A 43,511-nucleotide genomic window follows, 5' to 3' on the forward strand; every position below is an offset into this window, starting at 1 on the left:
ACAACGTCAGGCTCCACAGCTACAACGGCTACCGGTCGCCGGTAGCTATGGAGAAACTGGCGGCGTGAAACCTTAACTGGTGTCCAAAATTAGTTGACCAGTTCAAGCCCCCTCCCACACTCTTGACCGCGTTCGGCTTCCAGGATCAGGTCGGCTATAAGGCCGTGCCCAAGAGCAAGAGCAGACTGAGCGCTATCTGATCCACGGAGATCCAAATGTGGGAGGGGGCTTGCCCCCGATAGCAATCTTTCAGCTACAAATTAGTTGACTGATACACCGCAATCGGGGGCAAGCCCCCTCCCACATTTGATCTTCGGTGTTTGTTAGGAGGAGGCGGTCAGGCCAGTTCGGTGGCGGTGTTTTTGACTACCGCGAGCTCGGGGTGGGCCACCAATTTGTCGATGTGCAACTCGTCGTTGTTCAACCAGGTTTCCGTCAGCACCCGGTAATGCTCCATGTCCCGGCAACGCATGCGCAGGCTGTAGTCGAACGGCCCGCTGATCAACTGGCATTCGAACACTTGCGGGCAGGCTTTGACGCAGGCTTCGAAAGCCTTTTGCGCCGAGCGCCCGCTCTGGTTGGACAAGGCCACCAGCACCAGAAGCGACAGCCCCGGTGAGACCATCTGCACGTCGATGATCGCCCCGTATCCACGGATCACCCCGCGTCGTTCGAGCTTGCGCACCCGCTCCAGGCAGGGCCTGGGGGTCAGATGCACCAGCGACGAGAGCTTTTCGTAGGTGATACGCCCCTGATGCCGCAGCACGTCGATGATCGCCTCATCGATGCGATCCAGCGCAGTAGAGGAATGGGGTCCGTTGGCCTTGGTATCCATGGGTTTCACTTCAAGCGGTTGGAAAGAAATTGCTGCAAGCGTTCGCTGTTGGGATGGTCGAGGATCTCGGCGCCGCCTTGTTCTTCGACCCGGCCCTGATGCAGGAACAGCACTTGGCTGGACACCTGGCGGGCAAAGCCCATTTCGTGGGTGACCATCAACATGGTACGACCTTCCTCAGCCAACGTCTGTATGACTTTGAGGACTTCTCCTACAAGCTCAGGGTCCAAGGCGGAGGTCGGTTCGTCGAACAGAATGATTTCCGGTTCCATCGCCAGGGCTCGGGCGATGGCAACGCGCTGCTGTTGGCCGCCGGACAGAAACGCCGGGTATTGATCCGCCACCCGGCCCGGCAAGCCCACCTTGTCCAGGTACATTCGCGCGCGCTTTTCCGCTTCGGCCGCGCTCACGCCCAACACCCGGCGCGGGGCCATGGTGATGTTTTCCAGCACGGTCATGTGGCTCCACAGGTTGAAATGCTGGAACACCATCGCCAGGCGCGTGCGCAGGTTTTGCAGTTGCGCCTGGTGCGGCGCGCGGGTGCCGGCACGGCCCTGGCGCATTTCGATGCTGATGCCGTCCAGGGTGATGACGCCGGCGTCCGGCTGTTCGAGAAAGTTGATGCAGCGCAGCATCGTGCTTTTGCCCGAGCCGCTGGCGCCGATCAGGCTGATCACGTCGCCATTGCGTGCGTTGAGGGACACGCCTTTGAGCACTTCGTGTTCGCCGTAGCGTTTGTGGATGCCTTCGACCTGGAGTTTGATCGCGGCGGTGTCGGTAGCGGTCTTGGCAGCGAGTGGTGCATCAACCGGATAAGTGGCCAGGGCCTGCGCGGACTGATTCATGGGTTAGCCTCGGGTAGGAACAAGAAAACGCATCCAGCGACGTTCGGCCAGTCGAAACAGGCCCACCAGTGCAAAGGACAGCAGCATGTAGAGCAGCGCGGCGATACCGAAGGCCTGGAACGTCAGGAACGTCTCGGCATTCGCATCGCGGGCCACTTTGAGGATGTCGGCGACGGTGGCGGTAAACGCCAGCGACGTGGCGTGCAGCATCAGGATCATTTCATTGCTGTAGGCCGGCAGCGCACGGCGCAGCGCGGCGGGCACCAGCACAAACAGGTTCAGCCGCCAGCCATGCAGGCCATAGGCGCGGGCCGCTTCGATTTCGCCATGGGGAATGTTGCGGATCGCCCCGGCGAAGATTTCCACGGTGTAGGCGCAGGTGTTGAGCACGAACGCCAGCAGCGTGCAGTTCAGCGCGTTGCGAAAGAACTGGTTGAGCAGGGCGTTGTCCTGCACCACCTCCAGGCTGTACAGCCCGGTGTAGCAAACCAACAGTTGGATATACAGCGGCGTGCCGCGAAACAGGTAGGTGTACACCTCCACCGGCCAGCGCAGCCAAAAGTGCTGCGAGACGCGCGCAAGCGCCAAGGGGATCGACAAGAAAAACCCGAACAGTACCGAGATGATGAACAACCACAGGGTCATCGCCACCCCGGACAAGCCCGCGCCATCGCTGAACAGGTAGGCCAGGCCGTATTGCTGGAACAGTTCGATCATCGCGCCATCCCCTTGATGCCCAGGTTGTAGCGCCGTTCGAGGCGCTTGAAGATGCGGTTGGAGAGGGTGGTGATCACCAGGTACACCAGGCCCGCGAGGATCAGGAAGTACAAGGGTTCGTTGGTGGTCTTGCCGGCGTTTTGCGCGGCTTTGACCAGGTCCGACAGGCCGATGATCGACACCAGCGCCGTGGACTTGAGCAACACCAGCCAGTTATTGCCCAGCCCCGGCAGGGCGAAGCGCATCAACTGCGGGAACAGCACCAGGCGAAAACGCTGCCAGCGGCTCAGGCCATAGGCGGTCGCGGCTTCCAGTTGGCCGACCGGCACGCTGAGGATCGCGCCACGAAAGTTTTCGGTGAAATAGGCGCCGTAGATAAACCCCAGGGTGATCACCCCGGCGGTAAACGGGTCGATTTCAACGTAGTTCCAGCCGAAGGTTTCGGTCAGGTCGTTCAGCCACAGTTGCAGGCTGTAGAAAATCAGCAGGATCAGCACCAGGTCCGGCACGCTGCGAATCAGCGTGGTGTAGAGCGTGGCCGGCAGCCGCAGCCATTTGGCGCTGGAGAGCTTGGCGCCGGCGGCGATCAGGCCCAGGCCAAGGCTCAGGCCCAGCGCCAGGAACGCCAGCTTGACGGTCATCCAGGCGCCCTGGGCGAGCATCGGGCCGTAGCCCTGCAGGTTGAGGAATTCGTTCATGGGGGAGATCTCTAAAGGGCGCAGACATACCCCTGGGGGAGCGGGCTTTGGTGGGAGGGGGCTTGCCCCCGATGAGGGTGTTCCAGTCGACACATGTACTGACTGAGCCGCCGCTATCGGGGGCAAGCCCCCTCCCACACAAGCCTTTTCACAAAAGGGGCGGTGTTGGCTTACTCGTTGTAGATGTCTTGATCGCCGAAGTATTTCTTCTGGATCTGGGCGTAGGTGCCATCGGCCTGTACGGCAGCGATGCCCTTGTTGATCAGCGCGCGCAGTTCCTGGTCGTTCTTGCGCAGGCCCATGGCGATGTCCAGGGGCAGCGTCGGGTCCTTGAAGGCCGGGCCGGTTTTGAAGTCGGCGCCTTCAGGCTTGGACAGGAAGTTGAGCTGGGCTTCGAGTTTGTCGGTCAGGGTGGCGTCGAGGCGGCCGTTTTGCAGGTCGGCGTAGTTCTGCTCCTGGGACTGGTAGGCCTTGATCTGGGCGCCCAGCTTGGCCAGGTGCGCACGCGCATAGGCTTCCTGCAACGAGCCTTGCAGCACGCCGACTTGCTTGCCTTTCAGGGAGTCCGGGGTTTCGCCGAAGTCGGCGCTTTTACGGGTGATGACCGAGGTGGGGCTGAGGAACAATCGGTCGCTGAAGTCGATGACTTTCTCGCGAGCCGGGGTGATGGCCATGGACGACATGATCGCGTCGAACTTGCGCGCACGCAGGGCGGGGATCATGCCGTCGAATTCGTTATGCACCCAGGTGCATTTGACTTCGAGTTTGGCGCAGATCGCGTTGCCCAACTCGATATCGAAGCCTTGCAGGCTGCCATCGGCGGCCACGGATTCGAAGGGTGGGTACTCGGGGAATACGCCGAAGCGGATTTCTTTCCAGTCTTGGGCGTGTGCAGCGGTGGCGCACAGCGGCAACAGCAACGCAGCGAATAGTGAGCGGAGTGGCGTCATGTTGAGTCCCTATATTTTGTAATTGATGTCAGGGCAGTCAAAGGGGTGCAGCGTGCATTCATTTACTGACTCTTCGGTCGCGCTCAGAATGCTTCAAGATGGTGCGTTTTTTGTGTCGTTTACCCCGTGCTCAAAGCGCGAATTGCGCTGTTAAAACAAGCAATGCAGCGGAATCGGCTGTCGCACCCGCTGAATCGGCTTTTCACCCTCGAAATCCTGGCCTGCCCTTGGCGCAAAGCGGCAGGCCAGAGCGGTTTCAGGCGCGCTTTTTGTGCTGTGCGCGTGGCGCTTGGGCCAGGCGCGCGAACAGGTCTTTCGGGTTGGCCAGGTCGGGTACCAGTTCCAGTTCGCTGCCGATGTCCAGCGCCTTGGCCACGTCCAGCACGTAGCGCAGGGCCGAGTAGTCTTCGATGGCAAAACCCACGGAGTCGAACAGGGTGACCTGGCGCGCATTCTCGCGGCCGGGTGCCTGGCCGTTGATCACTTGCCACAGTTCGGTGACCGGCGAATCGGCCGGCATGTGCTGGATTTCGCCTTCGATGCGGCTTTGCGGTTCGTATTCGACGATCACCCGGGCGCGCTCGACGATGCGTCGGTCCAGTTCGGTCTTGCCCGGGCAATCGCCGCCGACAGCGTTGAGGTGCATGCCGGGTTCGATCATCTCGTCAGTGAGGATGGTCGCGTAGGCCTTGTCGGCGGTGACGGTGGTGACAATGTCCGCGCCTTTCACCGCGTCGGCCACGCTGGCGGCCAGGATGACTTTGATTGCCGGGAACGCCTTGAGGTTGGCCGCCAGCTTGGCGGTGGCCTTGGCGTCGATGTCGAACAGGCGGATTTCATTGATGCCCAGCAAGGTGTGGAAGGCCAGCGCCTGGAATTCGCTTTGCGAGCCGTTGCCGATCAGCGCCATGCTGCGGCTGTTGTCCCGGGCCAGGTAGCGTGCGACCAGGGCCGAGGTGGCGGCGGTGCGAATCGCGGTGGTCAGGGTCATTTCCGCCAGCAGCACCGGTTTACCGGTATCCACATCGCCCAAGGCACCGAAGGCCATCACGGTGAGCATGCCGGCCTGGGTGTTTTTCGGGTGGCCGTTGACGTATTTGAACGCGTACAGCGACGCGTCGGACACCGGCATCAGTTCGATCACGCCCTCCGGCGAGTGGTTGGCCAGGCGTGCGCATTTCTCGAAATCCTGCCAGCGCAGGTAGTCGGCGCGGATGTAGTCGGCCATCTCGGTGATGCAGGTTTGCAGGCCTTTTTGCGAGACCAGGTAGCTGAGGTCGTTGACGTCGATATAGCGGGTCATGGAGTGGCTCCTGTATTTATTGGAAGGTGGCGCGGGCGGGCAGATGCACTTCCGCGAGCATGCAGCGGGCACTGCCGCCGCCGATGCGTTCGATGTGGTCGATGTTCACCACCACCGGCCGCGTGTGGCGTTCCACATGCTGGCGCTGGGCAGGTTGCAGTGCGTTCCAGGCGCTGGCGGACATCACCAGCAGCGGTTGGCCATCGCCGTCGTGGACTTCGAGCATGTTGCCGGCGAAGGCTTCCAACTGGTCGAAGTCGAGGGCGAGGATGTCCTTGCCAGTGTCGCGCAGGGAGCGTTCCAGGGCCTGGCGCTCGTTGGCGTCCGGCAAGGCTTGCAGGCATACCACCGAGAGGTTGCGGCCGACGCTCATCATCACGTTGCTGTGGTAGATCGGCGCGTGGTGGCGGTCGACGGCGTGGAACACGCAGAGTTGGTAGTCGAGGCGTTCGGCGAACTGGCGCAGGGCGTCGTGGTGCGTGCGCCCGGAGTGGCAGGCGTAGCTGATGCGGTGTTGGCGGTCGAGCACCATGCTGCCGGTGCCTTCGAGGAAGATGTTCTGGTGTTCGAGATGGCTGAGGTCAATGGTGTCTTTGATCGCAAAGCGTTGTTCGAGAACTTGCAGCACGCCCTTGTTGCGCTCCAGCCGGCGGTTCTGGCCTTCCATCGGGTACAGCACCAGGCTGCCGTCTGCATGGCTGCTCCACCAGTTGTTGGGGAAAATCGAGTCGGGGGTATGCGGCGCCGGGGTGTCCTGCACGACCAGGACGTCGACGCCATGCCGGCGCAGGGTGTCGACATAGCCGTCGAACTCTTCCAGCGCTTTTTGCTGTGCGCTGAGCGGATCGAGGGGCTGGCGTTGGAAACGGTTGTTGATCGCGGTGTCCGGGTTGAAAGCAAAGCGCGCCGGGCGAATCATCAAGACGGTGTTGGTGGTTTGCATGGGGGCACGAATCCATGGGTTGAGCAGTGGGGCTATTTTGTGCGTTGTGGCGGCGGAATCTCGGCTGAAACCCAGGGGGTGCTCAGCCGGGAAAGCTGAAAAGTTGGGTGGGGCAGCCGAATCGGCTGTGCTGACTGACGGACCGCTATCGCAGGCAAGCCAGCTCCCACATTAGTATGGGGATGGTTGTGGTATCCGAGTCAGGAAGGAGAGTGCATGTCTATCGCCGTTCGTATTGCCCAGGCCGCCGATGCAGACGGGATCAGCCAGGTCATCCTCGCCGCCTTGCACAGCAGCAATGCGCGGGACTACCCGGCCGATGTGATCGTCCGGGTTGCGGGCAACTTTTCGCCCGCTGCGGTGCTGGAACTGCTTAGGCGCCGGGTGGTGCTGGTGGCGGTTCAGGATCAGGTGATCGTTGCCACCGCGGCCCTTGACGGCAATGCAGTGCGCTCGGTGTTCGTCAACCCGGCGCTGCAAGGGCAGGGCATTGGTCGGCTGCTGATGATTGAAATCGAATTGCGCGCCCGCGAGGCCGGGGTGACGGTGTTGAGTGTGCCGTCCTCGCTGACGGCCGAGCCGTTCTACACCAAGCTGGGTTTTCACACCGTGCGTGATATTTACCATGGCAACGAACGCACGTTGGTGATGGAGAAGGCGCTGTCGTCGCGCCACCCCATCGGCGCCTATCGCGACCGTCTGCACCGGGCGCAGGTGGTTGCGTTGTGGCAGGAGGCTTTTGGTTACGACACCGCCCATAACCTGCCGACCCTGGCGATTGATAAGAAGCTGGCGGTCAATGACGGGCTGTTCTTCGTGGCGACGGATAAGAACGTTGTGATCGGCACGATTCTGGCGGGGTACGACGGGCATCGTGGTTGGTTGTATTCGGTGGCGGTGCGCGCTGACTATCGTCGGCAAGGGCTGGGTGCGTCGCTGGTGCGGCACGCGGAGCAGGCCTTGAGTGTCTTGGGGTGTATGAAGATCAACCTGCAGATCACCGGCGGTAATGACACGGTGGTGGGGTTCTACGAGGCGTTGGGGTATGGGGTGGAGCCGAGGATCAGTATGGGGAAGAAGATGGTGGAAAATATCCCGACTCAATCCTGAGAATGATCGCAGATCAAATGTGGGAGGGGGCTTGCCCCCGATGACGGTGGGTCAGTCGATACCGCCAGTGACTGACACTCCGCTATCGGGGGCAAGCCCCCTCCTACAGGGTTTTGCAGTGTGTTTGGGTTAGACCTTGACGATCCAGCCTTCTGGCGCTTCGACGTCGCCGGATTGCACGCCGGTCAGCTCTTTGTAGAGCTTCTGGGTGATCGGGCCGACGTCGGTCTCGCTGTAGAACACGTGCAGTTTGCCGTTGTACTCGATGCCGCCGATCGGCGAGATCACGGCGGCAGTCCCGCAGGCGCCGGCTTCCTGGAAGATATCCAGTTGGTCGATGAACACTTCGCCCTCGACCACTTCCAGGCCCAGGCGGGTCTTGGCCAGTTCGATCAGCGACAGGCGGGTGATGCCTGGCAGCACCGAAGGCGACTTCGGTGTGATGAACTTGTTGTCACGGGTGATCCCGAAGAAGTTGGCCGAACCGACTTCCTCGATCTTCGAGTGCGTGGCCGGGTCCAGGTAGATGCTGTCGGCGAAGCCGGCTTTTTTCGCTTCCGAACCTGGCAGCAGGCTGGCGGCATAGTTGCCACCAACCTTGGCGGCGCCGGTGCCGTGTGGTGCGGCGCGGTCGTAGCCGGAGATCTGGAAGTTGTGCGGCACCAGGCCGCCCTTGAAATAGGCGCCGACTGGGATCGCGAACACCGAGAAGATGAACTCCGGCGCGGTGCGCACGCCGATGTTGTCACCGGTGCCGATCACGAACGGGCGCAGGTACAGCGCGCCGCCGCTGCCATACGGCGGGATGAACCGCTCGTTGGCGCGAACCACTTGCTTGCAGGCGTCGATGAAGGCTTCGGTCGGCACTTGCGGCATCAGCAGGCGGCCACAGCTGCGCTGCATGCGTGCGGCGTTCTGGTCCGGGCGGAACAGGTTGATCGAGCCGTCCTTGCAGCGGTAGGCCTTGAGGCCTTCAAAGCATTGCTGACCGTAGTGCAGGGCGGTGGAGCCCTCGCTGATGTGCAGCACGTTGTCTTCGGTCAGGGTGCCCGCTTGCCACTCGCCGTTTTTCCAGGTCTGGATAAACCGCTTGTCGGTCTTGATGTAGTCAAAACCCAGCTTGTCCCAATTGATGCTTTCGTTACCCATGACACCCTCTATCTCTGGTCAAGTCGGTTTTTTTCTGAATGGGCGCAACAATACTGCATTCTTGCTTCATGTGGGAGCGGGCTTTTGTGGGAGGGGGCTTGCTCCCGATGACGGTGGGTCAGTCGATACCTCCAGTGACTGACACTCCGCTATCGGGAGCAAGCCCCCTCCCACAAATGCCCGCTCCCACGGGGTGGGGGGCGTTTTTACAGGTGGAGGGGATGGCCCAGGGCTCGTAGGGCGGCTTCCTGGACGGCTTCGCCGAGTGTCGGGTGGGCGTGGATGGTGCCCGCCACGTCTTCGAGGCGCGCGCCCATTTCCAGGCTCAGCCCAAAGGCGGTGGACAGCTCGGACACGCCGACGCCCACCGCCTGCCAGCCGACAATCAGATGATTGTCACGCCGCGCCACCACCCGCACGAAGCCGGTTTTCGACTCCAGGGTCATGGCCCGGCCATTGGCCGCGAACGGGAAGCTCGACACGATGCAGTCCAGGCCCGCCGCCTTGGCCTCGTCGGGCGTCTTGCCGACCACCACCAACTCCGGGTCGGTAAAGCACACGGCCGGGATCGCCGCCGGGTTGAATTCGCGGTGTTGACCGCTGATCAGTTCGGCGACCATTTCGCCCTGGGCCATGGCCCGGTGGGCGAGCATCGGCTCGCCGCTCAGGTCGCCGATGGCCCACACATTGCGCATGCTGGTCTGGCAGCGGTGGTCGATCTTGACCGCCGCGCCGTGCATGTCCAGGTTCAGCGCTTCGAGGTTCCAGCCCTGGGTGTTGGGGGTGCGACCCACGGCGACCAGCACCTGATCGGTGTCCAGCGACACGGTGTCGCCCTTCGGGTCGCGCACTTGCAGGCGGTTGTGCTCAAAGCCGGTGACGCTGTGCTTGAGGTACAGCTTCACGCCCAATTGCTTGAGGGAATCAGCCACCGGCTGGGTCAGTTCGGCGTCATAGGCGGGCAGGATGCGTTCCTGCGCCTCGACCACGCTGACCTCGGCGCCGAGCTTGCGGTAGGCAATCCCCAGTTCCAGGCCGATATAACCGCCACCCACCACAATCAGGTGCTTGGGCACGCGGGTTGGCGCCAGGGCTTCGGTGGACGAAATGATCGGCCCGCCAATCGGCAGCATCGGCAGGTTGACGCTTTTCGAACCGGTGGCCAGCAGCAGGTGTTCGCACTGGATGCGCTGGTCGCCGACGTCGACGGTCTTGCCGTCCACCACCTTGGCCCACCCGTGGATGACCTGCACCTTGTGTTTCTTCAGCAGCGCGGCAACCCCGGTAGTCAGGCGATCGACGATGCCGTCTTTCCATTCCACGCTTTTGCGGATGTCCAGGGTCGGTACATCGACTTCGATCCCCAGGGGCGAACCCTGGCTGTGGTGGACGCTTTGCTGGAACTGTTCGGCCACATGGATCAAGGCCTTGGACGGGATGCAGCCGATATTCAGGCAGGTGCCGCCCAGTGCCTGGCCTTCCACCAGAACGGTCGGAATACCCAGTTGACCGGCGCGGATCGCGGCCACATAACCGCCAGGGCCGCCGCCGATAATCAGCAGGGTGGTGTGCAATGTCTGAGTCATGCCCTTACTCCAGGAACAGGCTGGCGGGTTGTTCGAGCAGGCCGCGAATGGCCTGGATGAATTGCGCCGCGTCCATGCCGTCGACCACGCGGTGATCGAACGAGCTGGAGAGGTTCATCATCTTGCGGATCACGATCTGGCCCTTGATCACCATCGGCCGCTCGACGATGCGGTTGACGCCGACGATGGCCACTTCCGGCAGGTTCAGCACCGGCGTGCTGACGATGCCGCCCAAGGCGCCAAGGCTGGTCAGGGTAATGGTCGACCCCGACAGCTCGTCGCGGCTGGCCTTGCCGTTGCGCGCGGCGGTGGCCAGGCGGGCGATTTCCTCGGCATTGCCCCACAGGCTGCGGGCTTCGGCGTGACGTACCACCGGCACCATCAGGCCCACATCGCTCTGGGTGGCGACGCCCACATGCACCGCACCGAGGCGGGCGATGACCTGGGCTTCGTCGTCGTAACGCGCGTTGATCTGCGGGAAGTCGCGCAACGCCACGACCATGGCGCGCACGATGAACGGCAGCAGCGTCAGCTTGCCGCGTGTCGCACCGTGTTTTTCATTGAGGTGGACACGCAGCTCGTCGAGGGCGGTGACGTCGATCTCTTCCACATAGCTGAAATGCGCGGCGCGCCGGGTGGCGTCCTGCATGCGCTGGGCGATCTTGCGGCGCATGCCGATCACCGGGATCTGTTCTTCGTCGTTGCGTTCGGCGTAGGGGTTGGCTGCCTTAGTATTTTGCGCCGGACGCTGGAGCAAGTAAGCGTCCAAATCTTCGTGCAGAATCCGGCCCGCCGGACCGGAGCCCTGCACCAGGCGCAGTTGTATGCCCGCATCCAGCGCATGCTGGCGCACGGCGGGCGAGGCTAGCGGGCGTTCGTTGGCATCGCGGGCCACGGGAGCCTGGGGCGCGACGGACGGTTTGCGCGCCGGCTGGCTTTCCGGCACCGGAGCCGGCTGGCTGGCAGGCATCGGCGCAGGCGCCGCCTTGGCCGGTTCAGCCGCCACCGGCACGTCCCTGGTATTGCCCGCGCCTTCGACTTCGATGCTGATCAGCACACTGCCGACGGCCATGACTTCACCTGGCTCGCCGCCGAGGGCAATCACCTTGCCGTGGACTGGCGAGGGAATATCCACCATCGCCTTGTCGGTCATCACATCCGCCAGCACCTGGTCTTCGACGACCATGTCGCCAACCTTCACATGCCAGACCGACAGTTCAACTTCTGCGATGCCTTCGCCAATGTCCGGCATCTTGATAACGTGCGTGCCCATTCAGACCTCCATGACCCGTTTCAACGCCGCGCCCACTCGGGACGGCCCTGGGAAATACGCCCACTCTTGCGCGTGCGGGTAGGGGGTGTCCCAACCGGTGACGCGTTCGATCGGCGCTTCCAGGTGGTGGAAGCAATGTTCCTGCACCAGCGCCACCAGTTCGGCGCCAAAGCCGCAGGTGCGGGTGGCTTCATGCACCACCACGCAACGGCCGGTCTTTTTCACCGACTTGACGATGGTTTCCAGGTCCAGCGGCCACAGGCTGCGCAGGTCGATGACCTCGGCGTCGATGCCGGTTTCTTCGGCGGCGACTTGCGACACGTACACGGTGGTGCCGTAGGTCAGTACGGTGACGGCCGAACCCGGACGCACGATCGCGGCCACATCCAGCGGCACGGTGTAGTAACCGTCCGGCACTTGGGCCTGCGGGTGTTTCGACCATGGCGTTACGGGGCGGTCGTGGTGACCGTCGAACGGACCGTTGTACAGGCGCTTGGGCTCAAGGAAGATCACCGGGTCATCGTTTTCGATGGAGGCGATCAACAGGCCCTTGGCGTCATAGGGGTTGGACGGCATCACCGTGCGCAGGCCGCAGACCTGGGTGAACACCGCTTCGATACTCTGGCTGTGGGTCTGGCCGCCGTAGATGCCGCCGCCGCAGGGCATGCGCAGGGTCAACGGCGCGGTGAACTGGCCGGCCGAGCGATACCGCAGGCGGGCCGCTTCGGAGATGATCTGGTCGCTGGCCGGGTAGACGTAGTCGGCGAACTGGATTTCCGCCACCGGGCGCAGGCCGTAGGCGCCCATGCCCACCGCCACGCCGACGATGCCGCTTTCGGAGATCGGCGCATCAAACACCCGCGAGCTGCCGTACTTGTTCTGCAAGCCTTCGGTGCAACGGAATACGCCGCCGAAATAGCCGACGTCCTGGCCGAACACCACCACGTTGTCGTCACGCTCAAGCATCACGTCCATGGCCGAGCGCAGGGCCTGGATCATGGTCATGGTGGTGGTGGTCATGGCGGTTTCCAATTCGATGCTGTTGTTGTGATCGTTCATGTCAGACCCCCGACTCTTGACGCTGGCGCTTCAAGTGCTCCGGCATCTCTTTGTAAACGTCTTCGAACATGGTCGCGGCGCTTGGAATCTGGCCGCCGGCGAGGGTGCCGTACTGTTCGGCTTCTTTCTGCGCCTTGACCACTTCAGCTTCCAGTTCGGCACTGACCGCCGCGTGTTCCTCTTCGGACCACTGGCCAGTCTTGATCAGGTGCTGCTTGAGGCGCGCAATCGGGTCGCCCAACGGGAAGTGGCTCCAGTCATCGGCGGGACGGTATTTGGAGGGATCATCCGAAGTGGAGTGCGGCCCGGCGCGGTAGGTGACCCATTCGATCAGGGTCGGGCCGAGGTTGCGCCGCGCGCGTTCGGCGGCCCAGGCGGAAGCGGCGTACACCGCGATGAAGTCGTTGCCGTCCACGCGCAGCGAGGCGATGCCGCAACCGACGCCGCGTCCGGCGAAGGTGGTGGCTTCACCGCCGGCGATGGCCTGGAAGGTCGAGATTGCCCACTGGTTGTTGACCACGTTGAGAATCACCGGCGCGCGATAAACGTGGGCGAAGGTGAGGGCGGTGTGGAAGTCCGATTCGGCAGTGGCGCCGTCGCCGATCCAGGCCGAGGCGATCTTGGTATCGCCCTTGATTGCCGAGGCCATGCCCCAGCCCACACCTTGTACGAATTGGGTAGCAAGGTTGCCGGAAATGGTGAAGAAACCGGCGTCTTTCACCGAGTACATGATCGGTAACTGCCGGCCCTTGAGCGGATCGCGTTCGTTGGACAGCAGTTGGCAGATCAGGTCCACCAGCGGCACGTCGCGTGCCATCAGGATGCTTTGCTGGCGGTAGGTGGGGAAGCACATGTCGTCGATGTTCAAGGCCAGGGCCTGGGCGCAGCCGATGGCTTCTTCGCCGAGGCTCTGCATATAGAACGACATTTTTTTCTGACGTTGGGCGACCACCATGCGGTTATCGAAGATCCGTGTCTTGAGCATGGCACGCATGCCGCGACGCAGGATCTCGACAGGCACGCCTTCAGCCCAGGGACCGAGGGCTTGGCCCTGGTCGTCGAGCACGCGAATCAGGCCCTTGGCCAGGTCGGCGGTGTCGGCGGGTTCTACGTTGATAGGGGGTTTGCGCACCAGGCCCGCGTCCGTCAGACGCAGGTAGGTAAAGTCGGTCTTGCAGCCTGGGCGGCCCGAGGGTTCGGGAACATGCAGGCAAAGGGGGGCATACGGCTGGTTCATGGCTTTCTACGCTCGATCTTGTGAATTTCTTGTAGTGGGCGCGCTAGCTGACGGTCTTCCTCCGGGTAGGAGAAATCTTGTCCTACAACAATCATAGGCGGGGCGTAGAAGAATATTTATCTGTGTTTCATTGCGCTTGGGCTCATTTGCGGATAAAAAAACTGCATAAACACAATAAACAGGTGATTTTGTCTCATGCGCAAACTGGACCGTACCGATATCGGCATTCTCAATGCCCTGCAGGAGAATGCGCGCATCACCAACGCCGACCTCGCCCGTTCGGTCAACCTGTCGCCCACACCGTGCTTCAACCGGGTCAAGGCGATGGAGGAACTGGGCCTGATTCGTGACCAGGTGACCCTGCTGGATGCCGACCTGCTGGGGCTGCACGTCAACGTGTTTATCCACGTCAGCCTGGAAAAGCAGAACGAACTGGCCTTGCAGCAATTCGAAGGGGCGATTTCCGACCGGCCCGAGGTGATGGAGTGCTACTTGATGGCCGGCGACCCGGACTACCTGATCCGCGTGCTGGTGCCGACGATCCAGTCGCTGGAACGTTTCATGATGGACTTTCTAACCAAAGTGCCAGGCGTTGCCAATATCCGCTCCAGCTTCGCTCTTAAACAAGTGCGCTATAAGACCGCGTTGCCGCTGCCGCCGGATGGATTGATGGTTTGATCTCGGCTTGGGATAACCCAAGTTATTTTGATAGTTAGCTAGATAACTACCGGCGCTGTTTTTATTTCTTTCTCTAAATAAAAATTTACTTAATCAGTCACGTATTTTTCACATCTAACTCAACACATTAGCACCCAGCAGGCCGTGAAATTCGCGGCCCAGAATAAGGGTGAGCCGCGATGTCCATGAGAGCCTTGAAGTTGAACGTTCGTACCACTCTGTGTTTTGGTGTGGTGTGTCTTCTGCTGTTAGTACAAGGAGCAATGACGCTTATAAAAGTCGATAAGGTTTATTCTTCGACCGTTGAAATCGAAAACAACTGGCTCCCCAGTATTCGCCTGGGCGGTGAGATAGATGTGGCTTTTTACAAACTGCGTCTTGATCTACGTCGTTTTGCCATGGAAGCCACGCGTCAAGACCCCGCTTCGCTTGAGAAGCTCAAAAGTGTTCGCGCGCAAGCGCTCGAAGTTGCCGAGCGCTATGCGCCGTTAGTGTCGAGCCCCGAGGAACAAGCCAAGTACAACGAGGCATTGAGCGGGATAAAGAACTACATCCAGAAAACGGATGAGTTCCTCGCACAAGCCTCCAGCCTTTCCGCCGAGCAGGCGGCCACCTATTTGCGTGAGGTTAACGGACCGATTGCACTTGATGTGCAGCGTGCCATCGGCGAACTGATCGCGTTGAACGCGCGTGGCTCCGCCGAGGCGGTACAGGTCGCGTCCAGCGAGTATCAAGGAGCGCGTTTGTTTACCTGGATCTTGATGGTCGGCTCGTTACTGGTCGCCGTCGTGGTCGCTCGTCTGTTTGCCCGCAGCATCATTAAACCGGTGCACGAATTGTTGGTGTCGACCGGCAAAATTGCCGATGGGGATTTGCGTGTGGCCATTGCCATCAATGGCAATGATGAGCTGACCGAATTGCAACGGTCTACCGCGTCCATGCAGATGAACCTGAAAAGCACCCTGCAGAATATTTCGGAGGCGTCTGGACAACTGGCTTCGGCGGCGGAGGAGATGAGTTCGATCACCCGCGAGTCCAGTGCAGGTATTGAACGCCAAAGCATGGAGACGGATCAGGCGGCCACGGCGGTTAACGAGATGACGGCGGCGGTGGAAGAGGTGGCCAGGAATGCGATCTCGGCTTCCCAATCGACGCAGGATTCCCAGCGTTCGGCCAAAATCGGCCAGGAGCGCGTGACGCAAACCATCGCGTCCATCGAGAAGCTCAGCGCCACGGTGCAGCAGACTGGCGTGGAAGTCGAAGGGTTGGCCAAGCAGGCTCAGGATATTGCGCGGGTGGTTGAGGTGATTCGCTCCATTGCCGAGCAAACCAACCTGCTGGCCTTGAACGCCGCTATTGAAGCCGCCAGGGCCGGGGAACAGGGGCGAGGCTTTGCGGTGGTGGCCGACGAAGTTCGGGCGCTGGCCCACAGGACGCAAACCTCGACCCAGGAAATCGAGCACATGATTGCGAAAATCCAGACCTGCTCCAGCGACGCGGTGTCCTCTATGGCGCTGAACCGCAACGACGCAGTGGACTCGCTGAAAATCGCCCATGAAGCCGGTGTGGCCTTGACGCAAATCACTGAGGCCATTGCAGATATCAATGACCGCAACCTGTTGATCGCCACGGCATCCGAGGAGCAGGCCCACGTTGCCCGCTCGGTGGACCAGAACCTGATCAGCATTCGGGATCTGTCCATCCAGAGTTCTTCCGCCGCTGGGCAAACCTCCATCGCCAGTCATGAGCTTTCCAAGCTGGCGGTCGACCTCAAGCAAATCGTTGCCAAGTTCTCCGTCAGTTGAGTAACGGCATGCGTCCTCAACGTGCGCTCCGCCTGGAGCGCGCTCAGAGCTGATTGAGCGGAATCTTGCGGTACATCACCCCATGCTCTTCGGGCGGCGGCATATGCCCCGCCCGCACATTCACCTGGATCGCCGGCAGCAACAGCGTCGGCATCCCCAGCCCGGCATCGCGCTGGGTGCGTTCAAACTGCCGATAGGGAAGACTTCATCCGGGGCGAACAAGTGGTCGAACTGCGAACCCTCGACGCGATCTTTCGGCATGTTGTTCAGGGCCGGTCGTACACCCTAAGTGCCGGGCCTGTAACCGGGCCCGTCTTACACCGAACTTGCCGGGCACCCGTGGCCCACCCAAAGCACCCGCAAACCAGGGCCAAGGCAGCGTAGGCCGTGGCCTGGCAGCTTCCGATAATCGCCTCCGACATCACGTCAACGTTGCGGAGCGCACCATGCATAACAATAAGAATCTCCCCTTGCGTCTGTTACCTGTGTTTCTCGTTGGCCTGGGCCTGAGCCCACTCGCCAACGCCGAAATCATGTTGTACGACAAAGACGAAACCACCTTCTCCACCGATGGCTACATCAACGCCTTCTACGTCAACAGCAAAGTTGACCGCGCCGGTGACCAATACGACCGCCGCCAGGCCCGGGTGAAGATGGGCTTTTTGCCCAACTACCTGGGCTTCAACATGACCAAGCAGGCCGACGACCTCAAACTCGGCGCCCGTGCCTCGTTCTGGGTGACCATCAACGACAGCCAGACCAACGGCACCGACACCGCGATCGATGTGCGCCAGTTCTACGGCACCGTGGCCAACCCGGAGTGGGGCGAAGTGCTGATCGGCAAGGACTTCGGCCTCTTCGCCCGTTCCAATATCCTGCTCGATGAATTGCTGGCGGGCTACGGCCAGGTCAGCGACAGCCTCGGCCTGGTCGATGGCGGCGGGGTTTCGTTCGGCAATATCGGCAGCGGCTATCCGTACCCGTTCCCGACCTCGCAGATCACCTACCGCACCCCGGTGATGGACGGCTTGCGTGTTGCCGTCGGCATCCTCGACCCGGTCGACACCAACGACAGCAGCGCCCAAGGCAAGGCCTACCAGAAGAACCCGCGCACCGAGAGCGAGATCACCTACCAGTTCGACGTGGGTGGGGCGAAGATCTACAGCTGGCTCAACGGCAGCTACCAGACCTCGGACAACACCGACGCCAATGTCGACAGCGTCACCTCCAAGGGCCTGGGCTACGGCGTGCAGGCGAAAATGGGCGGCCTGTCCCTGACCGGCTCGGGCTTCCAGGCCAAGGGCATCAACCCGTTTTTCACCAACAATGCCGGCAAAGCGACCCTGCGCAATGTCGACAGCAACGGCTACCTGCTGCAAGGCTCCTACAAGTTGGGCAAGAACCGCCTGGCGCTGTCGTATGGCAAGACCAAGGACGACGGCAACGGCGTGGTGGGCAGCGGCGCGGATTATGACACCCGCGGCATTGCGCTGTTTCACGACGTGAACGACAACCTCAAGCTGGTCGCCGAATACAACCAGTTCCAGATCAAGGGGCATGAGACCAGCGCCCAAAATGAAGACACCGACACCTTCGCCGTCGGTGCCGTACTCACCTGGTAAGACCTGAAACGCAATCCAAGTGTGGGAGGGTGCTTGGGTGTTGTTTACACCCTGTACCTTCCTCTGCTGAGTGGCCAATGCATTGAAGACGTGGCCTGGTCTTCAAGTGGTACGCGGTCAAAATGTGGGAAGGTGCTTGGGTGTTGTTTACACCCTGTACCTTCCTCTGCTGAGTGGCCAATGCATTGAAGACCTGGCCTGGTCTTTAAGTGGTACGCGGTCAAAATGTGGGAGGGGGCTTGGGTGTTGTTTACACCCTGTACCTTCCTCTGCTGAGTGGCCAATGCATTGAAGACCTGGCCTGGTCTTCAAGTGGTACGCGGTCAAAATGTGGGAGGGGGCTTGCTCCCGATGGCGGTGTTGAAGCCACATCATCAGTGACTGATCCACCGCCATCGGGAGCAAGCCCCCTCCCACATTGGATTACCTGCACCCTGAGCGTCTAATCCCATCGCATCCCCCCACCCAGTACCCAAGTAGCATAGGTTCCGCCCCCCCAGCCTTCGTACACTCATGCATCAGAGCGGAGAGTCGACGATGCACAACCATGAAGGCGTAGTCAGTGCCATGTCCCTGGCCACCGATGCCGAGCAGGCCGCCGAAGAATTGGCCGAGCAACTGCTGCATCCGTACCTGGGCTTCGTGCTGTTTTTCTGCTCGGCCACCTACGACCTGCAGGCGCTCGGCCAAGCCCTGCAACGTTGTTTCGGCAATGTGCGCCTCGTCGGTTGCACCAGCGCCGGCGAGATCACGCCCCAAGGCTACGGCCGCAATTGCGTGACGGCCATGGGCTTCAACCACGCGCATTTTTCGATTGCCACCGAACTGATCGACCAGGTGGAGCACTTCAGCCTGATCGACGCCCAGCACATGGTCGAACGCCTGGTGGGCGGCTGTCGCAGCAACACCCTGGCGCCGATCAAGGGCAACACCTTTGCCCTGACCTTGCTCGACGGCCTGTCCAGCCGTGAAGAAATGGTGCTCGCGGCCCTCAGCGCGGCGCTCGGCGATATCCCGCATTTCGGCGGCTCGGCCGGCGACGACAATTACCTCACGCACACCCACGTGTATTTCAACGGCGTGTTCCACAGCGGCGCGGCCGTGGTGGTGCTGGTCAATACCTGGCTGGACTTCGAAGTGTTCACCACCCACCACATTCTGCCGCGTGCGGAAAAACTCGTGGTGACCGGCGCCGACAGCCCGTCACGGCGGGTATTCGAGCTCAACGCCGAGCCCGCCGCCGAGGAGTATGCGCGGCATATCGGCGTGGCCGTAGCCGACCTTGACCACCGCGTCTTCGCCGCGCACCCACTGGCGGTGCGCATCCACGACCAGTACTACGTCAGGGCGATCCAGCAGGTGCATGACGACCTGAGCCTGAGTTTCTACTGCGCCGTGGAAAACGGCATCGTCCTCACGGTGATGAAACCCGGCCCGATCCTGCCGAACCTGCAAACCCTGTTCGACGGCCTGCAATCGCGCCTCGGCGAGTTGCTGTTGACCATTGGCTGCGACTGCTTCCTGCGCCGCCTGGAGCTGGAAGACAGCGGCACCCTCGAGCAGATCGGGAGCTACTTGCGCGACCAGCGGGTGATGGGGTTCAACACCTACGGAGAACAGTTCAATGGCATGCACATCAACCAGACCTTCACCGGCGTCGCCATTGCCCGAGGACGCGCCCCTGGATCGCAATGAGCTGTTGGCCGAACTGGCGCGGCTGCGCCTGGATAATCACAAACTGACACGGATCAACGCGGCGCTGATCGAGCGCATCGAGTCCGGGGTGACCCAGGGCAACGACCCCTACACCACGTTCCAGCACTCGGTGGTGCTGGCCGAACAAGTGCGCGAGCGCACCGACGCGCTGAACCAGGCAATGGCCGAACTGCGCGCCAGCAACCACTTGCTGATCAACGCCCGGCTGCGCGCCGAAACCCTGCGCCGTGAACAGGCTGCGGCGCAAAAAGCCCAGGAGAGCGAGCGCTGGATTCGCCTGATCACCGACCATGTGCCGGCCCTGATCGGCTACCTCAATGCCGACTTGGTGTATGAATTCACCAACAAGGTCTATGAGGAATGGTACTGCTGGCCGCGGGGCATGATGCTCGGCCAGAGCCTGCGCGAAGTCCACAGCGAAGAGCACTGTCAGCGCCTGGATGCCTACGTCGCGCAGGCGCTGGCGGGGGAGAGCGTGACCTTCGAATTCGCCGAAACCAACATCAACAACCAGGAGCGCTACATGCTGCGCTCCTACGTGCCCAACCGCCTGGCCAGTGGCGAAGTGGTGGGGATCTTTGTGCTGATCCGCGACATCACCGAGCGCCGGCGCACCGCCGAGGCCTTGCACCAGGCTTATCAAAACCTGGAACTGCGCGTCGCCCAGCGCACCTCGGAACTGACCGCGCTGAACGACCAGTTGCTGCGCGAAATCGACGAACGCCGCCGCGTGGAATCGCGCCTGCGCGAAGCCAAACTCGAAGCCGAGCAGGCCAACCTGTCGAAAACCAAATTCCTTGCTGCCGTCAGCCATGACCTGTTGCAACCGTTGAACGCCGCGCGGCTGTTTACCGGCGCCTTGCTCGAACGCCGCGAACCCCAGGCCAATGAGGCCCTGGTACGCAACGTGAGCAACTCGCTGGAAGACGTGGAAAACCTGTTGGGCACGCTGGTCGATATTTCCAAGCTGGATGCCGGGGTGATCAAAGCCGATATCGCCCCGTTCGCCCTCAGCGAACTGCTCGACAACCTGGCCGTCGAGTTCACCCAACTGGCGCGCAGCGAAGGCCTGGAGTTGCACTTCATCGGCTGTTCGGCGTTGGTGCGCAGCGATATCCAGCTGCTGGCGCGGATTCTGCGCAACCTGCTGAGCAATGCCATTCGCTACACCTATTCGGGGCGCGTGGTGCTGGGCTGTCGACGCCAGCACCAGCGCTTGTCGATCCAGGTCTGGGACAGCGGCATGGGCATCGCCGAGGATCGCCTGGAGGAGATTTTCCAGGAGTTCAAGCGCGGCGATGTGCAGCGGCGCGACCAGGATCGCGGGCTGGGCCTGGGCCTGGCCATCGTGGAAAAAATCGCCGGTATTCTCGGCCACCGCATCACCGTCAAGTCGTGGCCGGGCAAGGGCTCGATGTTCGCGGTGGACGTGCCCTTGAGCGCCACCGCGCCCAAATCGCTGCCCCAGCCGTGCATGAGCGAACCGATGCTGGAACGCCTGCAAGGCGCCCGGGTGTGGGTGCTGGATAACGACGCAGCGATCTGCGCGGGAATGCGCACCTTGCTGGAAGGGTGGGGCTGCCGGGTGGTCACCGCCTTGTCGGAACAAGACCTGGCGCGGCAGGTGGACAACTACCACGCCGAGGCTGATCTGCTCATCGCCGATTACCACCTGGACGATGAGCAGAACGGCGTCGACGCCGTGGCGCGCATCAACGCCCGGCGCGCCAGCCCGATCCCGGCGATGATGATCACCGCCAACTACAGCAACGAGCTGAAACTGCAGATCCGCGAGCTGGGGCACACCTTGATGCACAAGCCGGTGCGGCCGATGAAACTCAAGACCGCGATGAGCCACCTCTTAGGCAAGTGACCACCGAACGCTCCTCAAACAGCGATCAAACAGAGATCCAGAGAACCAGAGATCCAGAGATCAAATGGAGATCCAATGTGGGAGGGGGCTTGCCCCCGATAGCTGACTACCAGTCACTGCACCTATAACTGATCCACCGCTATCGGGAGCAAGCCCCCTCCCACACAAGCCCCATCCACGCCCCCTCCCACAAGGGTTCTATGTCGTTTCTGGACGATCAGCGGCGCAAGTAAGAACCAAAATCAATATCCCCGGCACTGAGAATCGCCTGCACCCGATTATGCACATTCAACTTACGCAAAATCGCCGACACATGCGCCTTCACCGTGGTTTCAGCGATCTCCAGAGTGTAGGCAATCTGCTTGTTCGACTCGCCCTTGGTCATCCGCTCCAGCACCAGCAACTGCTTGCGGGTCAATGCCTGCAGCAATTCGGGGGCGAAACCGGGGTTTTCGTTCAGGCGCCGATGGGTGCCGGGTTTCTGGGTGCGGATGATGTCCGGTGGCAGGTACACATTGCCGTTGAGAATCTGCTGGATCGCCTCGGTCATTTGCAGGCGCGGCGACGACTTGGTGATAAAACCGACGGCGCCATAAGTGATGGCCTGCAGCACGATCTGTTTATCTTGCTCGGCGGACACGATCACCACCGGGATGGTCGGCGATTCGTTGCGCAGGTTGATCAGGCCATTGAGGCCGTGCATGCCGGGCATGTTCAGGTCGAGCAGGATCAGGTCGAGGTCGTCGTGTTCCTGGGTCAGCGCCAGGGCGCTCTCCAGGTCGGCGGTCTCCATCACTTCGCTGCCGGGGAAACCGTCGCTGATGACGTTATGCATCGCTTCGCGAAACAGTGGGTGATCATCGGCAATCAGGATTTTGTACATGGCCGTTCACCTTTCTTATTGTGGTTATTCAAATGGCTCGGGTTGGGCGACCGACACCGGCAGCTTCGCCGCTTCCCAGGCATCCAGACCATCGCGATACCAATACACAGAGGTATAGCCCAGGTTGGCGGCACGTTTTACCGCGTTCCAACTCAGCCAGCAATCGGCGCGGCAATAGAACACCAATGGTCGCGCAAGGTTGCCGCCGCTGTAGGCGTACACATGGCGCACGAAATAACTTTGCCACTCCGGTGTGAGGTCGCCGTCGCCGGTGTTCGCTAGCCAACGGCTGCCGGGCAGGTTGGCGTGGGGCTGGTCTTCGATGAAGCGGCCTTGCAGCCATTGGCGGCGGTACACATCGATCAGTACCGGGGCTGGGGTCTGGGTCAGCAGGGCTTGCAGGGCAGGGGTGTCGATGATCGTCGCGCCCTGCACGTGATCGGGTGTGGGGCTGCGGTACAGGCTGATGCGATAGCCATCGGCGGAAAATAAGGCGGTATCGGCCTGTACGTTGGCGGCAAACAGGCACAGCAGCGCCAACAAGGGCAGTCGGGCAGGCAGCATGGCAGGGCGATCCTTATCGTTATGCGCCCATTACACGTGAGTCCCGAGCCCTTGGGAATGCGACGATAGACATGAAAACCAGTACTAAAGTAGTAGTTTTTGCCGCCTTCAGCCTTTTTTGCGCAACGCCGCATGCTGTGGGTTGAAGGTGAGCACCGCCAACAGTGCGAACAGCACGGTCAAACCCAGGCAAACCGCGAGGGCCAGGCCGGCGAAGCGTTCATACAGGGCAAAGCGCACCAACTCCACGGCGTGGGTGAGGGGGTTGATTGCGCACAGCCAATACAGCCACTCGCTGGAGTCGCGCATCTTCCACAACGGGTACAGCGCCGACGACATGAAAAACAGCGGGAAGATCACGAAATTCATCACCCCGGCAAAGTTCTCCAGTTGGCGAATCGCGTTCGACAGCAGCAGGCCCAAGGCGCTCAACATCAAGGCCACCAGCAGCAACGCCGGCAGGGCGATCAACAGCCCCATCGCCGGTGGTTGCACGCCGTAGACCCAGGCAATCGCCAGGAACCCGTACACCTGCAACAGCGAAATCAACGCGGTGGCGAGCAACTTGCTGCACAGCAAAAACGTGCGCGGCAGCGGGCTGGTCAGCAACACGCGCATGCTGCCCATCTCGCGGTCGTAGACCATCGACAGCGAACCCTGCATGCCGTTGAACAGCAGGATCATGCAGGCCAGCCCCGGGATGATGTAGACCTCGTAGGGGATGTAGGTGTCGTAGGGTTCGATCACCGAGATACCCAGCGCGGCGCGGAACCCAGCGGCGAACACCAGCAGCCACAACAGCGGGCGCACCAGGGCGCTGAGAAACCGCGTGCGCTGCAACACAAAGCGCAGCCACTCGCGCAGGACGATGCCGCGCAAACATTGCCAGTAAGCATTCATGCCGGGGCTCCCGTCGAAGTGGCGCGGGTCAGGCGCGCGAACACGCTGCCGAGGTCGCCGCCCTGTTCCAGGATCAGCGCATCGACTTGCCCGCTGGCCACCAAGCGGCCCTGGTGCAGGATCATCAACGCATCGTCGGGTTGCACTTCATCGAGCAGATGGGTGGTCCACAGCACGCTGATGCCTTGCTCAAGGCACAGGTTGCGCACGTGCTGGTTCAGCGCCAGGCGGCTGGCGGGGTCGAGGCCGACGCTGGCTTCATCCAACAACAGCAAGCGCGGTTCATGCAGCAATGCCCGGGCGATTTCCACGCGGCGCCGGTGCCCGCCGTTGAGCTCGCGGACTTTTTCGCGGCGCCGCTCGGTGAGGGCCTGGCGCGCCAGCTCGGCGGCGACGCGCACGTCGGTCTGGCGCCGCGACAAACCGTGTAGCGCGGCGTGATAGCGCAGGTTCTGTTCGACGCTCAAATCCAGGTCCAGGGTGCTTTGCTGGAACACCACCCCCAATTGCGTGAGGGCCGCGCGCGGTGCGTCGCGCAGGGAATGGCCGCCCACGCGGATGTCGCCGCTTTGCAGGTCGTACAAGCGCGTGAGCAGGGCGATCAAGGTCGACTTGCCGGCACCGTTGGGCCCCAGCAACGCGGCAAAGCGCCCCGGTGCCAGGCTGAAACTCACCTCGTGCAAGGCCTGGCGCGCGCCATAGGCGAAGCTCAGGTCGCGCACCTCCAGGGCATTCATGGCGTGACCACCACGCCCCACGGATAACGCCCGACCTTCACCGACTTGATCACCTTGAGGCTGTCCACATCGATCACTGACACATCGCCGCTGACGCCATTGGTGGCCAGCAACTGTTTTTCGTCCGGGGTAAATGCCATCTGCCACACGCGGCGGCCCACCAACAGGTAGTCGAGGATCTCGAAGGTCTTGGCGTCGATCACTGCCACATGGTTGGCCGGGCCCAGGGCGACAAAGCCGTACTTGCCGTCGGCGCTGAGCTTGATCCCCACCGGCTGTACCTTGTCTGGGTGGACGCCCTTGATCTTGAAGGTCAGGGTCTTGAGGACCGCGCGGCTGGCCACATCGAGAATGGTCACGGTGCCGCCGATCTCCGCCGAGGCCCACAGTTGCGAACCATCGTGGTTGAACTCGACGAAGCGCGGGCGCTGGTCCACCAGGGTGCTGTCGACCAGGGTCTGGGTGCTGGTGTCGATCCAGTGCAGCATGTTCGTGGTTTCGCTGGTGTTCACTGCCCACTTGCCGTCCGGGCTTACGGCCATGCCTTCGGGCTCGACGCCGACGTTGATCTGGCCGAGTACCTTGGAGGTCTCGGTGTCGATCACCGTGACCAGTGCATCGTCTTCGTTAGACACATACAGCCAGCGGTCGTTGGGGTGCAGGGCGAACTGCTCGGGGTCTTTGCCGGAGGGCAGTTCCTTGATGATCTTGCGCGTGGCCACGTCCATCACCTGCACGCGGTCCGAGTCGCTGGCGCAGATGTACAGCAGCTTTTTGTCATGGGACAGCAGCAGGCCCCGTGGGCGCTGGCCGACCTTGAGCGTGTCGGTGACTTGCAGGGTCTGCATGTCGATCAGGCTCAGGCTGTTGTCTTTCTCGTTGGAGACCCAGGCGGTGCTGGCCACGGCGTGCCCGGCGGCAAGCAGCAGGGCGCATGAGAGCAGGGTGCGGCGCATGGCAGATTCCTTATTATTGTGTGAGCGATCAGGGGAAGCGGCAGGTCACCTCGGGCTTGTCATAGCCCAGGCTGTCCATTTCATTGAAAGGGTGCAGGAAACCGTCCTGGGGCGAGGTGCTGACCAGGGCGCGCGGTTGCACGATGGGGATCGGTTGGCGCAGTTCGCCGTTCCAGGGGCGGTAGCTGAGCTTGCGGCCCTTGAAACCGTCCAGCGGCAGTTGCTCGCTGATTTCCAGTTGGCGGATGGTCATGGGATCGACCTGGCGCAGCTTGCTCACCGCACTGGCGACGCTGCGCACGGCCATCCAGGCGGCGAAGTCGCGGTCGTTCATCCAGCGCCCGGCCAGGGCCTCGAAGCGTTTTTGCAATTGCGCGGCGCCGTAGGTCTCGACGGTTTTGTGCCAGCCGGTGGGCGTCAGGCCTTGCGTGCCGGCGACGGGGCGCGGGTACCAGGTCTGGTAGGGCACGTACTCGCCGAAGTCACCGCGCTCGTCCGCCACCAGCACCACGTCGTATTCGGCGGTCTGGGTGAACAGCGGCATGTCCGCCTGGGCGCTGCGGCGTTGGTCGTTATCGAAGCGCCAGGCTTTCTCCGCCACCAGTTTCACCCCGAAGCGCTTGGCGGCGCGGCGCAGGGCGGCGGCGTAGGCCTGGTCATCCTCGGTGGGGCCGACGATCAGCAACGCCTTCTGCCATTTGCGCACCACCAGAAATTGCGCCAGGGCATCGGCGAGCATGGCCCGGCTCGGCAGTGTATGCAGCACGTTGCCCAGGCAATCGGTGCTGCGCAGGCTGTCATCGGGGCTGCCGGCGTTGAACAGCAGGCTGTCGGGCAAGGCCGCGCTGAGCTGGCGCAGGCTGGCGGCGGGGGCGTTGACCACGAACAGGCGCAGGCCTTGGGCGTGCTGGGCCTGGGCGGCGGCGAGCAGGGCGTCGGGGCTGTCCGCCGTGGCGACGGTCAGGCTGTAGCGCTGGTTGAGAAAGGCGCCGGTGCTATTGCTGTCGATGATCGCCAGCTCCGCGCCACGCTGCCCGGCATCCGCGGGCTCGGGAATCACATTCGACAGTAGCGGCCCCGGATCAGGTCGATAGCCCAGGTAGCCGATCTGCACCGCCAGCGGTGCCTCGGCGGCCTGGCTGGCGGTGGCCACCCCGGCGGCGCAGGCAATCGCCAGCAGGTAGAGCACGGCGTAGGGGGCGAGCTGGCGCATAAGGCACTCCATGTCAGGTTGCGCCAGCATAGGAACCCTTGAGGCCGCTGCAAATATGCAGAAAGTACCGCTGAGGCAGTACCAAGGTAGTAGCCCCGCGCACGGGGTGCGGTCTTAGCATGGGGCACAACCCTCGCGCAGACTCGGGAGATGACTGCTCATGCAAATCCTCAAAGCCTTGCTGTTACCGTTCCTGCTGATCGTCAGCCTGATCGGCGTCGACAAGCTGCACGCGCCACTGCAAGCGTTGAGCGTGCCCGCCCGCGTGGCGCACTAGGCATGTCGGCACTGTGGCGCATCAACCTGTGGGTGTGCGGTTTCTTCGCCCTCGTCACCTGCGCCTGCACCGCGCTGTTGTTGCACCAGGCCTTGACGGATGTGGAGCGTGAGCTGCAATCGGCCGAAGCGGTGGTGCATTACTTGAGCGAAACCGCCGAGCGCGACCCGGCCAGCCTGCAACCGCGCCTCACGGCCAGCCTGCGGCATGTGCGCGTGCATTGGCTGGCCCCCGACGAGACCTTGCCAGCGCCGCTGCCGGACGGCCTGGACGCCTGGCTCGGGCGCCTGTTGTTCGCCGAGGCACGGCGCAGCGCCCAGGTGCTGGACTTGCCGGATGGGCGGCGCGTGTCGATTGTGGTCGACCCGCGTGATGAGATCGACGAAGTCTGGGACTCCCTGCAACAACTGTTGAGCCTGTGCGCCCTGGCGCTGGCACTGAGCCTGTTGACCATCCGCTGGGCGGTGCGCCGTGGCATGGGCGTACTTGACGAACTGCTGCGCGCGCTGCAACAGGTCTGCGCCGGCCAGCTCAATGTGCGCCTGCGCAGCGCCGGCTCGCCGGAAGCGCGGCAACTGGCGCTGCATTTCAATCGCATGACCGATGCTTTGGAGCAGGCGCACACCGACAACACCCAACTGACCCAAACCCTGATGGCGGTGCAAGAGCAGGAGCGCAACCACCTGGCCCAGACCCTGCACGATGACCTCGGCCAATACCTGGCCGGTATTCGCGCCCAGGCCTGCCTGTTACGCCTGGTCACCGACCAACCGCAGTTGCTGGCGCGCACGGTGGGGCAACTGGAAGATCACTGCGACCACCTGCAGCAAGGCTTTCGTGCGCTGGTCCACGACCTGTACCCGGTGGCCCTGCAACACCTGCCGCTGGCCGAGGCGTTCTCGATGCTGGTGACGCAGTGGCAGGCCAGCCATGGCATCGATTGCCGGCTGCGGGTCAGTGCGGACCTGCCGGCGTTGTCCGGGGCCAGCAAGACCCATCTCTATCGCCTGCTGCAGGAAGCCCTGACCAACATCGTGCGGCATGCCGACGCCAGCCAAGTGCGTATACGTCTGCAACATCGCGGTTCGCGTCTGCGCCTGTGGGTGCGCGATAACGGGCGTGGTGCGCAAACGCCGCAGCGCCCCGGCGTCGGTCTGTATTCGATGTACGAGCGCGCACGCTGCCTGGGCGGCGACCTGAAAATCCTCAGCCACCCCGGCGCCGGTTGGGCGCTGGCGTTGAACATGCCATTGGAGGCCTGATGAATATTCTGTTGGTGGATGACCATGCGGTGGTGCGCCAGGGCTATGCCAGCCTGTTGCGTGCGCTATTGCCGGCGATTGAAGTGCGCGAGGCGGCCAGCGGCGAAGAGGCGCTGAGCCGGGTCCAGGAAGCGGTGCCACACCTGGTGATCATGGACTTCGGCCTGCCCGGTATCAGCGGCCTGGAAACCACGCGCCGCCTGCGCCAGCGCCTGCCGCACCTGCGTGTGCTGTTCTTCAGCATGCACGACGAACTGCCGCTGGTGCGCCAAGCCCTGGAGGCCGGCGCGGCGGGCTACCTGACCAAAAGCTCGGCGCCCGAGGTGTTGATCGAAGCGGTGCGGCGCATCCTCGACGGCCACGCCTATATCGAGCAGGCCCTGGCCACCGAGCTGGCCTACACGCCAAGCGATCAACGCTTGCAGGGCATGACGCCGCGTGAGCTGGAAATTTTCCTGATGCTGGCCAGGGGCACGCCCACACGGACCATTGCCGAACAACTGAATATCAGCAGCAAGACCGTGTCCAACCACCTGACCTTGCTCAAGAGCAAGCTGCAGGTGAGTTCCCATGCCGAACTGGTCCACTTGGGCATCGACATGGGCGTGGTGAGAGTAGCGGGCTGACAATTTTCTCTCTGTTTCACACCATTCAAATGTGGGAGGGGGCTTGCCCCCGATAGCGGTGGATCAGTCATGCATGTATTGGCTGACACACTGCTATCGGGGGCAAGTCGAATCGTCGCACCGCCCCTCCCACATTTTGAATCGCGGTGCTCTAACGGTCCCAGGTGGTAGGGCAGTCCTTGCAGCCTTCCATATTGGCATCCTGAAAGTTCGCATAGTGCTGGCGGCTGCCCGTGAGAGTGGCCTGTTCCAGGTTGCTCTCACCGAACTTGGCCTCTTGCAAATTAGCATCGCTCAGATCCGCCCCTCGCAGGTCGGCCTTGCTCAGCCAGGTCATTTCCAGATCCGCCGCACGCAGGTTGGCCTTGCGCATTTTTGCCCCGGACAGTCGGGCGAATTGCAGGTAGGCCGCGCTCAGGTTGGCGTTTTCAAACTGCGCGCCCTGGGCGAACAGGCCCCAACCTTGGATCGCCATCAGCGTGGCGCCGGTGAAGTCGGCCAGGCGCAGGTTGCTTTGTTGCAGGCTGGCGCGGGTCAGGTTGGCGCCCTGTAGCTGGGCTTTTTCCAGGTTGGCCAGGTCGAGGTTGGCGTGGCGCAAGTCCGCATCACGCAGGTCGGCGCCGGCCAGGTTCATTTTGGCGAGGTTCTGGTTGCTCAGGTTGGCGCCCTTGAGGTTGGCGCCGGGGCATTGGCTGTGTTCGGCGATGGTGCAACCGTTGATGACCAGCGGGGCGTCGTCGCCGTCGTCGGCGTGGGCCATGGGCAGGGAGAGCAGGAGCAAGAGGGGCAGGTATTTCATGGCTAGGCCTCTAAGGAAGGAAAGCGGGGGCGCGTGGCTTGACGCTCCCCGCAAAGGGTTACTTCTGCGCGGTCTTGTTATCCCAACTCGGGATCTTGAACACCCAGAACGACCCACCCTGTGCCACCGGCTTGGTCAGCTCGGCCATGTCGCCGCCCCACAACGGCACCGCGCCGCCATAGCCGACGGTGACGCCGATGTACTGTTCGCCATCCTGTTCCCAGGTGATCGGCGGCGAGACGATGCCGCTGCCGGTCTGGAACTTCCACAGCTCCTTGCCGGTTTTCGCGTCGAAGGCCTTGAAGAAACCGTCGCCGGTGCCGGTGAACACCAGGTTGCTCTTGGTCGCCAGCACGCCGGCCCACAGTGGCAGGGATTCCTTGTGCTCCCACACCACCTTGCCGGTGGTCGGGTTCATCGCGCGCAGGGTGCCGACGTGGTCGTCATACATGCGCTTGATGCGGAACCCCATGCCCAGGTACGCCGAGCCTTTCTTGTAGTTGACCTCTTCGGTCCAGTATTCCTCTTTCCACTGGTTGCCCGGGATGTAGAACAGGCCGGTGTCCTGGCTGTAGGCCATGGGGTTCCAGTTCTTGCCGCCGAGGAACGGCGGCGAGACTTCCACCGACTTGCCCTTGGTTTCACCCGGCAACGGCTTGGCCGGACGCTGGCCTGGGTTTTCCACCGGACGGCCGGTTTTCAGGTCGATATTGCTGGCCCAGGTGATGTTGTCGACGAACGGGAAGGCGTTCTGCAGCTTGCCGTTGTTGCGGTCGACCACGTAGAAGAAACCGTTGCGGTCGGCGTGGCCGGTGGCCTTGACCACTTTGCCGTCCTTGTCCTTGTAGTCGAACAGCACCAGCTCGTTGTTGCCGGAGAAGTCCCAGGCATCGTTCGGGGTGTGCTGGTAGAACCATTTCACTTCGCCGGTGCTCGGGTCGACGCCGACCTGGCCCGAGGTGTAGAGGCTGTCGAAGTCGTGCGGGTTGCCGTCCTTGGCGGTGCGCGCCCAGGTATTCCACGGGCCGGGGTTGCCGGCGCCGACGATGATGGTGTTGGTCTCGGCATCGAAGCTCGCGCTCTGCCAAGGCGCGCCGCCGCCGTGGCTCCAGGCCTCGACTTTGCCGGTTTCGGTGGTCGGGTCATCCGGCCACGACGGGGCTTTCACGTCGCCGGTTGGGGTGCTGTCCTTGCCATTCAGGCGGCCCATGTGGCCTTCGACGAACGGGCGCATCCACACTTCTTCGCCGGTGTCCGGGTCGCGCGCATACAACTGGCCGACCACGCCGAACTCATCGCCGGAGCTGCCGTGGATCAGCAGCACCTTGCCGCTGACTTTATCTTTGATCAGCACCGGGGCGCCGGTCATGGTGTAGCCGGCGGCGTGGTCGCCGAATTTCTTGTTCCACACCACTTTGCCGGTGTTCTTGTCGAGGGCGATCAGGCGCGCGTCGAGGGTGCCGAAGTAGATTTTATCGCCGAAGATCGCCGCGCCGCGGTTGACCACGTCACAGCACGGGCGGATGTTCTCGGGCAGGCGGTGGTTGTAGGTCCACAGGCGCTTGCCGGTCTTCGCGTCGAGGGCGAACACGCGGGAGTAGGAGCCGGTGACGTAGACCACGCCGTCGCTGACGATGGCCTGGGATTCCTGGCCGCGCTGCTTCTCATCACCGAATGAGTAGGACCAGGCCGGGGTGAGCTTGAACACGTTCTTGTCGTTGACCTGGGCCAACGGGCTCCAGCGCTGGGCGTTGGTGCCCATACCGTATTGCAGCACGTCCTTGGTGGTCAGGTGATCGTTGGCGATGTCTTCCCAGGTGACGTTACGGGTCGGCTTTGGGGTGGACGGTGCGGCAGGGGCGGTGGCGGCGAAGCTGGCCGCACTCAAGGACAGGCTGCCGACCAGCAGGAAGGCCTGCACAGCTAAGCTCAAAGGGGTGAGCCTCAGCGGTGAGAGGGCGGGTAGCGATCTTGTTCTTGTCATGGTTGCAGTTCCCAGTGGAGGTTTTGGCCTGCACAGGGTGGAGCGCCAGGGTGCTGGGCGGATACGGAAAAAGTCCCGCTGTTGCCGGGAAGACTTCCCGGCGCGCCGCTGTTTTAGGCGTGCCCCACAAGCCCTACTACCAAGGGAGGATAAGCCGGCCACCAAAGCAGCATACGGCCCATGCCCCAGGGTTCCTAAGATGGTTGCCATAACCTCTGCAATGAGGTTTTGCGTGCAATCCTGAGGGCAAAAATAATGACAACAAAACTCAATGCCTTGCTCGTCGCCGGGCTGTTGGCCGGTGTGATCGGTGCAGGTCCAGCCTGGGCCCACGGCAACGTGGTCCCGCAAGCAGTGGAAACCAAGGGCCTGACCTCGGTCAAAGACGCCGGCGTGGCGGTCGATGAGGACGGCTGGGCGGCGGTGAACCCCTATCGCACGTCGCCTGAACACGATCGGGCCCTGGAAATCGGTTCGTCCGCCTACAATCAGAACTGCGCCGCCTGCCACGGCCTGGAAGCCAAGTCTGGCGGCATCGCCCCCGACTTGCGCTTGCTGGATGTGGGCGAGGCCGGTGATGAGTGGTTTGTGCAGCGCGTGCGTCACGGCGCGGTGCGCGACGGTCGGGTGTATATGCCGAAAATGGCCGATTACCTGAGCCAGGAAGCCTTGTGGGCGGTACGTACCTACCTGGACAGCGTTCACGTCGAGGAGTAAGCCATGCGCCTGTTCGCTTATGTGCTCGGCCTGGCCCTGCTGTGTTGCCAGACGGCACAGGCGCAGGTGCGCAGCTATGACCAGATGATCGCCGCCGGTGAGCTGAAAGTCGCGGTGTACAGAGACTTTGCCCCCTACAGTTTCGAAGACGGTGCCACCCCGCGCGGGGTCGACGTGGAGCTGGCCCAGGCCCTGGCCAAGGCGCTGGGGGTGCAGCTCAAATTGATCTGGGCGCCGGCCGGGGAAAAACTCGACGACGACCTGCGCGACTACATCTGGCGCGGCAGCCAGTTGCATAACCAGCAACTGGCCGACTTGATGATGCGCGCACCCTACGACCATGATTACGCGCAAAGGCGTAACGATCAGGGTGAACTGGAAAACGGCCACGTGGTGATGTTCGGGCCGTACCAGAACGAACAATGGCAGGTGGCCTACGACCGCCGGCGCCTGGACAAGGTCGCCAGCGTGGCGGTGTTCGAGGAGCACCCGATCGGCGTCGAAGTCGACAGCGTGCCGTCGTTCTACCTGACCTCGGTGTTCAACGGCATGCTCGCCCGCCAGACCCATCACTACCCCGGTGTACCCCAGGCGTTTGCGGCGATGAAGGCCGGTGAAGTCGACGCGGTGATGGCAATGCGCGGCGAGATCGACTGGCAGGTGCATGAGGCGCACGATCCGCAATTGGCCCTGGCGCAAAACGCTTACCCGAGCATGGGCCGGCAGCGCTGGGAGATCGGCATGGCGGTACACGAGAGCAATCGCCAGTTGGCCTACGCGGTGGAAGAGGCGCTGGAAGGCCTGATCCGCGACGGTTCGCTGCAAACCATCTACAGCCATTACGGCCTGCAGTACGAAGTGCCCGAAATGTACCAATAGGAGCAGGCGATGAACTGGCGACTGAACTGCATGTTGGCCTGCTGGTTGCCGTTGGCGGCCCACGCCGCGGCGGTCGAACCGGGCCCGGACCCGGACCCGGTGCCGTCGGTGATGTGGGCGTTCTACCACAAGCAGTTGCTGGCCGATGCGCCGTTCGTGTTCGACGAGCGGGTCAAGCTGCTGGCGCCGCCGTTCGCCGAAGATGCGCGGCAGGTGCCGCTGGAAATCGATGCGCGGGCATTCAAGGGCCATGTGGTGAAGATCCTCGCCTGGGCCGAGCTCAACCCGTTGCCCAGGATTGTCGATTTTCAGCCCAAGGCCGGGGTGTTGCCCTGGCTGTCGATCCGTATCCGCATCGAACAGGCCACGCCCCTGCGTGCGGCGGTGCTCACCGATGACGGGCTGTGGCACGTCGGCTCGACCCTGATCGACGCGGCCGGCGGCGGTTGCACCGCGCCCAGCGTGGTTCGCACCCAGCCGGGTTGGGAAGAGCATATCGGCGAAGTCCTCGGCGGGCGTTACCCGCGCGGTGAATTCAGCCGGGTGCGCGTGCAGGTGGCGCACCCGATGGATAACGGCATGGTCAGCGGCATCCCCGAGTTCTATCTCAACCACGCGCAACTGCGTGGCCAGGACGGTCAGGTGCTGGCCGAGCTGGAGCTGTTCCCGGCGGTCAGCGAAAACCCCAACCTGGCCTTTGACATCGACGCACCCGGGCCGACGCGCCTGGTGCTGCGCGACAACAGCGGCAATGAATTCGACGCAGCCATCCCCTGACCAGAAGGAGCGCGGCATGCGCTGGATTCTATTGTTGTGCCTGAGCCTGAGCCTGCCCGCGCTGGCAGACCTTGACTACGCCCTCAAACCACGGCTGATCGCCGACGACACCTGGCTGCTGGAAGGCAGTACCGACAATTTTGCCAAGGACAACGGCGGCAATATCGTCAATACCGCGTTCATCGTCACCGAGGCCGGTGTGGTGGTGATCGACACCGGGCCGTCGCGGCGCTACGGCGAAGCCCTGCGCCAGGCCATCGCCAGCGTCACCGCCAAGCCGGTGATCCAGGTGCTGCTGACCCACCACCACCCCGACCATGCGCTGGGCAACCAGGCCTTCAAGGACGTGCCCATCGGCGCCCTGGCCGGCACCACGCGCCTGCTGCATGAGCAGGGCAATAGCATGGCGGAAAACCTCTACCGCATGGTCGGCGACTGGATGCGCGGCACCGAAGTGCAATTGCCCACGCAAGTGCTCGAACCCGGCGTGCTCAGCGTTGGCCGCCACGACCTGCGCCTGCTCGCGCTGACCGGCCACACCGGCGCCGACCTGGCCATCCTCGACCAGAGCACCGGCGTGCTGTTTGCCGGCGACCTGGTGTTCTACCAACGTGCCCTCACCACCCCCAACAGCCCCGGGCTGGCGGCGTGGCTGGCGGACATCGACACCCTGCAGGCGTTGCCCTGGACCCTGGTCGTGCCCGGTCATGGCCCGGTGGCCAACGATGCGCAGCCGTTCGCGCAGATGCGCGACTACCTCACCTGGCTCGACCAACTGCTGCGCGACGGCGCCGCCCAGGGCACCGACATGGCCGAGATGATCCGCAGCCCCATCCCCGAGCGCTTCGCCGCGATCAACCTGAGCCGCTACGAACTGATCCGCAGCGTCAGCCACCTGTACCCGCGTTACGAGCGCGAGCAGATGCAGCGCGTCGATTCCGCCCGCTGACAGGCCCGACCCGCTACTAAGGAACTAGCAATCTCGATACTGCGGTCAATTGTGACAACCGCCCCTGCGCCCAAGAATCTGTACCAGACCGGGAAAATTTCCCGGGTATAACAAAAAACCGCAGAGGTAGCCGTCATGACCCAACCCGCACGCCGCCAACCCTTCGCCTTGAGTGTGTTGCTCGGTGCCATTCTGTTATCCGGCCAGGCCATGGCCGCCGTGACCGACCAGGACATCCTCCAGGACCCGAAAAACCCCGGGCAGATCGTCACCAACGGCCTGGGCGTGCAGGGCCAGCGCTACAGCCCGCTCGATACCCTGAACGTGGACAACGTCAAGGACCTGCGCCCGGTTTGGGCATTCTCCTTTGGCGGCGAGAAGCAGCGCGGCCAGCAGGCGCAGCCGATGATCAAGGACGGGGTGATGTACCTCACCGGTTCCTATTCGCGGGTGTTTGCGGTGGACGCGCGCACCGGCAAGAAGCTCTGGCAGTACGATGCGCGTCTGCCCGATGACATCCGCCCGTGCTGTGACGTGATCAACCGGGGCGTGGCGCTGTACGGCGACCTGGTGTTCTTCGGCACCCTCGACGCCAAGCTGGTGGCCCTGAACAAAGACACCGGCAAAGTGGTGTGGAGCAAAAAAGTCGCCGACCACAAAGAAGGCTACTCGATCAGCGCCGCGCCTCTGGTGATCAACGGCAAGCTGATTACCGGCGTGGCCGGTGGCGAATTCGGCGTGGTAGGCAAGATCGAAGCCTACGACCCGAAAAACGGTGACCTGTTGTGGACCCGTCCGACTGTCGAAGGTCATATGGGTTACGTCTACAAGGACGGTAAGGCCGTGGAAAACGGTATTTCCGGTGGCGAGGCAGGCAAGACCTGGCCTGGCGACTTGTGGAAAACCGGCGGCGCGGCGCCGTGGCTCGGCGGCTACTACGACCCGGAAACCAACCTGCTGCTGTTCGGCACCGGCAACCCGGCACCGTGGAACTCCCACCTGCGCCCTGGCGACAACCTCTACTCGTCCTCGCGTCTGGCATTGAACCCGGATGACGGCACCATCAAGTGGCACTTCCAGACCACGCCTCATGACGGCTGGGACTACGACGGCGTGAACGAGCTCGTCTCCTTCAACTACACCGAAGGCGGCAAAGAGATCAAAGCGGCGGCCACCGCCGACCGTAACGGCTTCTTCTACGTGCTCGACCGCACCAACGGCAAGTTCATCCGTGGCTTCCCGTTTGTCGACAAAATCACCTGGGCCACCGGCCTGGATAAAAATGGCCGGCCGATCTACAACGACGCCAGCCGCCCCGGTGCGCCCGGCAGCGAAGCCAAGGGCACGTCGGTGTTCGTTGCGCCGGCGTTCCTCGGCGCGAAAAACTGGATGCCGATGGCCTATAACCGCGACACCGGGTTGTTCTACGTGCCGTCCAACGAATGGGGCATGGACATGTGGAACGAAGGCATCACCTACAAAAAAGGTGCGGCGTTCCTCGGTGCGGGCTTCACCATCAAGCCGCTGAACGAAGACTACATCGGCGTGCTGCGCGCCATCGACCCGGTCTCCGGTAAGGAAGTCTGGCGCCACAAGAACTACGCGCCGCTGTGGGGCGGGGTACTGACGACCAAGGGCAACCTGGTGTTCACCGGTACGCCGGAAGGCTTCCTGCAGGCCTTCAACGCCAAGACCGGCGAGAAGGTCTGGGAATTCCAGACCGGCTCCGGCGTACTCGGCTCGCCTGTGACCTGGGAAATGGACGGCGAACAGTACGTCTCGGTGCTCTCCGGCTGGGGCGGCGCGGTGCCGTTGTGGGGCGGTGAAGTGGCCAAGCGTATCAAGGACTTCAACCAGGGCGGCATGCTCTGGACCTTCAAACTGCCCAAAGACCTGGTCGGCAAACGCTGAATCTACGACCAAATGACAAGAATCCCCCTGCCAACGGCGCATTCGCCCGGCAGCGGGGCCTCTTTACTATCGGGTTATCGCCTGTTGACCGACAGGCCCGGACCCAGACAGAGGCTTCAACATGATCTACGCACAACCTGGCACCCCAGGCGCCATCGTCAGCTTCAAGCCGCGCTACGGTAACTTCATCGGCGGCGAATTCGTCGCGCCAGTCAGCGGTGAATACTTCACCAACACTTCGCCGGTGACCGGTGAAGTCATCGCCGAATTCCCGCGTTCCAACGCGGCCGACATCGACAAGGCCCTCGACGCGGCCCACGCCGCCGCCGACGCCTGGGGCAAGACTTCGGTCCAGGATCGCGCCCTGGTGCTGCTGAAAATCGCCGACCGTATCGAGCAGAACCTCGAAGTCCTGGCCGTCACCGAAAGCTGGGACAACGGCAAAGCCGTGCGCGAAACCCTCAACGCCGACGTGCCGTTGGCCGCCGACCACTTCCGTTACTTCGCCGGTTGCATCCGTGCCCAGGAAGGCGGCGCCGCCGAAATCAACGAACACACCGCCGCTTACCACTTCCATGAGCCATTGGGCGTGGTCGGGCAGATCATTCCGTGGAACTTCCCGTTGCTGATGGCCGCCTGGAAACTTGCCCCGGCCCTGGCCGCCGGTAACTGCATCGTGCTCAAGCCGGCCGAGCAGACGCCGCTGTCGATCATGGTATTTGCCGAACTGATCAATGACCTGCTGCCACCGGGCGTGCTGAACATCGTGCAGGGCTTTGGCCGTGAAGCCGGTGAGGCGCTGGCCACCAGCAAGCGCATCGCCAAGATCGCCTTTACCGGCTCCACGCCAATCGGCGCGCATATCATGCATTGCGCGGCCGAGAACATCATTCCGTCGACCGTTGAACTGGGCGGCAAGTCGCCGAACATCTTCTTCGAAGACATCATGAGTGCCGAGCCACAGTTCATCGAAAAAGCCGCCGAAGGCCTGGTACTGGCGTTCTTCAACCAGGGCGAAGTGTGTACCTGCCCATCGCGTGCGCTGGTGCAGGAGTCGATCTACGACGACTTCATGAAAGTGGTGATGAAAAAGATCGCCAAGATCAAGCGTGGCGACCCGCTGGATACCGAAACCATGGTCGGCGCCCAGGCGTCCGAGCAGCAATACGACAAGATCCTGTCCTACCTCAAAATCGCCCAGGAAGAGGGCGCCGAGCTGCTCACTGGCGGCGCGGCCGAGCGTTTGGAGGGTGACCTGTCTAGCGGTTACTACATCCAGCCGACCCTGCTCAAGGGTCATAACAAGATGCGCGTGTTCCAGGAAGAAATCTTCGGCCCGGTGGTGGGTATCACCACCTTCAAGGACGAAGCCGAAGCCCTGGCCATTGCCAACGACAGCGAATTCGGCCTGGGTGCCGGGCTGTGGACCCGCGACATCAACCGTGCGTACCGCATGGGCCGGGCGATCAAGGCTGGTCGCGTATGGACCAACTGCTACCACCTGTACCCAGCGCACGCTGCGTTTGGCGGCTACAAGAAATCGGGTGTGGGGCGTGAGAACCACAAGATGATGCTCGATCACTACCAACAGACCAAGAACCTGCTGGTGAGCTACGACATCAACCCGTTGGGCTTCTTCTAACGCCCTTATCGCAACGCGGTCCCCTGTGGGAGGGGGCTTGCCCCCGATTGCAGTGGGTCAGTCAAGATTTATGTCACTGACCCACCACTATCGGGGGCAAGTCGAATCGTCGCACCGCCCCTCCCACAGTTTTGATCGGCGTACACCCGTTCCGGCACAACAAGAGGGCTTTGCCTGTTGGATCACTACCTGCAGACCAACCCCCTGGGCCTCTTCTAACCCCGACTTGAAATGCAACCAACTGTGGGAGGGGGCTTGCCCCCGATAGCGGTGGATCAGTCATGCATGTATTGGCTGACACACTGCCATCGGGGGCAAGCCCCCTCCCACAGTTTTGATCGGCGTACATCCGCTACCAAGGCATGCTCCAGGCTCGTTCGAAAGTAGCATTCGCACCCCCATCCCCCCATGCATTAATGACCCTACCGGAATCTTCCGGCACAACAAGAGGACCGCCCCATGTGGACTAAACCCGCGTTTACCGACCTGCGTATCGGCTTTGAAGTGACCATGTACTTCGCCAGCCGCTGATTCACCCCCGGCCAGCCTTGCGCTGGCCGGGGTCGTTTGGGGAATGACTCTTTGGTCTGATTGCATTCGCGCGCGGATGGGTTAGTGTGGAGCGCATCTCTCAAAAATAATAAAAACAGGCTTTCCAATGAGCCCAAATCTCAGCCTCTTACGTAAATTTGTCTCGCCTGAAATCATCTTTGGTGCCGGTTGCCGGCACAACGTCGGTAATTACGCCAAGACCTTTGGTGCGCGCAAAGTGCTGGTGGTCAGCGACCCCGGTGTGATCGCGGCCGGCTGGGTCGCCGATGTGGAAGCCAGCCTGCAGGCCATCGGTATCGATTACTGCCTGTACAGCGGCGTCTCGCCCAACCCTCGTGTCGAAGAAGTCATGCTCGGCGCCGAGGTGTACCGCGACAACCATTGCGACGTGATCGTGGCCATTGGCGGCGGTAGCCCGATGGATTGCGGCAAGGCCATCGGCATTGTGGTCGCCCATGGGCGCAATATCCTCGAATTCGAAGGCGTGGACACCATTCGTGTGCCCAGCCCCCCGTTGATCCTGATCCCTACCACCGCCGGCACCTCGGCGGATGTCTCGCAGTTCGTGATCATTTCCAACCAGCAGGAGCGCATGAAGTTCTCCATCGTCAGCAAGGCGGTGGTGCCGGATGTGTCGCTGATCGACCCGGAAACCACAGCCAGCATGGACCCGTTCCTGTCCGCCTGTACCGGCATCGATGCGCTGGTGCATGCGATCGAGGCGTTCGTTTCCACCGGCCACGGCCCGCTGACCGACCCCCACGCGCTGGAAGCCATGCGCCTGATCAACGGCAACCTGGTGCAGATGATCGCCAACCCGACGGACATCGCCCTGCGCGAGAAAATCATGCTCGGCAGCATGCAGGCCGGGCTGGCGTTCTCCAATGCGATCCTCGGCGCAGTGCATGCCATGTCCCACAGCCTCGGCGGCTTCCTCGACCTGCCTCACGGCCTGTGCAACGCGGTGCTGGTGGAGCATGTGGTGGCGTTCAACTACAACTCGGCGCCGGAGCGCTTCAAGGTGATTGCCGAGACGTTCGGCATCGACTGCCGCGGCCTGACCCATCTGCAGATCCGTGGGCGGCTCGTGGAGCATCTGATCGCGCTCAAGCATGCGATCGGCTTCCACGAAACCCTCGGCCTGCACGGCGTGCGGGTCGCGGACATTCCGTTCCTGTCCCAGCACGCCATGCACGACCCGTGCATCCTCACCAACCCCCGCGAATCGAGCCAGCGTGATGTCGAGGTCGTCTATGGCGAAGCACTCTGACGACCAGCAGCGCGCCCTCGCTGGGCTGCTGGGGTTGGGCGACCAGTCGGCGCGCAAGAGCCACTACCCGGAACTCACGGCGCGCCTCCATGAGCTGGAGGCCGAGCGCAACCGCTACATTCGCCTTAACGACGAGCTGGAGTTGCGGGTGGCGGCGCGTACCGATGAATTGCTCGAAGCCAACCGCAACCTGCAACAGCAGATCGCCCAGCGTGAACAGGTCGAACAGGAACTGCGCGACGCCCGCGACGCCGCCGAGGCCGCCAACCGCAGCAAGGACAAGTACCTCGCCGCCGCCAGCCATGACCTGTTGCAGCCGCTCAACGCCGCACGGCTGCTGATCGCCACCTTGCGCGAACGGCCATTGCCCAGCGTCGAACAGGTGCTGGTGGAGCGCACGCACCAGGCCCTGGAAGGGGCCGAGGATTTGCTCACCGACTTGCTCGATATCTCGCGGTTGGACCAGGCGGCGGTCAAGCCGGACGTGGCGCTGTATCGCCTGGACGAGCTGTTTGCGCCGCTGGTCTCCGAATTCCAGTCCGTCGCCCTGGCCGCCGGACTGAATTTACGCTCACACACCGGCCATTACGCGATCCGGACCGACCTGCGCCTGGTGACGCGGATTCTGCGCAACTTCCTCAGCAACGCCTGCCGCTACACCGACGAGGGCTGCATCCTGCTCGGCGCCCGCCGCCGGGGCGATCGCCTGCGCCTGGAAGTGTGGGACACCGGGCGCGGCATCCCGGCCGACCGGCTCGATGCGATCTTTCTCGAATTCAACCAACTGGACGTCGGCCGCGCCTCGGACCGCAAGGGCGTGGGCCTGGGGCTGGCGATTGTCGAACGTATCGCCGAGATCCTCGGTTACCCGGTGGCGGTGCGCTCGTGGCCGGGACGCGGGTCGATGTTCAGCATCGAAGTGCCCATCAGCGAAGAAATGCCGTTGGCCATCAGCCTGCTGCCGGTGCAACCGACCACCGGCAACCCGCTGCCGGGGCGGCGTTTGCTGGTGCTGGATAACGAGGTCAGCATCCTCGAAAGCATGAGCGCGCTGCTCGGGCAGTGGGGCTGCGAGGTGGTCACGGCCACCGACCAGGCCGGCGCGTTGCTGGCGTTGCAGGGCAGGGCGCCGGAGTTGATCCTGGCGGACTACCACCTGGACCACGGCGTGGTGGGCAGTGAGGTGGTCAAGTACCTGCGCGAGCATTTCGCCCAGTCGATTCCCGCCGTGATCATCAGCGCCGACCGCACCGACCAGTGCCGGCGCATCCTGCGGCGGCTGGACGCACCGCTGTTGAACAAACCGGTCAAGCCCGGGAAGTTGCGGGCGGTGTTGAGCCAGTTATTGGCCTAGAGGTTTGATACTTGTCAACACCGCCTGCGGCATTTTGCGCCATGCTCCCAGCCTGATTTGACGGCCGACGGAGAACCCCATGAGCGCCCCCGCAACAACCGCTGCATCCTTCAAGTTGCCCTTGGGCCTGGTTGTCGCCGTGCTGGTCATGGTCGGGGTGCTGCTGTTGCCGCTACCCGCGGACTTGCCGGTGGCCGGCCATCGCATGCTGGCAATCCTCGCGTTTGCCGTGGTGGTGTGGATCAGCGAGGCGGTGTCTTATGAAGCCAGCGCGATCATGATCACCTCGCTCATGGCGTTCTTGCTCGGCACCGCGCCGTCGCTGCAAGACCCTACGCACCTGATCGGCTCCAGCCCGGCCATCAGCATGGCCCTGACTGGCTTCTCCAACCCGGCGCTGGCCCTGGTGGCGGGTGCATTGTTTATTGCCGCCGCGATGACCCACACCGGCCTGGACCGGCGCATCGCCCTGGTCACCTTGACCCGGGTCGGCACCAGCACCCGTGGCATTTTGCTGGGCGCGATCGCGGTGACCATCCTCCTGAGCCTGGTGGTGCCCAGCGCCACGGCGCGCAGTGCTTGTGTGGTGCCGATCATGATGGGCGTGGTGGCGGCGTTTGGCGTCGATAAACGCTCGAACATCGCCGCCGGCCTGATGATCGTGGTGGCCCAGGGCACCAGCATCTGGAACGTCGGCATCCAGACCGCCGCCGCGCAGAACCTGCTGACCGTCGGGTTTATGGACAAGATGCTCGGCCAGCGCGTGTCGTGGATCGACTGGCTGATCGCCGGCGCGCCGTGGGCGCTGATCATGTCGGCGGTGCTGCTGTTTCTGGTGATCAAACTGCTGCCGCCGGAAAGCGACAGCATCCCCGGTGGCAAAGAAGCCGTGGCCCAGTCGCTGGTGGACATCGGCCCAATGACCGGCCCGCAAAAACGCTTGCTGGCGGTGTCGGTGCTGTTGCTGTTGGCATGGGCTACCGAAGGGCGCCTGCACAATTTCGACACCACCTCGACCACTTATGCCGGGCTGGTGTTCCTGCTGTTGCCGGGGATCGGCGTGATGACCTGGAAGGATGTGCAATCGCGGATTCCGTGGGGCACGGTGATTGTGTTCGGCGTCGGTATCAGCCTCGGTACGGCGTTGCTGACTACCCAGGCCGGGCAATGGCTGGGCTCGCAGGTGGTGGCACACACCGGGCTGGACAAGGTCGGGCCGCTGGGCGTGTTTGCGATCCTCGGGGCGTTTTTGATCTTGATCCACTTGGGGTTTGCCAGTGCGACGGCGTTGACCTCGGCGTTGTTGCCGATCTTGATTGCGGTGTTGCAGACCTTGCCGGGGGAATTCAACCGCCTGGGGATGACCATGCTGCTGGGGTTTGTGGTGAGCTACGGGTTTATTCTGCCGATCAATGCGCCGCAGAACATGGTGTGCCTGGGGACCGGGACGTTTACGGCGCGGCAGTTTGCCAAGGTGGGGGTTTTGGTGACGTTGATTGGTTACCTGTTGATGTTGGTGTTTGCGGCGACGTACTGGAATTGGCTTGGCTGGATCTGACATTTTGTGGGGTCTCCAATACACATGTTGTCGCCAATACAAAGGAGATCCAATGTACAAAGGAGATCCAATGTGGGAGGGGGCTTGCCCCCGATGGCGGCCTCTGGGCCGACCATTTTTTTTGGTTGAGTTGAGTACATATCCATTCCAGCGGTAACGGCTGCTATGGGTTCCGCCCTTACGGCGGGTCACTTTTGGAAAAGAGCCCCAAAAGTAACCAAAAGGGCTCTTGCCCCACCACTCGGCACCTCGCCTAGGCTCGGTGTGCCCGAACGCAGGCTTGAATCCGTGGGCCGCCGTCA

Annotated in this window: 38 protein-coding genes and 1 pseudogene; 18 read left to right on the top strand and 21 right to left on the bottom strand. The window is 62.5% G+C overall.

The genetic code is table 11. The features are described from left to right. Window positions 1–337 precede the first annotated feature (337 nt). From ACP7CJ_RS27870 to ctlX, 7 genes are all read right to left on the bottom strand, one after another. Window positions 338–835, bottom strand: coding sequence for an Lrp/AsnC family transcriptional regulator (locus tag ACP7CJ_RS27870; protein WP_276193715.1), 498 nt, complete (start codon window positions 833–835; stop codon window positions 338–340). Window positions 836–840: 5 nt separating this feature from the next. Continuing rightward, the gene (locus ACP7CJ_RS27875) at window positions 841–1,680 is read right to left on the bottom strand and encodes an ABC transporter ATP-binding protein (RefSeq protein WP_426103076.1); all 840 of its coding nucleotides are present in this window, start codon (window positions 1,678–1,680) and stop codon (window positions 841–843) included. Between the two features lie 3 nt (window positions 1,681–1,683). Continuing rightward, a complete protein-coding gene (locus ACP7CJ_RS27880; RefSeq protein ID WP_426103074.1) occupies window positions 1,684–2,397 on the bottom strand; it encodes an ABC transporter permease in 714 nt (237 codons plus the stop codon). Then, the gene (locus tag ACP7CJ_RS27885) at window positions 2,394–3,095 is read right to left on the bottom strand and encodes an ABC transporter permease (protein WP_276193712.1); all 702 of its coding nucleotides are present in this window, start codon (window positions 3,093–3,095) and stop codon (window positions 2,394–2,396) included. Before ACP7CJ_RS27885 ends, ACP7CJ_RS27880 begins: the two co-directional genes overlap by 4 nt. Before the next feature lie 170 nt (window positions 3,096–3,265). After that, entirely contained in the window at window positions 3,266–4,045 is a 780-nt protein-coding gene (locus ACP7CJ_RS27890) for an ABC transporter substrate-binding protein (RefSeq protein WP_247401944.1), read from the bottom strand. A 256-nt stretch (window positions 4,046–4,301) separates the two neighbouring features. Further along, window positions 4,302–5,348: an ornithine cyclodeaminase gene (locus ACP7CJ_RS27895; RefSeq protein WP_426103072.1), complete on the bottom strand. Its 1,047-nt coding sequence runs from the start codon at window positions 5,346–5,348 to the stop codon at window positions 4,302–4,304. A 16-nt stretch (window positions 5,349–5,364) separates the two neighbouring features. Further along, window positions 5,365–6,291, bottom strand: coding sequence for a citrulline utilization hydrolase CtlX (gene ctlX / locus ACP7CJ_RS27900; RefSeq protein WP_276193710.1), 927 nt, complete (start codon window positions 6,289–6,291; stop codon window positions 5,365–5,367). A gap of 216 nt (window positions 6,292–6,507) precedes the next feature. Between ctlX and ACP7CJ_RS27905 the strand changes: the two genes are divergently transcribed. Further along, window positions 6,508–7,401 carry a GNAT family acetyltransferase gene (locus ACP7CJ_RS27905; protein ID WP_426103070.1) on the top strand — a complete coding sequence of 298 codons (894 nt, stop codon included), beginning with the start codon at window positions 6,508–6,510 and terminating at the stop codon, window positions 7,399–7,401. 129 nt (window positions 7,402–7,530) lie between these two features. Here ACP7CJ_RS27905 and ACP7CJ_RS27910 read toward each other — a convergent pair whose 3' ends face one another. The 5 genes from ACP7CJ_RS27910 to ACP7CJ_RS27930 all read right to left on the bottom strand — a co-directional run bounded on the left by ACP7CJ_RS27910 (window position 7,531) and on the right by ACP7CJ_RS27930 (window position 13,705). After that, a complete protein-coding gene (locus ACP7CJ_RS27910; RefSeq protein ID WP_247401936.1) occupies window positions 7,531–8,550 on the bottom strand; it encodes a branched-chain amino acid aminotransferase in 1,020 nt (339 codons plus the stop codon). Window positions 8,551–8,756: 206 nt separating this feature from the next. Then, on the bottom strand, window positions 8,757–10,136 hold the full coding sequence (lpdA, locus tag ACP7CJ_RS27915) for a dihydrolipoyl dehydrogenase (protein ID WP_276193708.1): 1,380 nt from the start codon (window positions 10,134–10,136) through the stop codon (window positions 8,757–8,759). Window positions 10,137–10,140: 4 nt separating this feature from the next. Next, a complete protein-coding gene (locus ACP7CJ_RS27920) occupies window positions 10,141–11,409 on the bottom strand; it encodes a dihydrolipoamide acetyltransferase family protein (RefSeq protein WP_426103068.1) in 1,269 nt (422 codons plus the stop codon). Continuing rightward, complete coding sequence (locus tag ACP7CJ_RS27925; RefSeq protein WP_276193706.1) at window positions 11,410–12,468, bottom strand: alpha-ketoacid dehydrogenase subunit beta; 1,059 nt, start codon at window positions 12,466–12,468, stop codon at window positions 11,410–11,412. Window position 12,469: 1 nt separating this feature from the next. Then, window positions 12,470–13,705, bottom strand: coding sequence for a thiamine pyrophosphate-dependent enzyme (locus ACP7CJ_RS27930; RefSeq protein WP_276193705.1), 1,236 nt, complete (start codon window positions 13,703–13,705; stop codon window positions 12,470–12,472). A 195-nt stretch (window positions 13,706–13,900) separates the two neighbouring features. Here ACP7CJ_RS27930 and ACP7CJ_RS27935 point away from each other — a divergent pair, with 195 nt between their 5' ends. Together ACP7CJ_RS27935 and ACP7CJ_RS27940 are read left to right on the top strand one after the other, a co-directional pair. After that, on the top strand, window positions 13,901–14,383 hold the full coding sequence (locus ACP7CJ_RS27935) for an Lrp/AsnC family transcriptional regulator (protein WP_017847498.1): 483 nt from the start codon (window positions 13,901–13,903) through the stop codon (window positions 14,381–14,383). A 185-nt stretch (window positions 14,384–14,568) separates the two neighbouring features. Further along, complete coding sequence (locus tag ACP7CJ_RS27940; RefSeq protein ID WP_426120585.1) at window positions 14,569–16,188, top strand: methyl-accepting chemotaxis protein; 1,620 nt, start codon at window positions 14,569–14,571, stop codon at window positions 16,186–16,188. 43 nt (window positions 16,189–16,231) lie between these two features. Here ACP7CJ_RS27940 and ACP7CJ_RS27945 read toward each other — a convergent pair. Then, window positions 16,232–16,369 (bottom strand): annotated as a pseudogene (locus ACP7CJ_RS27945) (MBL fold metallo-hydrolase); the annotation flags it as partial. Window positions 16,370–16,634: 265 nt separating this feature from the next. Between ACP7CJ_RS27945 and ACP7CJ_RS27950 the strand changes: the two are divergent. The 3 genes from ACP7CJ_RS27950 to ACP7CJ_RS27960 all read left to right on the top strand — a co-directional run bounded on the left by ACP7CJ_RS27950 (window position 16,635) and on the right by ACP7CJ_RS27960 (window position 21,399). Continuing rightward, window positions 16,635–17,810: a porin gene (locus ACP7CJ_RS27950; RefSeq protein WP_276193704.1), complete on the top strand. Its 1,176-nt coding sequence runs from the start codon at window positions 16,635–16,637 to the stop codon at window positions 17,808–17,810. A gap of 537 nt (window positions 17,811–18,347) precedes the next feature. Next, window positions 18,348–19,505, top strand: coding sequence for a nitric oxide-sensing protein NosP (gene nosP / locus ACP7CJ_RS27955; protein ID WP_247402985.1), 1,158 nt, complete (start codon window positions 18,348–18,350; stop codon window positions 19,503–19,505). Further along, window positions 19,435–21,399: a PAS domain-containing hybrid sensor histidine kinase/response regulator gene (locus ACP7CJ_RS27960; protein WP_426103066.1), complete on the top strand. Its 1,965-nt coding sequence runs from the start codon at window positions 19,435–19,437 to the stop codon at window positions 21,397–21,399. Before nosP ends, ACP7CJ_RS27960 begins: the two co-directional genes overlap by 71 nt. Window positions 21,400–21,616: 217 nt before the next feature. On the opposite strand, the gene ACP7CJ_RS27965 is transcribed toward ACP7CJ_RS27960, so the two are convergent. The 6 genes from ACP7CJ_RS27965 to ACP7CJ_RS27990 form a co-directional block, all read right to left on the bottom strand. After that, complete coding sequence (locus ACP7CJ_RS27965) at window positions 21,617–22,282, bottom strand: response regulator transcription factor (protein WP_247402983.1); 666 nt, start codon at window positions 22,280–22,282, stop codon at window positions 21,617–21,619. A gap of 24 nt (window positions 22,283–22,306) precedes the next feature. Then, a complete protein-coding gene (locus ACP7CJ_RS27970) occupies window positions 22,307–22,846 on the bottom strand; it encodes a PQQ-dependent catabolism-associated CXXCW motif protein (RefSeq protein WP_247402980.1) in 540 nt (179 codons plus the stop codon). A gap of 108 nt (window positions 22,847–22,954) precedes the next feature. Then, window positions 22,955–23,746 (bottom strand): ABC transporter permease, encoded by a 792-nt coding sequence (locus ACP7CJ_RS27975; RefSeq protein WP_426103064.1) that lies wholly within the window; start codon window positions 23,744–23,746, stop codon window positions 22,955–22,957. Beyond that, complete coding sequence (locus tag ACP7CJ_RS27980; protein ID WP_276193703.1) at window positions 23,743–24,483, bottom strand: ABC transporter ATP-binding protein; 741 nt, start codon at window positions 24,481–24,483, stop codon at window positions 23,743–23,745. Before ACP7CJ_RS27980 ends, ACP7CJ_RS27975 begins: the two co-directional genes overlap by 4 nt. Then, entirely contained in the window at window positions 24,480–25,439 is a 960-nt protein-coding gene (locus tag ACP7CJ_RS27985; RefSeq protein WP_426103062.1) for a YVTN family beta-propeller repeat protein, read from the bottom strand. Before ACP7CJ_RS27985 ends, ACP7CJ_RS27980 begins: the two co-directional genes overlap by 4 nt. Window positions 25,440–25,467: 28 nt before the next feature. Then, the gene (locus ACP7CJ_RS27990; RefSeq protein WP_276193701.1) at window positions 25,468–26,652 is read right to left on the bottom strand and encodes an ABC transporter substrate-binding protein; all 1,185 of its coding nucleotides are present in this window, start codon (window positions 26,650–26,652) and stop codon (window positions 25,468–25,470) included. A 279-nt stretch (window positions 26,653–26,931) separates the two neighbouring features. Here ACP7CJ_RS27990 and ACP7CJ_RS27995 point away from each other — a divergent pair, with 279 nt between their 5' ends. Then, window positions 26,932–28,191: a HAMP domain-containing sensor histidine kinase gene (locus ACP7CJ_RS27995; protein ID WP_276193700.1), complete on the top strand. Its 1,260-nt coding sequence runs from the start codon at window positions 26,932–26,934 to the stop codon at window positions 28,189–28,191. Further along, window positions 28,191–28,817, top strand: a complete 627-nt coding sequence (locus ACP7CJ_RS28000; RefSeq protein WP_253396994.1) for a response regulator — start codon at window positions 28,191–28,193, stop codon at window positions 28,815–28,817. The genes ACP7CJ_RS27995 and ACP7CJ_RS28000 overlap by 1 nt, the downstream gene beginning before the upstream one ends. Before the next feature lie 151 nt (window positions 28,818–28,968). On the opposite strand, the gene ACP7CJ_RS28005 is transcribed toward ACP7CJ_RS28000, so the two are convergent. After that, on the bottom strand, window positions 28,969–29,616 hold the full coding sequence (locus ACP7CJ_RS28005; protein WP_276193699.1) for a pentapeptide repeat-containing protein: 648 nt from the start codon (window positions 29,614–29,616) through the stop codon (window positions 28,969–28,971). Between the two features lie 58 nt (window positions 29,617–29,674). Next, the gene (exaA, locus tag ACP7CJ_RS28010; RefSeq protein WP_426103060.1) at window positions 29,675–31,600 is read right to left on the bottom strand and encodes a quinoprotein ethanol dehydrogenase; all 1,926 of its coding nucleotides are present in this window, start codon (window positions 31,598–31,600) and stop codon (window positions 29,675–29,677) included. A gap of 255 nt (window positions 31,601–31,855) precedes the next feature. On the opposite strand from exaA, the gene pedF reads away from it, so the two are divergent. The 10 genes from pedF to ACP7CJ_RS28060 all read left to right on the top strand — a co-directional run bounded on the left by pedF (window position 31,856) and on the right by ACP7CJ_RS28060 (window position 43,209). Continuing rightward, the gene (gene pedF / locus ACP7CJ_RS28015) at window positions 31,856–32,317 is read left to right on the top strand and encodes a cytochrome c-550 PedF (RefSeq protein ID WP_247406689.1); all 462 of its coding nucleotides are present in this window, start codon (window positions 31,856–31,858) and stop codon (window positions 32,315–32,317) included. Between the two features lie 3 nt (window positions 32,318–32,320). Then, window positions 32,321–33,196 (top strand): substrate-binding periplasmic protein, encoded by an 876-nt coding sequence (locus ACP7CJ_RS28020; RefSeq protein ID WP_426103058.1) that lies wholly within the window; start codon window positions 32,321–32,323, stop codon window positions 33,194–33,196. A gap of 9 nt (window positions 33,197–33,205) precedes the next feature. Next, a complete protein-coding gene (locus tag ACP7CJ_RS28025; RefSeq protein ID WP_426103056.1) occupies window positions 33,206–33,973 on the top strand; it encodes a quinoprotein dehydrogenase-associated SoxYZ-like carrier in 768 nt (255 codons plus the stop codon). A 16-nt stretch (window positions 33,974–33,989) separates the two neighbouring features. Further along, window positions 33,990–34,922, top strand: a complete 933-nt coding sequence (locus ACP7CJ_RS28030) for a quinoprotein relay system zinc metallohydrolase 1 (RefSeq protein WP_426103054.1) — start codon at window positions 33,990–33,992, stop codon at window positions 34,920–34,922. Window positions 34,923–35,057: 135 nt separating this feature from the next. Then, window positions 35,058–36,833: a PQQ-dependent methanol/ethanol family dehydrogenase gene (locus ACP7CJ_RS28035; RefSeq protein WP_276193694.1), complete on the top strand. Its 1,776-nt coding sequence runs from the start codon at window positions 35,058–35,060 to the stop codon at window positions 36,831–36,833. Window positions 36,834–36,954: 121 nt separating this feature from the next. After that, window positions 36,955–38,475, top strand: coding sequence for an acetaldehyde dehydrogenase ExaC (gene exaC / locus ACP7CJ_RS28040; RefSeq protein ID WP_276193693.1), 1,521 nt, complete (start codon window positions 36,955–36,957; stop codon window positions 38,473–38,475). Window positions 38,476–38,934: 459 nt separating this feature from the next. Next, window positions 38,935–39,006, top strand: coding sequence for a pyrroloquinoline quinone precursor peptide PqqA (gene pqqA / locus ACP7CJ_RS28045; RefSeq protein WP_010209364.1), 72 nt, complete (start codon window positions 38,935–38,937; stop codon window positions 39,004–39,006). A gap of 127 nt (window positions 39,007–39,133) precedes the next feature. Beyond that, a complete protein-coding gene (gene ercA, locus ACP7CJ_RS28050; RefSeq protein WP_247406205.1) occupies window positions 39,134–40,297 on the top strand; it encodes an alcohol dehydrogenase-like regulatory protein ErcA in 1,164 nt (387 codons plus the stop codon). Next, window positions 40,281–41,651 (top strand): ATP-binding response regulator, encoded by a 1,371-nt coding sequence (locus ACP7CJ_RS28055; protein WP_276193692.1) that lies wholly within the window; start codon window positions 40,281–40,283, stop codon window positions 41,649–41,651. The genes ercA and ACP7CJ_RS28055 overlap by 17 nt, the downstream gene beginning before the upstream one ends. Before the next feature lie 79 nt (window positions 41,652–41,730). Further along, window positions 41,731–43,209 carry a DASS family sodium-coupled anion symporter gene (locus tag ACP7CJ_RS28060; protein ID WP_426103052.1) on the top strand — a complete coding sequence of 493 codons (1,479 nt, stop codon included), beginning with the start codon at window positions 41,731–41,733 and terminating at the stop codon, window positions 43,207–43,209. Window positions 43,210–43,511: the final 302 nt, after the last annotated feature.

Origin of the sequence: Pseudomonas sp. PSPC3-2, from assembly GCF_049897085.1 — a bacterium.
GTDB classification, from domain to species: Bacteria; Pseudomonadota; Gammaproteobacteria; order Pseudomonadales; family Pseudomonadaceae; genus Aquipseudomonas; species Aquipseudomonas paraveronii.

Bases quoted from the DNA above. Each gene is read 5' to 3' on its own strand.
- ACP7CJ_RS27870 (WP_276193715.1), bottom strand. From the start codon at position 835: ATGGATACCAAGGCCAACGGACCCCATTCCTCTACTGCGCTGGATCGC.
- ACP7CJ_RS27875 (WP_426103076.1), bottom strand. From the start codon at position 1,680: ATGAATCAGTCCGCGCAGGCCCTGGCCACTTATCCGGTTGATGCACCA.
- ACP7CJ_RS27880 (WP_426103074.1), bottom strand. From the start codon at position 2,397: ATGATCGAACTGTTCCAGCAATACGGCCTGGCCTACCTGTTCAGCGAT.
- ACP7CJ_RS27885 (WP_276193712.1), bottom strand. From the start codon at position 3,095: ATGAACGAATTCCTCAACCTGCAGGGCTACGGCCCGATGCTCGCCCAG.
- ACP7CJ_RS27890 (WP_247401944.1), bottom strand. From the start codon at position 4,045: ATGACGCCACTCCGCTCACTATTCGCTGCGTTGCTGTTGCCGCTGTGC.
- ACP7CJ_RS27895 (WP_426103072.1), bottom strand. From the start codon at position 5,348: ATGACCCGCTATATCGACGTCAACGACCTCAGCTACCTGGTCTCGCAA.
- ctlX (WP_276193710.1), bottom strand. From the start codon at position 6,291: ATGCAAACCACCAACACCGTCTTGATGATTCGCCCGGCGCGCTTTGCT.
- ACP7CJ_RS27905 (WP_426103070.1), top strand. From the start codon at position 6,508: ATGTCTATCGCCGTTCGTATTGCCCAGGCCGCCGATGCAGACGGGATC.
- ACP7CJ_RS27910 (WP_247401936.1), bottom strand. From the start codon at position 8,550: ATGGGTAACGAAAGCATCAATTGGGACAAGCTGGGTTTTGACTACATC.
- lpdA (WP_276193708.1), bottom strand. From the start codon at position 10,136: ATGACTCAGACATTGCACACCACCCTGCTGATTATCGGCGGCGGCCCT.
- ACP7CJ_RS27920 (WP_426103068.1), bottom strand. From the start codon at position 11,409: ATGGGCACGCACGTTATCAAGATGCCGGACATTGGCGAAGGCATCGCA.
- ACP7CJ_RS27925 (WP_276193706.1), bottom strand. From the start codon at position 12,468: ATGAACGATCACAACAACAGCATCGAATTGGAAACCGCCATGACCACC.
- ACP7CJ_RS27930 (WP_276193705.1), bottom strand. From the start codon at position 13,705: ATGAACCAGCCGTATGCCCCCCTTTGCCTGCATGTTCCCGAACCCTCG.
- ACP7CJ_RS27935 (WP_017847498.1), top strand. From the start codon at position 13,901: ATGCGCAAACTGGACCGTACCGATATCGGCATTCTCAATGCCCTGCAG.
- ACP7CJ_RS27940 (WP_426120585.1), top strand. From the start codon at position 14,569: ATGAGAGCCTTGAAGTTGAACGTTCGTACCACTCTGTGTTTTGGTGTG.
- ACP7CJ_RS27950 (WP_276193704.1), top strand. From the start codon at position 16,635: ATGCATAACAATAAGAATCTCCCCTTGCGTCTGTTACCTGTGTTTCTC.
- nosP (WP_247402985.1), top strand. From the start codon at position 18,348: ATGCACAACCATGAAGGCGTAGTCAGTGCCATGTCCCTGGCCACCGAT.
- ACP7CJ_RS27960 (WP_426103066.1), top strand. From the start codon at position 19,435: ATGGCATGCACATCAACCAGACCTTCACCGGCGTCGCCATTGCCCGAG.
- ACP7CJ_RS27965 (WP_247402983.1), bottom strand. From the start codon at position 22,282: ATGTACAAAATCCTGATTGCCGATGATCACCCACTGTTTCGCGAAGCG.
- ACP7CJ_RS27970 (WP_247402980.1), bottom strand. From the start codon at position 22,846: ATGCTGCCTGCCCGACTGCCCTTGTTGGCGCTGCTGTGCCTGTTTGCC.
- ACP7CJ_RS27975 (WP_426103064.1), bottom strand. From the start codon at position 23,746: ATGAATGCTTACTGGCAATGTTTGCGCGGCATCGTCCTGCGCGAGTGG.
- ACP7CJ_RS27980 (WP_276193703.1), bottom strand. From the start codon at position 24,483: ATGAATGCCCTGGAGGTGCGCGACCTGAGCTTCGCCTATGGCGCGCGC.
- ACP7CJ_RS27985 (WP_426103062.1), bottom strand. From the start codon at position 25,439: ATGCGCCGCACCCTGCTCTCATGCGCCCTGCTGCTTGCCGCCGGGCAC.
- ACP7CJ_RS27990 (WP_276193701.1), bottom strand. From the start codon at position 26,652: ATGCGCCAGCTCGCCCCCTACGCCGTGCTCTACCTGCTGGCGATTGCC.
- ACP7CJ_RS27995 (WP_276193700.1), top strand. From the start codon at position 26,932: ATGTCGGCACTGTGGCGCATCAACCTGTGGGTGTGCGGTTTCTTCGCC.
- ACP7CJ_RS28000 (WP_253396994.1), top strand. From the start codon at position 28,191: ATGAATATTCTGTTGGTGGATGACCATGCGGTGGTGCGCCAGGGCTAT.
- ACP7CJ_RS28005 (WP_276193699.1), bottom strand. From the start codon at position 29,616: ATGAAATACCTGCCCCTCTTGCTCCTGCTCTCCCTGCCCATGGCCCAC.
- exaA (WP_426103060.1), bottom strand. From the start codon at position 31,600: ATGACAAGAACAAGATCGCTACCCGCCCTCTCACCGCTGAGGCTCACC.
- pedF (WP_247406689.1), top strand. From the start codon at position 31,856: ATGACAACAAAACTCAATGCCTTGCTCGTCGCCGGGCTGTTGGCCGGT.
- ACP7CJ_RS28020 (WP_426103058.1), top strand. From the start codon at position 32,321: ATGCGCCTGTTCGCTTATGTGCTCGGCCTGGCCCTGCTGTGTTGCCAG.
- ACP7CJ_RS28025 (WP_426103056.1), top strand. From the start codon at position 33,206: ATGAACTGGCGACTGAACTGCATGTTGGCCTGCTGGTTGCCGTTGGCG.
- ACP7CJ_RS28030 (WP_426103054.1), top strand. From the start codon at position 33,990: ATGCGCTGGATTCTATTGTTGTGCCTGAGCCTGAGCCTGCCCGCGCTG.
- ACP7CJ_RS28035 (WP_276193694.1), top strand. From the start codon at position 35,058: ATGACCCAACCCGCACGCCGCCAACCCTTCGCCTTGAGTGTGTTGCTC.
- exaC (WP_276193693.1), top strand. From the start codon at position 36,955: ATGATCTACGCACAACCTGGCACCCCAGGCGCCATCGTCAGCTTCAAG.
- ercA (WP_247406205.1), top strand. From the start codon at position 39,134: ATGAGCCCAAATCTCAGCCTCTTACGTAAATTTGTCTCGCCTGAAATC.
- ACP7CJ_RS28055 (WP_276193692.1), top strand. From the start codon at position 40,281: ATGGCGAAGCACTCTGACGACCAGCAGCGCGCCCTCGCTGGGCTGCTG.
- ACP7CJ_RS28060 (WP_426103052.1), top strand. From the start codon at position 41,731: ATGAGCGCCCCCGCAACAACCGCTGCATCCTTCAAGTTGCCCTTGGGC.